Raw genomic sequence first — 55,090 nt, 5'->3', positions numbered from 1 at the left:
GGCAGGGAAATGGCCGGGCCAACGTTGTAGTTGAGCTTCTTGCCGGTCAGAAAACCCAGCGCGCTACCACCGGTGGCCATAAAGCCGATGCTGCCCACCAGGTCTACGTTGGGGTAGAAACCGGCGTGCGCCACATCGATGCCGCGGGCCTGGGCTGCCACTTCCCAGCGGCTGGCAACCACATCAGGACGCTGTCCCAGCAGTTCAGCAGGAAGGCTCGACGGCAGTTTCAGTGCAGTGGCCAGGGCGAGGGTTGGTCGCTTGAGGCGTGCACCCTCCCCTGGGCCCTTACCGGCCAGCGCCGACAACTGGTTGCGGGTCAAGGCGATTTCTTCTTCCTGGGCGTCAATCTGGCGATGAATCTCGGGCAGCGGCGCCTGCGCCTGGCTGACTTCAAAATGGGTGCCGATACCGCCGTCCAGACGCTTTTGTGCCAGATCGAGAATCTGTTCTTGCTGGTGCAGAGTCGATTCGACGATATCGAGTTGGGCGTAGTGCAGCGACAGCTGGATATAGGCACGAATCACGTTGTTCTGCAGTTCGAGCTGGGCCTGACGACCTTCGGCCACACTCATGTGCGCCATGTCCACGGCCTGCTCTGTGGCATTGCTTTCGCGGCCCCACAAGTCCAGGGCAAAGCTGAAGCCCAGCGCGGCGTTGTTGTCCCAGGTTGTGGAGTTGTCCAATGCACCCGGGCCATAGAATTGGTCCGAGGGCCAGTTGTGCCGTTTGAGCGTCGAATCTGCGTTGATTTGCAGCGACTCGGCCGACTCGGCAACCCCGGCCATGGCCCGGGCCTGACGCACACGGGCTGCAGCCATTGCCATCGTTGGGCTACCCTGTACGGCAAGGCTGATCCACTCATCCAGTTGCGGGTCGCCATAAGCGTGCCACCATTGGGCTTTGGGCCAGTTCGCGTCTTTCGCGGCGCTTTGAATCGCCTCGTCGGTGGCCAGCGTATTGGCGGGAAGCATGCTGCCCTTGGGCGCGATGCCACCAAAACCAATGCAGCCGTTTAATGCTAACGATAAAGCCAGAACACTGAGGGCTTTAAGCTCTCTGCTGATGCGACGCTGCACTGCTGCAAATTCCTGAAAAGGAGGGAGGATGAGGCTTGAGATAGAGAAGTCTATGACTTGGCAGGCACAACGATAAGCGGGCATAAATGTGAATCTTTATTACCGTTCTTGGGATAATCCGTTGGTCGAATGAAAAGCGGCCTGTAAAGCCTGAAACTTCATGTCACAATTTGTTGCTGTGTAATTGGTTGCTGTCCCCTATATCGCCCCTTGAGAGCACTTCATGGACACTTTGCAAAACATGCGCGCCTTCAGTTGTGTGGCCGAAGCCGGAAGTTTCACGGCCGCTGCCGCCATGCTGGACACCACCACTGCCAACGTCTCGCGCGCGGTCTCCAACCTTGAGGCCCACCTGCAAACACGCCTGCTTAACCGCACCACCCGCCGCATCGCCCTGACCGAAGCCGGCAAACGCTATTTACTGCGCTGCGAGCAAATCCTGGCCTACGTTGAAGAAGCCGAAGCCGAGGCCAGCGACGCCCACTCGCGCCCAGCCGGGCAATTGAAAGTGCACACCATGACCGGCATCGGCCAGCACTTCGTGATCGACGCCATTGCCCGCTACCGCAAGACCCACCCCGACGTGACCTTCGACCTGACCCTGGCCAACCGCGTGCCGGACCTGCTCAACGAAGGCTACGACGTGTCCATCGTGCTGGCCAGCGAGCTGCCGGACTCGGGTTTTGTGTCCCAGCGCCTGGGCATTACCTACAGCATCGTCTGTGCATCGCCCGGCTATGTGAAAGCCAATGGCACGGCAACCAAGCCCAGCGACCTGCTCAACCATTCCTGCCTGCGCCTGGTCAGCCCGGTGATTGCATTGGACAAATGGGTGTTTGAAGGCCCGGAAGGCCAGGAAATGGTGCTGATCAACTCTTCGCCGTTTCTGGTCAACTCGGCCGACGCGATGAAAACCGCGATCACCAGCGGCATGGGTGTCGGCGTGCTGCCGGTGTACGCCGCCATCGAAGGCCTGCGCAACGGCACGCTGGTGCGCATGCTGCCCAAGTACCGCTCCCAGGAACTGAACCTGTACGCCATCTACCCGTCGCGCCAGTACCTGGATGCCAAGATCAAGACCTGGGTCGAATACTTGAAAAGCTCGCTGCCGGAAATTCTGGCGGCGCATCAGACTGAACTGGCCACCTATAGCTGATTGCGATTTTGTGGGAGCGGGCTTGCTCGCGATTGCTACAACGCGGTGTATCTGCCACACCCCGACGATCCAATCGCGAGCAAGCCCGCTCCCACAGGTCAAGGATTGGCAGCGGGCGGGCGAGAATGTTAGCGTGCTTACATTCCCGACAGCCGATGAGTCTTGTTCAGATGAGCCTTTCCAGCACCAAGAAAACCGTACTTGCCTTCAGCCGCGTCACCCCCGCGATGATCGAGCGCCTGCAACAGGATTTCAACGTCATCGCGCCCAACCCCAAGCTGGGCGATATCAACGCCCAATTCGAAGAGGCACTGCCCCACGCCCACGGTCTGATCGGCGTCGGCCGCAAACTGGGGCGCAAGCAGCTGGAACATGCCCGGCAGCTGGAGGTCGTCTCCAGCGTCTCGGTGGGTTACGACAACTACGATGTCGACTACTTCAACGAACGCGGCATCATGCTCACCAATACCCCGGACGTGCTGACCGAAAGCACCGCCGACCTGGGTTTTACCCTGATCATGAGCAGCGCCCGTCGGGTCGCCGAGCTGGACGCCTGGACCAAGGCCGGCCAATGGCAAGCCAGCGTGCCACCCGCCCTGTTCGGCAGCGATGTCTACGGCAAGACCCTGGGTATCGTCGGCATGGGTAATATCGGCGCAGCCGTTGCCCGTCGTGGCCGGCTGGGTTTCAACATGCCAATCCTGTACAGCGGCAACAGCCGCAAGACCGCACTTGAGCAAGAGCTGGGCGCGCAATTTCGCAGCCTCGACCAGTTGCTGGCCGAAGCGGACTTCGTCTGCCTGGTGGTGCCATTGAGCGAGAAAACCCGACATCTGATCAGCCAGCGCGAACTCAAGCTGATGAAGCCGAGCGCTATTCTGGTGAATATCTCCCGTGGCCCGGTGGTCGACGAACCGGCACTGATCGAAGCCCTGCAAAACGGCACCATTCGCGGCGCTGGCCTGGATGTTTACGAGAAAGAACCGCTGAGCGAATCACCTTTGTTCGCGTTGAAAAACGCCGTGACCCTGCCCCATATCGGCTCGGCCACCCACGAAACCCGTGAGGCGATGGCCAACCGCGCCCTGGCCAACCTGCGCAGCGCCCTGCTGGGCGAACGCCCGCAAGACCTGGTCAACCCGCAGGTGTTCAAGGGCTGAGGCAAGGTCTGTTGTGAGAGCGAGCTTGCTCGCGATTGGATCGCCGAGGTGTCACTGATACACCGCGTCGCTGCCATCGCGAGCAAGCCCGCTCCCACAGGAGGTTACAGACTCACGCCAGCTTGGCGTTCAATGCCACCGGCTTGGGTTTGCGAAACACCAGCACGTTACCCAGCATCACCAGCACCAACCCGGCCAACGCCGGGGGGGTCCACTGGTAGCCTTCGGCAAAGGCCGACACATTCAGCGCCACCAGCGGGAACAACACCGTGCAATATGCCGCGCGCTCCGGCCCCATGCGCCCGACCAGGGTCAGGTACGCGGTAAAGCCGATCACCGAGCCCGGTATCACCAGGTACAACAGCGAACCGATATAGCGCGTGTTCCATTCCATTTCGAACGGGATACCCCTTAGCGCGCAGTACACCGCCAGCATGCTGGCACCATACAGCATGCCCCAGGCATTGGTGGTCAGCGGCTTGAGCCCGGCTTTCTGTTGCAGGCTGGACAGCATGTTGCCCGCCGAAAAACACAGGGTGCCGATCAACGCCAGCCCCAGTCCGAGGGCAATATGCGGTGTGGCGGCATGCCCGCTCAATTCCGGCCAGAACAACAGGCCCAGCCCGAGCATGCCCAGGGCACCGCCGGCGATCACGTTGCGGGCGATTTTCTGCTTGAAGAAAATCCGCGCATTCAGCGCATTCCACAATGTGGCGGTAGAAAACACCACCGCGATCAGGCCTGTGGTCACCCACTGGCTGGCGGTCAAGAAACACATGAAGTTGACACAGAACAGGCACAACCCCTGGGCCAGGCAAATCAGATGCCCGCGCCTGTTCATCACCTGCAACTTGCGGCTGAGCAACAGCACGGCAAACAGCACCAACGCCGCCAGACCAAAGCGGTAAACGATGGACACCGGTATCGCCACCACCCCCAATTGCAATTTCAGGGCGATCCAGGTGGTGCCCCAGATCAAGACAGTCATTACATATAAAAACAGGTTCATGGCGCACTCCAGACAATGGCCTTCAGTCTGGGCCCGCTGCCTGGGCCGCACTTGCAGATTCTTGCGCTTTTGTGGGGTCGGGGCTGGCAGCCGCAGTGCGACGGAGTAGGATGCGAGCATGCCCGCATTCGATACCCTGCAAGTCTTCCAGTCCATGAACAGCTCGCCCAATGCCCGTCTGGTGCACAGTGCCGAGCTGGGTGAAGGCTTGGCCGCTGCTGTGTGGACCAACCACCACGATGCCCGTGAGTATGAAGCACCGACGCACCACACCTTGTCGTGCTATATCTCCGGCGGCACCGGTACTTTCAGACGCGAACAACCCGGCGCCAAGGGCTCACCGGGCAAGCTCTGCGTGCTGCCCGCCGATCATCAATCGGCGTGGGTGATCAATGGCGAAATACGCCTGGCCCATGTGTATGTCAGCCAGGAGCAATTAGCCCTGGGCTGCATCGCCCTGCTCGACCGCGAACCCCGGGAGATGCAATTGCGGGAACTGACCTTTCAGGATGACGAACAGCAAACCCGCCGCTTTCATCAACTGATCCAGACCAACTGGGACGAGCCCGCCGAACGCCTGCTCACCAGCAGCCTGGCCAGCGCCCTGCTCGACCATGCCGTACTGACCCAGGTGGGGCTGCGTGACGGGCTGCAACTCAAGGGCGGGCTGGCGGCCTATCAGCGCCGCCAACTGGTGGAATACATCGAGCACCGGCTGGCCGAACCGCTGAACATCGGCCAGTTGGCAGCGCAGTGCGCGCTATCGCCTTACCACTTTGCCCGCATGTTCCGCGAAAGCTTTGGCGTACCGCCCCATCAATACCTGCTGGCCCGCCGCCTGGCCCGCGCCCGCGACCTGCTGCGCAACAGCACACTGGCGTTGGGCCATGTTGCACTGGCCTGTGGCTTCGCCAGCGCCAGCCACTTCGCCAACCGCTTCAAGCAAAGCCTGGGCGGCACGCCGGGGGAGTTTCGGGCGGTGTTCAGGTAACCCTGGCGGCCTTAGAACTCCAGAGTGCTGGAAAATGTGAGTTGCCGCGCATCGCCGATGGAGACAAAGGTGCGGCTGGCCGCCGAGGTGTAGTAAGTGCGGTCGAAAAGGTTTTTGACGTTGAACTGGAATTTGACCTTTTGCCCCTCAACCTTGGTGTCGTAGGTAGCAAAGGCATCGGCCACGGTGTAACCCGGCAGATCGAAGTCGTTCAGGGCATCCCCCGCCCGTTCGCCCACATAGCGCGCGCCTGCGCCAACGCGTAGCTTGTCACCGCCCACGATGCTGCCAAAGTCATAGACCGCCGACAGCGAACCGCTGTTCTTGGCCACGTTCTGCAGACGCATGCCCTGGTAGGTGGTGTCTTTGGTCACCTCGGCATCGGTATAGGCATAGCTGCCGATCAGGCTCCACTGGTCCGTCAACTGGCCGCTGACGTCCAGTTCCAGGCCCCGGGAACGAACTTCACCCGCGGCCGAATAGGCGGTGACATCGTCCACCGTGGAGGACACCAGCACATTGCGCTTTTTGATGTCGTACAAGGCCAGGGTGCCAGTGATACGGCCCGGGATATCCAGCTTGGCCCCCAGTTCCCAGGATTTTGACTGCTCCGGGGCGATGGAGGAGTCCAGTACTACGCCGCCCGTCAGCGGAGCGATCGAGGAGTTGGGCTTGAACGATTCGGTGTAGCTGCCATAGAACGACAGCTCATCGGTGTAGCGGTATACCAGCCCGGCCCGCGGGATCCATTTCACCCCGTTGGTATCGGTGCTGGCCTTGAACGGAATGCTTTTGCCCGCCAGTTGGTCGTACTTCTGAAAGCGTGCGCCCGCCACCAGAATCCATTGGTCGGTGAGGTGGATCGAGTCCTGGGCAAACAACGAGTCGCTGCGCAGCAAGTCGGTCTGGTTGCTGTCACTGGCGCTCACGGTGGTACCGGCGACTTCATTGCCGTACACCGGGTTTTCGTAATTGAACGTGGACTGGCTGTCCTGGCGGATCAGCTCGGCGCGATAGATTTTGCGGTATTCGTCGTCCACGCCAAACACCAGGTCATGCTGCATGCCAGCGGCCTGAACCTTGCCCTGCAAGCTGAAGGTGCTGAAACGGTCGGTGGTGATGGCACCTTTGGTGCCGTCCATTTTGCGCGTCAGGGTGCCGTCGGAGTTGACCTTGGTAACCCGAACCTGGCTGGCGTCGTAGGTTTCGCGGTTCCAGCTGTAGCCGAAATGGGCTTTCCAGTCGTCGTTGAGGTCGTGATCGACTTCAAGGCGGTACAGGTCCGAGCGCCCTTCCATATTGTTGAACGGCTCGTCCAGGCGGCGCGTGGCCGGAATGTCCAGCGGATGGTTGGTCGCCGGATTGATGGCCGTCCCACGGTCGAAGGGGGTCAGGAACTCGCGGTGTTCGTACGCCAGCAGTACTTGGGTGTTGTCGCCGTACCAGGCCAGCGACGGCGCGATCAGGGTTTCGCGATGCACCCCAAAATTGCGCCAGTAATCTTCATCTTCATGGTCGATGATCATCCGGTAGGCCAGCCCCGAATCACCCAGCGGGCCGGTGCTGTCGAGGCTGCCACCGCCGCCGTTTTTACCCGAGCCATAGGTTGACCCACGCACCGTCACCGCGTTGTACTGCTCCAGCTGCGGCTTTTTGCTGACCACGTTGACGACACCACCCGGATCTTGAATCCCGTAGAGCAACGAGGCCGGCCCCTTGAGCACTTCGACCCGTTCGGTGGCAGCGTTCATCGCCCGGCCCTGCACCAGCGGCATACCGTCGCGCATGATCGAACCGTCACGGTTGTCACCAAAGCCGCGCTTCATCACCGAGTCCTGGGTACTGCCCAGCGTGTTGCCCTGGGTGATGCCGCTGACATTGTTCAGGGCATCATCCAGATTGCGCGGCGCCTGGTCGCGAATCACCTGGGCGGCAACCACATTGATGGTTTGCGGCACTTCCATGGATGAGCCCGTGCCGCGCATCACCGAAGTGGTGGCTGGTGGCTGGTAGCTGGTGTCGGTTGTGGCCAGCGAGGTAATGCTGGTGGCCCCCAGGTTCAGGGCGCCTGCGGTGGGCTGGGGTTCCAGGGCAAAAGTGTTGGCGTCGGTACGCCGCCCATTGAAGCCAGACTGCGCGAGCAACTGCTGCAAAGCCTGCCCGGCGCTCATGCGCCCCTTGATCGCCGGCGCTTGCAGGCCAAAGGGGGCTTCATCGGTGTAGACCACGCTCAGGCCAGTCAGCCGGGAAAAGTCGTTGAGCGCCTGGGGCAGAGGTTTCGCCGGCTGGTTGAAATCGAACAAGGCTTCGGCCTGCTGTTGCGGCGCCTCGGCAGCCATGGCCGCATAAAGCGGGTTTAGCGCCAACCCGGCCATCACGAATGCAGAAGCTCCCAACCACTGTTTCACCGAACTTGCCCTGGACTTCATGCTCATGACCTGTGTGTTGACCTGATACGGAATACGAATTTTTCGCATTTTCAAGCACTACACGGATGGCGCCGGGGTTTACCTCACCACGCAATGAAAAAAAATCCGCGATGACGCCACAGACCGCCTGTGGGAAAACGGTGGGAGCAAACCCGCTCCCACAGGGATATGTGGAGGGCGCGTCAACGCAACACAATCAGTCCTAACACACTGTGCTGCTCAAATCCGAGCACGCCCTGCAACGAATTGAGTACGGCTTGCGGGTCCTGGCTGGGGAAACTGCCGCTGATTTTCCTGGCACCCAACTGGCTGTTGAGCAACACAATCTGCCCCGGGTAATAACGCCTGAGATCGGCCACGACATCAGCCAGCGGGGTTTTGTAATAGCTCAACCAGCCCGAGCGCCAGCCCAGGCGGCTCTGGCTGTCAACGTGATGCACTGCATCGGTAACCCCAGCGTCGTAGGCAATTTGCTGATCGGCAGTAAGAATCTGCTGAGCCGAATCCTTGCCAGCCTTGACCCCTACCCGCCCGGACAACACCGTGACTTGCGCCCCGCCCGGTTGCAGGCGCACCTCAAATTCGGTGCCCAGGACCCGCGCTTCACCGCCGTCGGCATCTACCACAAAGGGCGCGCCGGTATGGGTGACGTGAAAGAAGGCCACGCCACGGCGCAATTGCACATGGCGTTCACCACCACTGAAGTTCACCGCAATGGCGCTGTCGGCATCCAGCGTGACCTGCGTTTGATCGGCCAGCACCACAGTGCGCACTTGCCCAGGCGCGCTCACATAGTCCGCGCCCAGATCGTCCACCCAGCGCGCCGGTTGCCAACCGGCAAATACACCGACCATCAGCAGCAGGCATGCAGCAATGGCCAACCCACCGGCCCAATGCCGCAGGCGACCGCGCCGGGATGTATCCATAGCCGACAGGTATCGCTGAAGGGCCAGCGACTCTTCGTCAGCCAGGGTACTGGCCGCCACTTCACTCAGCTCCCACACCACCTGCGCCTGGGCATAGGCCTCGGCATGGGCAGGGTCAGCCTGCAGCCAGCGACTGAAGGTGGCCTGATCGCCACTGTCGGGCCGGTCGTGCAGCACACTGAGCCAGTCCAACGCGGCACGCTCTTGCTCGGCTGTCACGGCAACTCTCGAATGGCGGTTCACAATGCTGTCCCTGATGGCGGCTCACGCAGACTGGCCTTGCAGGCCTCCAGGGCACGCATCATGTGTTTTTCGACAGCACTTTGCGACACGCCCATGACCTTGGCGATCTCGGCATAGGTGCGACCGTGAATACGGTTGAGCAAAAAGATATGCCGCGTGCGCTCGGGCAGGCTGCGCAATGCCGCCTCGACCTGGCGCAAGTCATTTCCGGCTTCCAGAGCGGCCTGGGGCTCGCAGCTTCTGGCGTCCGGTTCAGGCTGCCAGTGATGGCTGACCCGCTCGCGCGTACCTTCGCTGCGCAAATGGTCGATGGCGATATTGCCCGCACAGCGCAGCAGATAGGTGCTCAGCTCTTCAACCTGCACCAACGGCCGCCGCCAAAACCGCAAAAACAAATCCTGCACCAGATCAGCGGCCGTAGCCCGGCAGCCCACGCGGCGGCTCACCAGCGCTTCCATCTGCGGACGTTGGCTAAGAAACACCTGCAGGAAATGCGCTCGTCCCTGGCGCGGTTCGCTGGTAGGGCCATCCTTGAATTCGGGTGGGGTCATGGAGATCGATGCGCAGGCAAAAGGAAAGCGATACTAATGATAAATATTCTCATATGCAAAAGCAGATGACGGGCTGCGCGACCGCCCTTGATAAGTGGTGATTGCTCAATGCATAAAGCCACCCCTACAATGCGAACAATTCTTGTTCTCTAAAGCGTTATTCAGCGCAGCCGGAGTGGTCGTTGTCGCAGTCAAACACCGTCGAGGTTCTGTATCAGGACCACCACAGCTGGCTCACGGGATGGTTACGGCGCAAGCTCGGCTGCCCGCAGAATGCCGCCGACCTGGCCCAGGACACTTTCATGCGGCTGCTGACCGCCCGCGAAACCCCGGCCCCTGGCGAACCCCGGGCGTTTTTGACCGTGGTCGCCAAGCGCGTGCTGTTCAATCACTATCGCCGCCAGGATCTGGAGCGCGCCTACCTGCAGGCCCTGGCTGACCTGCCCGAACAGGTTGCCCCCAGTGAAGAAGAACGCGCAATCATTCTGCAAACCCTGATGGAGCTCGATCAATTGCTCGACGGCCTGCCTTCCCCGGTCAAACGCGCCTTTTTACTGGCTCAGGTCGATGGCCTGGGCTACGCCGAAATTGGCGCTCAACTGGGTATCTCGATTGCCACGGTCAAACGTCATTTGAGCAAGGCAGCCCTGCGTTGCTACTTCGCCCTGTGAACGGTGCCTTCAATGCACCGCCCGACATCGGCACGGCGGTGGCCGAGCAAGCAGTCAGCTGGCTGGTCGAAATGCAGGGCGGTGCGCTCAGTCCCAGGCGCCAGCAGGCCTGGGAGCAATGGTTACACGCCCATCCTGAACACCAGCGGGCGTGGGAGCATATCCAGCGCATCAACCAGCGCTTGCGCGGTTTGTCGTCGCCACTGGCCCATGCGGCCCTGAACGCGCCCAAAAGCAGCAGTCGCCGTCAGGCATTGAAGCTGTTGCTGCTTTTAGGCGCAGGCTCGGCATTGACCTGGGGCCTGCGCGAGCAGTTGCCCGTCACCCCGTTGCTGGCAGACTTCAGCACACCGGTGGGCCAGCGGCGCAACCTGCAGTTGCATGATGGCAGCCAGCTCCAGCTCAACACCGCCAGCGCGGTGGATGTGAAATTCGATGCCCAGCAACGAGTCATCCGCCTGCTCGAAGGCGAAATGCTGCTGACTGCCGCCCGGGATTCTCGCCCACTGCTGGTGCGTACCGCCCAAGGCACCGTGCAACCCCAGGCGGCGCGCCTGAATGTGCGCCAATTTGGCGACCGCACTGAAATCGCCGTGTTCGAGGGCCGGGTTGCGTTGATGCCAACGGCGCATACGGGTAGTGCATTGTGGGTTGAGCCGCACCAGCAACTGAGCTTCACCCGCCTGGCCTGGAACACCCCGCGCCCTCTGGATGCGGGGAGCGGTGCGTGGACCGACGGCATGCTGGTTGCTGCGCATATGCGCCTGGCGGATTTTCTCGTCGAACTGGGCCGCTATCGCCGGGGCCAGCTCAACTGCGACCCAAAAGTCGCCGACCTGCTGATCTCCGGCACCTACCCGGTGGACGACAGCGAACGCGTGCTGGACCTGCTTGCCGTCAGCTTGCCAGTGCGAATCAAGCGCTTTACCCGCTATTGGGTAACGGTTGAAGCGCGGGTGTAACGGCTCTGTGCAAACGGACGTGTTGTAGCAGCGAGCTTGTTGTGGGAGCGGGCTTGCTCGCGATGGCAACAACGCGGTCTGCCAGTCACACCACGGCGATCCAATCGCGAGCAAGCCCGCTCCCACAAAGGGTGTGCATTTTATTTTCAAAAAATGTGAGCCGATTTCGGATCTGGCGTGACAGAGAAGGTAAGCCACTTAGATTCTCATCCCCACAGGATCCCTCATGCCCGCTCAGCCCTTCCGTCTTACGTCCCTGGCCCGCTTGCTATTAGGTGCCAGTTTGAGTTTCAGCGTCCTGCCGATGGCGCTTGCCGACACCAAGGCTTACCACATCGCACCTTCAACGCTGGAAAACGCTCTCAACCAATTCGGACGCGAAGCCGGGGTGCTGATTTCGTTCAGCTCCGCCGCCGCCAGCGGTATTCAGAGCAAGGGCCTGGAAGGCACCTACGATCCAGAACAAGGCTTGCAAGCCCTGCTCGAAGGTACCGGCCTGCAAGCCCGCGCTGAAGGCCTGGGGGCATTCAGCCTGCAACCTGCAACCACCTCGACAGCTCCGGTAAGCATTGAGCTGGGCGCTTCCAGCGTGGTGGGTGACTGGCTCGGCGACGCGGCGCAAACCGATGTGTTCGAACACCCCGGCGCCCGCGACGTGATCCGTCGCGAAGAGTTTGAACGCCAGGGCGCTACCAGCGCCCGCGAAGTGCTCAATCGCATCCCCGGCGTCAACGCCCCGGAAAACAACGGTACCGGCAGCCACGACATGGCGCTCAACTTTGGTATCCGTGGGTTAAACCCACGCCTGGCAACCCGCTCCACCGTGTTGATGGACGGCATTCCCGTGCCCTTCGCCCCCTACGGTCAGCCGCAGCTGTCGTTTGCCCCCATCAGCATGGGCAATATGGATGCGGTAGACGTAGTGCGTGGCGGCGGTGCCGTGCGGTATGGGCCGCAGAACGTCGGCGGTATCGTCAACTTCGTGACCCGCGCCATTCCCGACGAACCGACTGTAAAAGTTGGCCTGCAAACCGAAACCAGCCCATCGTCCACCCAGGATGGCTTCAAGAAAACCGCCAACCTGCTGGCCGGCGGCACCGCCGACAACGGCCTCGGCGGCGCCCTGCTGTATTCCGGCGTGCGCGGCGGCGACTGGCGCCAGCATAGCGACACACGCATCGACGACCTGATCCTCAAGGGCAACTATCAGATCGACGAAGCCAACAGCCTGCACGCCATGGCCCAGTACTACGATGGCGAGGCCGATATGCCCGGCGGCCTGAGCACCGCGGCCTACAAGGCTGACCCGTATCAGTCGACCCGCCCGAACGACAAGTTCTGGGGCCGTCGCACCCTGGTCAACTTTGGCTATCGCTACCAGGAAGATCGCCGTGAATTCACCGTCAACAGCTTCTTCACCAAGACCCTGCGCAGCGGCTATCTGGACCAGGGCAGCTTCCTCTCGCTGTCACCGCGGGAATATTGGGTGCGCGGGATCGAAACCCGTATAGCCCAGGGCTTTGATCTGGGCAACAGCAGCCACGAAGTGGGCGCAGGTTATCGTTATATCAACGAAGCCGGCCATGAGTTGCGCTACCGCACGCCGATTGCCGCCAATGAACTGCCCACCACCAACAGCCGCAATGACCGCGACACCCGTGGTGCCACCGAAGCCCATGCATTCTTTATCGACGACAAGATCGACATCGGCAAATGGACCTTCACTCCGGGCATTCGCTACGAAATGATTGAACAACAGCAAACCAACTTGCTGACCAACGTCAAATACAAGGGCGACTACAACACTCCGCTTCCCGCCCTGAACGTGATGTACCACGTGACCGACAGCTGGAATCTGTATGCCAATACCGAAGGCTCCTTCGGCAGCGTGCAGTACAGCCAGATGCCGAACCGGGTCACCGGCGGCGAAGTAAAACCGGAAAAAGCGCGCACCTGGGAAATTGGCACTCGCTACGACAATGGCAACCTGCGCGCGGAGATCGGCGCATTTCTGATCAACTTCAACAACCAGTACGACAGCAACCAAACCACCGACACGGTGATCGCCCGGGGCAAGACCCGTCATCAGGGCATCGAGGCCAGCGTCAACTACGCGCTGGATGGCCTGAGCCCGGTACTGGCGGGGTTCGACGTATACGCCACCTATGCCTATGTTGACGCGACCATCCGCGAAGATGGGCCGAACAAAGGCAATCGTGTGCCGTTCTCCTCGAAAAACAAAGGCAGCATCGGCGTCGGCTATACCGAGGGGCCGTGGAAAGCCAACCTGGACAGCACCTTCCAAAGCAACCAGTTCGCCGACAACGCCAATACCCGCGCCGAAAGCGCTGACGGCAGCACCGGTTTGATCCCAGGCTATATGGTCTTCAACAGCCGTGTGGGCTATGACTTTGGCCACCAGCTGTCCGACCTTAACGTGGCTGTGGGGGTCAAAAACATCCTCAACCACGAGTATTACACCCGCTCGTTTGACGACAACAACAAGGGCAAATACGTGGGCGAGCCACGCACGCTCTATGTACAAACCTCTGTCGCATTTTGATTTAAATTGGCTAAAGCCCGCACACGCGGGCTTTTCCTACAGGCAAAGACTGACACCGGTCACGACTTGAAAGACTTCCTGAAAATAGTGCTTGAAATATTTGCTCATCGGCCCAAACACTGTAACTGAGCGATGACGATGAACCTTTGTACACCCAAGGCCGTCAGACCTCACACGAGCACGCTTATATAAGGGAAGAACTATGCTTACTCACGTCTTTTCCGATAAACACATCGACAGTGACAAACGCACCCAAGACTGGGTCACCGCTACTGTTGAAGTCACGCTCGAACGCCATTTGGAAGATCTGACCCGGGTCGAGGTCCATCTCAGTGATGAAAATGGCGGCAAGTCCGGTCCCAAGGACAAACGCTGCAAAATGGAGGCTCGACCTAAAGGACACCAGCCAATTCTCGTATCCCACGACGCTGATTCACTGACCCAGGCTGTGGAGGGTGCTGCTCAAAAACTGGAGCACGCTCTGGAGCACCTGTTCGGCAAGCTGCGTGGCAAACGTACAGTGACCCTCGCCCCGGAAGGGTTTGAGGCAAAAGAGCCAAAGCAGACCGCTGATGACTTGCTTGAAGAAGAGTTCCTGGAGAAAGAAAAGGAACTCGACAAGATCAGCTGATTGAACGTCAGTGAGGCACAAAAAAGGGCGGGCTTACCTTGGTAAGCCCGCCCTTTTTCATATGTAAAATCGACTTACAATTCCCCCTTCTCCACTTCCGGATGCTCGCCGGAACCGGCACCGGTCTTGCGATGAGGGTTCTCGATCTTCACCGACGGGAACTGCGAAGACGCATAGCGCACCACCAGAATGGCGAAGGCCAGCAACAGGATCGCCCCGGTCAGGTACACCACTCCCATGTCTGGCGGGTTGTGATGGGACACATTGGAAATCAGCAAGCGGGTCAGCGCCGTGATCGCCACATAAATCAGGAAGCGCACGGGCATGTGGTTGGTCTTGAAATAAATCCCGACCATTGCCCCCAGCTCGAGGTAGATAAACAGCAGCAGGATGTCATCAATCGTGATGTTGCCCTTCTCCACCATTCCCAGGAATTCCATCACCGCCGCCCAGGCAGTGACCGCGCCAATGGCAAACAATGCCAGGTAATGGAAGGTTTCGACGAACAGGTTGCCCATCGACTCGGCCAGTTCATGAACCTGGCGACGTAGCTTCTCAGCTTTGTTAACTCTCACGATGCAGCTCCTTGAATCGACTCGAACGGATCATCCGCGATGCACATGACGCTTTTAACATGCAGAAAAAAGGCCATGTGGCAGCCTGATGCTGCTCACTTAAGATGATGGCGGGCGGCAATTAGACACGTCGGGCGCCCGCTGCGCCTATCAATTACAGCTAGAGTGAAAAAGCCGCTATTCAAATCCCGATGATTGGCTTATCCTTTTAGCTGTATATAAATACAGTAATCGCTAGATAATTTACGTGAAGGCATATGAGGTGGTAAATGGCCGTCGAAGTGGTATACCGCAGCAGCCGAGATCTGGAGCGTTTGTTCATGGATAAAGCCGAAGCTGACCGTCATGACAAAATGCTGGAACTGGCAGAGTTGCTGGCCGAAGTGTTGCAAAAAGCTGTGCCGTCCCTGAACGAGCAGCAAGTCGAAGAAGCCGGTATCTACATGGCGAAAAATCGCGATGTGTTTGCCAAGGCATTCAAGAGCCAGCCGGACGCCCTGTCCGAGTTGCTGGTCGACAGCGAGTAATCGCCCCCGGTTCTCGCTTGACTCTCCCCTACGGGGCAGCCTCTACCCTCAAAGGCCCCCTTTGAGGTTGGCGTCATGATGAGCAAGCGAGTACTGGTGATTCTCGGTCACCCCGGCACGAACAGTTTCTGTAGCGCACTGGCAGACAGCTACATAGCTGCCGCCAAGGATGCCAGCCATGAAGTACGCATCATGCGCCTGGGCGCCCTGCGCTTCGACCCGGTGCTGCGCGAAGGCTATCAGGAGGTCCAGGCACTGGAGCCTGACCTGCTCCACGCCCAGGCCAACATCCTCTGGGCCGAACACCTGGTGCTGGTCTACCCGATCTGGTGGGGCGGAATCCCCGCATTGCTCAAAGGCTTTTTCGATCGCATCCTGCTGCCCGGTTTTGCCTTTCAATACCGCAAGGGCAAGGCTTTCCCCGACAAGCTACTGAAAGGCCGCAGCGCGCACCTGCTGGTGACGATGGACACCCCGCCGTGGTACTACAGATGGGTGTACCGCATGCCGGGGTTGCATCAGATACGCAAAACCACACTGGCGTTCTGTGGCATAAAACCCACCGCCACCCTGACGTTTGGCCCCATCCTGAACGCCACGCCTCATCAAAGAGACGCCTGGCTTCTAGAGGCACGCAAGCTCGCCACTCGATAATTCGGCGGGCGGCGATTAAAAGGACTTTTCATGTACATCGGCAAAGCCGCCCAATTGTCGGGCACCACCGTCAAAAGCATTCGCCACTACGAAGAAATCGGCCTGTTACCTGCACCGCAACGCCGTGGCGCTTATCGCATCTACAGCGAGCAAAGCGTTGAACTGCTGACATTTATCAAATGCGCGCAACAGCTGGGCTTCAAGCTCAAGGAAATGCAGGCCATCCTTGATCAACACCGCGGCCAGACGCTGCCATGGGAGGTCGTGAGCAACGCCATCGCCCGCAAAAAACACGCCGTAATGAATCAGATCGAAGCGTTGCAACAGGTGCATGCGGGGTTGGAAGAGTTTGAAACACGCTTTGCCATGGAAGGCCCGGAACTGGACCTGGCCTGTGTTCAGTCCTTGGGGTACAACAATTGATGAGCCAGCTCGTCCGAAACCCGTGCCGGTGAACGCTTTTCGGCCTGGGCGTGAGCATAGATGCCGGTCAGGCGCTGACTGATCTGCAGCAACTGCTGGTTGATGGCCTCGGGGGCGGCACCTTCATGGGTCAGGGCCATATAGATCAGCCCGCCGGAATTGATGACGTAATCCGGGGCATACAAAATCCCCCGCCGCTCGAGCTGATCGGCCACTTGTAGATTGGTCAGCTGGTTATTGGCACACCCGGCCACAGCCGAGCAGCGCAGTTGCGCGACGCTGTGCCAGTTCAATACGCCGCCCAGACCACACGGCGCAAGGATATCGCAGGGTGTGCTGAGCAAGGCTTCGCAGGCAATCGGGTGCGCCCCCAGTTGTTCCATGGCCAGGCGCACTTTGCCGGGGTCGGTATCGCAGACCAGCAATTCGGCGCCCGCAGCATGCAGCTGTTCGGCCAGCGCGTAACCCACTTTGCCCAGGCCCTGCACCGCCACCCGCAAACCTTCGAGGTTGTCGCTACCCAATCGCGACGATGCGGTGCTGCGAATGCCGGCAAAAACCCCCATGGCCGTATGCGGCGAAGGATCCCCCGCAGCAGTGGTGCTGGTGACATGCCGGGTGTGCTGGGCAATGCAGTCCATATCGGCAGTGGAGGTGCCGCTGTCAATTGCCGTGATATAGCGCCCGTCCAGTTGGTCCACACAGCGACCAAAAGCCTCAAACAGCGCCGCGCGACTATCAACGTGGGCCGCACGCACCACCACCGCCTGCCCCCCTCCAACAGCCAGCCCTGCCAGCGCGGCTTTGTAGCTCATGTCTTGGGCCAGGCGGATGGCATCACCGACTGCACTTTCGTCATTGGGGTAAGCAAGATAACGACAGCCCCCCAGCGCCGGCCCCAGGCGAGTGTTGTGGATGGCTATCACGGCTTTAAGGCCTGTAACGGGGTCTACACTAAGGTGCAGCGACTCGAGCTGAGCGCTTTGCATAAGAGCAAACATCATCAGGCCCTCGAACGATTATGGGTAAACGCCAGTATAGGTGGCGCCAGAAAATTCGTTGAAGAGCTCAGGAATAAGCCTGCGCGGTTTTCAGGGTTTCGGACATATCCCGGCGGGATAGGTTTCTGTGGGAGCGGGCTTGCTCGCGATGCAGGCAATGCGGTTATTACGCAAGACCGCGTTGATTCGATCGCGAGCAAGCCCGCTCCCACACACAGAGTGAAGTCAGGCAGGCGTGTCAGGCTGATTGGCCGGATGCGCCAGGATAAAGGCCGGGTGTTGCTCAGCCAGCGCTGCCACTCGGGCAATGCGCGGGTACGCCGCCATTGGCACGCCAAAACGCTGCGCCGCGTACAGCTGAGGGATCAAATACACATCCGCCAACCCGGGCTGCGCGCCAAAGCAGTAACCTTCGTCACCGATCAACTGCTCGATGGCTGCCAGCCCTTGGCCGATCCAGTGACCGATCCACTCCACCACCTGCTCCTCATCCTGCCCCAACTGGCGCAGGCGATTGAGCACGCTGACGTTGTGCAACGGGTGGATATCACAAGCAACCAGAGCCGCTACCCCCCGTTCATGAGCGCGGGTGGCGAGGTCAGCGGACAGCAACGCCACCTGGGGATAGCGCTCTTCAAGGTACTCGATGATTGCTGGCGACTGGGTCAAGACGCAGCCTTCATCGGTACGCAAGGCCGGCACGCGGCCCTGCGGGTTGATGGCCAGATACGCCGGCTGACGGTGTTCACCGCCAGCCGGTACGAGCAGATTGACCGGCACCGCCTGATAATCCAGCCCTTTCAGGGCCAGCGCGATACGCACCCGGTAAGACGAGGTTGAGCGGTAATAGGTGAAGAGTTCCATGACCCGCTCCTTTTAGCGCGCGGCAACAACCTTGCCCCGGCACTCGCCAAAACCGATGGAAGCATGGCCTTCACGGGCGCAGCGGGCACGCAGGATGATTTCGTCACCATCCTCCAGAAATTTACGCACTTCGCCTGAAGCCAGTTCTATCGGGTGTTTACCGCCCTCGGTGATTTCCAGCAGGCTGCCCAGTTGCGAACGGGCCGGGCCCGACAAGGTGCCCGAACCGAACAGGTCACCGGACTGCAACTGGCAGCCGTTGACGCTGTGGTGAGCCACCAGTTGGGCCGCGGTCCAGTACATGTTCAGGCTGTTGCTCAAGCCCAGACGATGGGCTGGCAGGTTCTGCTCACGCATCGCCTCGGTCAGCAGCAGCACTTCAAGTTCGATATCCAGCGCGCCATTGGCCTGATCCCTGGTATCGAGCAGGTAAGCCAGTGGCTGTGGATCACCCTCAGGACGGGCCGGTTGCGCGCGACGGAATGGTTCCAGCGCCTCGGCACTCACCACCCACGGCGAGATACTGGTGATAAAGCTTTTGGACAGAAACGGGCCCAGCGGCTGGTATTCCCAGGCCTGGATGTCCCGTGCCGACCAGTCATTGAGCAGGCAGAAGCCGGCAATGTGCTCTGCAGCTTCGCTGACCGGGATGGCATCGCCCATGTCATTGCCTTTGCCAACCCAGATGCCCAGTTCCAGTTCGTAGTCCAGGCGGGCGCACGGGCCAAAGGTTGGCTCGGTCTGCCCGGCAGGCAAGGTCTGGCCTTTAGGGCGCCGAACTTCGGCACCGGACGGGCGAATGGTCGAGGCGCGCCCGTGATAGCCAATCGGCACATACTTGTAGTTGGGCAGCAGCGGGTTGTCCGGGCGGAACAGCTTGCCGACGTTTTTGGCGTGCTCAATGCCCACATAAAAGTCGGTGTAGTCGCCGATTTTGGCCGGCAGGTGCATCTGGCAATCAGCTGCCAGTGGCAGCAGGCGGGAACCCTGGGCTTCGATTTTGCCGCGCAGGGAACTGCCCTCCCCCAGCAGTTCCTGCAAACGCTCGCGCAGGGCAACCCGGGCGCCCCGATCCAGGGCAAAGTAGCTATTCAACGCCCCGCCCAACGAAGCCTCTACGGCTATCTTGGCCTGACCTTCAAACAGCCCCGCTGCCAGCCCGGCTTCCAGGTCGAAAATGGCATCGCCAATAGCCACCCCGCTACGTGGCGCCGAGCCATCAATGCTGAAAATGCCCATGGGCAGGTTTTGCAGGGGGAAGTCGCTGTGGCCGTTGGCGGAGGCGATCCAGCTGCGGGTCAAAGTGGACTGGGTCATGGGTTATCTCCGGTTCGGGGTGAAGGTCACGGGCAGCGTGGCCCAGCAAGCGTCGTAGTTCGATTGCAGCTGCGGGCACTCCAGGGCGAACCGGCTGGGGCGCAACACCTGGCTGGTTTCGAACATAAAGGCCATGGTGTTTTCGATCTTGCTGGGTTGCAGCTCGGCCGCAATGGCTTTGGTACAGGTTTCGCCGTCCGGCCCGTGGGCGCTCATGCAGCTGTGCAGCGATGCACCGCCGGGCAGGAAGCCTTCGGCCTTGGCATCGTAACTGCCCTGGATCAGGCCCATGAATTCGTTCATCAGGTTGCGGTGGAACCAGGGTGGCCGGAAAGTGTTTTCAGCCACCATCCAGCGCGGCGGGAAAATCACGAAATCGAGGTTGGCCAGTCCCGGTACGCTGGTAGGCGAAGTCAAAACAGTAAAAATCGATGGATCGGGATGATCGAAGCTGACAGTGCCGATGGTGTTGAAGCGGCGCAGATCGTATTTGTACGGCACGTTGTTGCCATGCCAGGCCACTACGTTGAGCGGCGAATGATCCAGCTCGCAGCCCCACAACTCACCAAGAAATTTTTGCACCAGTTGCGTAGGGAGCGCACCGTCTTCGTAGTGGGCGAGCGGAGTCAGAAAGTCGCGAGGGTTGGCCAGGCCATTACTGCCAATCGGCCCCAGATCAGGCAGGCGCAGCGGTGCACCATGGTTCTCGGCAACATAGCCGCGGGCCTGCGGGTCAAGCAACTCGACACGAAACTTGAGACCGCGAGGGATGACCGCGATCTCCAGAGGCTGCAGATCCAGACGCCCCAGTTCGGTACAAATGCGCAAACGCCCCGACTCTGGAACCAGCAACATTTCGCCGTCGGCATTGAAAAACACCCGCTGCATCGAAGTATTGGCGCAGTAATGGTAAATGCTGATGCCCGAGGGTTTATCCGACCCGCCATTGGCCACCATGCCCACCAGACCGTCGATAAAATCCGTAGCCTCGGCAGGAATCGGCAGCGGGTTCCAGCGCAAGCGATTCGGCGTCACCGTGCCCAACGGGCCACCAGCCAGTTGCCGCTCCAGTTTGACGAACGCCGGATGGTTGGCTGACGGCTGGATGCGGTACATCCACGTACGCCGCGCCTCGCTGCGCACCATGGTGAACGCAGTTCCGGAAAACAATTCGGCGTACAGACCGTAGGGGGCTTTTTGCGGGGAGTTCTGACCCACCGGCAGGGCGCCGGGCAATGCTTCGCTGCTGAATTCGTTGCCAAACCCGGACAGATAGCCAAGACCTGACAAAGGCGAATCGACGTTCATGGAGCCTCCAGCATGGAGAAGGCAGATGACTGCGCCCTGCGCTGAAGGCATTTGCGCGTCGCTGCGTTATTTTTATCGTAATTCAATTACGCATAACGTAATTTGATTGGTAACAAGCGTCAAGCTATAAAGACGCCCATTCGTCCCGAGATATAAACACTTCCATGGAAAAGCCCCGCAGCAGCAACGACAGCACCGGCAAACAAAAAGTGCGTTCGGCCGAGGTCGGCACTGACATCCTCAAGGCGCTGGCCGAGCTCTCACCCTCCACGTCGCTGTCGCGCCTGGCCGAACACGTGCAAATGCCCGCGAGCAAGGTGCATCGCTATTTACAGGCACTGATTGCCAGCGGGTTTGCCGAGCAAAATGTCGCCACCAATCATTACGGTTTGGGGCGCGAGGCGTTGCGTGTGGGACTGGCTGCGCTCAACAGCATGGATGTGCTCAAGGTCGCCAGCCTGCCCCTGGCCGAACTGCGCGACGACTTGAACGAAACCTGCTTTTTGGCGGTGTGGGGTAACCAGGGCGCGACCGTGGTGCATATCGAGCCGGCGGTGCGGGCGGTCACGGTGGTGACCCAGCTGGGCTCGGTATTGCCATTGCTGAGCTCATCCACGGGGCTGGTGTTCAACGCTTTTTTACCGGATCGCGAAACCGCCGACTTGCGCGAACTGGAGTTCAAGACCGATCAGGTGCATCCGCTGCAAACACCTGCAGCCTACGTCGCACTTGGCAGTCAAATCCGCCAGCGCGGCCTGCACTTCGTCCATGGCTTGCTGATGCCTGGCGTCGATGCCTTGTCGGCCCCGGTGTTCAATGCGACCGGTCAGGTGGCGGCCGTACTGACAGTGGTTGGTCCCACCTCCCTGTTCCACGCCGATGAAAACGGGCCCGCAGCCAAACGCTTGTTGGCCGCGAGCCAGGCCATCAGTTGGCGGATGGGTTATCAGCCAGCCTGACAGCTCATTGTTTTAGACCATCCACTCGTATTTGGCCTCATCGAGCAGGTCTTTCATCATCTGCTCGATGTCGGCCATGGACGGTTGATCCACTCGCAGGCTGTCATCGAATGTCCAGGACCGGGAAAACACCCCCGACTCCCAGTCATCATGGGCCTGCACAGCACCCCACTCCAGCGTATCCACACCCAGGCCAAGCAGGCTCTGACTGTACGTCAGGGTCTGGTCAACGATGTTGTTCACCGTATTGAGATAGATGCTTCTGCAATCCAGGCCCTGGGGCTGGAGTCGCTCGTCAAGAAACGAGCGCACGCGCTCGATCACTTCTGCGCTGGGTTTGAGGCTGAAGCTGTTGATCGGCGATGCGGGTTTTTCATTACGGGTCATGGTGAACCTCCTGTCAGTGCTCCAGGCCCATCCGGCGTCGTGCACGGTTCAAGTCGACCTGGAGAGTCCGTGTGAAGGCTCATTCAACACCGTGACGACAGCAGGTGTGCGGCACATAGTTACCGCACAAGGACTGTTGCCGTAGCTGTAATACAGATTGTCCCAAACCGGGCTTACTCCGCTGCGGGCCAGCCCTTAAGCTTGCCGGACTTCGCAACACGGACACGCATCGAGTCGCATCGACTCTGCTCTCCCCGATTTACCCTGACGTTGATTTGTAGCTCCTTGATGAACGTCTTCCTTGGCCGCTGTTTTACAGCGGCCTTTTTTATGCTGCCCAAAAAATTCTGTGGGAGCGGGCTTGCTCGCGATGGCATCGACACGGTTTTTCAGTCAGACCGAGTTGAGTCAATCGCGAGCAAGCCCGTTCCCACGGGGTATGTGGCGGGTTTAAGAACTAGAACACCATCGCCAGCAACGGCGCGGCAAACAGGTTAAGGATGCCCGTCAGCACCATCACCAGCCCTGCTACCGAGCCTTCCTCACTGCCCACTTCGCGGGCACGGCTGACCCCTGCGCCATGAGCGCCGATACCAAACAGGGCGCCCCGGGCCAGACTGCTGCGCAGCGGCAGCCACTTGAGCAAAATACCGCCCAGCAACGCGCCAAACACACCGGTGAACATTACAAACACCGCCGTGAGCTCAGGTACGCCACCCAGATCCTGTGCCAGCGGCATGGCAAACGGTGTGGTGATGGAGCGCGGCACCAGCGACATGGTCAATGAGGTGTCCAGCGCCAGCGCCCGGGCCAGCCAGAATGAACTGCCAATGGATGCCGCGCTGCCCGCCAGCATCCCCAGCAGCAACGCCACCCAGTGACGGGCCAGCAAATTGCGTTGCTGCCAGATCGGTACGGCAAAGGCCACCGTTACCGGCCCCAGAACCAGCATCAGCCAATGGGTATTGCTTGAGTATTCAGCATAGGCAGTGTGCAACGGCACGGCCACGGCTAGCAGCAAGGCCGGGACCAGGATCAGCGGAGACAACAGGTATCGCCCGGTACGCCGGTACAGCCAGCGGCTGAAGGCGTAGGTCAACAGCGTGAACAGCAGCCAGAACATGGGCATCAGTTCAAACTTCATGACGCATCCTCCAGCGGCACACCGCTTCCACCGTAAACGCCGTCACCACCATCACCAGCAAGGTACTCACGCCAATGACCAACAGGATGCGCCAACCTTCATCACGCACGATTACACCGTAATCAAGCAGGCTCATGAGTGCAGGGATGAAAAACAACAGCATTTCGGCCATCAACACACCGGCCCCCAATTGCAGGGTCGCCGGTCTGACCCAGCCCAGGGCAAACGCCAGCAACAGCAGCGCCATGCCCACCACCCCGCCCGGGATCGGCAAGTGCCCCCAGGTTGCCAGCTGGCAGCCCAGAAAATACAGCGCCAACAAAACGGCCAGTTCACTGACCAACCGACCCAGGCGTTTTACATCGAAGCGTTTCATGTTGTTTCCATTTCAGACAGGTTTCCAGTTTAAAGAGCCTGCTAACATCCCGGAAACGAATTGTCAGACTTGTAGCCATTCCAAAATGGAATCATGCCAATGGAATTCAAACACCTGCGCACCTTTGTCGAAGTCGCCCGCCAGGGCGGTTTTACACCCGCCTCCCACAGCTTGCATATCAGCCAGTCAGCGGTGAGCAAACAAGTGGCGCAGCTCGAGCACAGCCTCGGTACACCGCTGTTCGACCGCCTGGGTTCTCAGGTGCGGCTGACGGCAGCGGGCAATGTGGTGTTGCAGCGAGCCGAAGGCATGCTGCGCTTGCATCGGGAGTTGTTGAGCGAGCTGGACGACTTGAGCCAGATGACCCGGGGGGAACTGCGGGTGGGCCTGCCGCTGCTGGGCAGCAACACCCTGTTTGCCGGGCTGTTTGCCGAATACCGTCGACGCTACCCGAATATCCGGGTGCAGTTGCTCGAAGAAGGCAGCTTGAATATCGAACAGGCCGTTTTGAGCGGCGAACTGGAGCTGGGCGGCAGCCTGACCCCGAATAATCCCGCCTTTGCTTATCAGCCGTTTTGTGACGAGCCGCTGGATGTTCTGCTCCCGGCCGATCATCCGCTGGCCGAGGGGCCTGGCGTAAGACTTGAGCAATTGGCTGATACGCCCTTTTTGCTCTACCAGCGCAGCTTTGTGCTCAACGACCGGGTGCTCAAAGCCTGCCAGCAGTCAGGCTTTACCCCCAACGAAGGCGGGCGCAGTGGCCAGGCGGATTTTCTGGTGGCATTGGTGGCTGCAGGCCAGGGCGTAGTGTTGCTGCCCAGTGTGGTCGCCCGCGGGCTGGTGCGCCCCGGGGTGGTGCGGCTCAAACTGCTCGCACCGGATGACTTGCGCTGGGATATCGCGTTTATCTGGCGTGATGGCGCGTATCTGTCACGGGCAGCCCAGGCCTGGCTTGAGCTGCTGCGTGAACGCCCGGTTACGGCTTCAGTGTTTTGATCAGTTCTGCAATCCACGGCTCGGAGTCTTCCTCCGGAGTCACCGTGACGCTGGAGTCCAAACGCAGCATCGGCAGCACTTCACGCACGCCAAGCTCGGCAAACAGTTCGCGCATTTGCTCACCACCGCCACAAAACGTGTCACCGTAACTTTCATCACCCAGGGCAATCACTGCCCCAGGCAGCCCGCGCCAGGCGCCTGGCAACTGGTCACGGATGGCGCTGTACAGCGGCACGAGATTGTCCGGCAGCTCGCCCATGCCCGTGGTCGAGGTCACCGCCAGCAGCGCTTCGGGAGCAAACGCCTGGAGATCGGCCAAAGTGGCGCGGGTATTGAGCAAAACCTCAAAACCGGCATCGGTCAGCAGTTGTTTCGCATTGCGGGCGACTTCTTCAGCGGTGCCGTACACCGAGCCGGAAAGGATGGCGACTTTCATCAATCTGATCCTGTAGCTGACTAAAAGCCTGGGATATTAACAGGTCTGGCAGCGATGCCTTACCATGCGCCCATCTGTATGCCTCTCTGGAGAACCACTCAATGATCAACGCCCGTTTATTACAACGCATGGTGGACGCGTCCCAGGACGGCATTGTCGTTGCCGAACAAGAAGGTGAAGACAACATCCTGATTTATGCAAACAACGCCTTTGAAACCCTCACCGGCTACAGCCGCGACGACATCCTCTATCAGGACTGCCGCTTCTTGCAGGCCGGCGACCGTGACCAGCAGGGCCTGCAATTGATCCGCGAGGCGATTGCCAGCGGTCAGCCCACCCGCCAGATCCTGCGCAACTATCGCAAGGACGGCACGCACTTCTGGAATGAACTGTCGATCACGCCGGTGTTTAACGAAAACGACAAGCTGACATACTTTATTGGCGTGCAAAAAGACGTCACCTTGCAGGTAAAGGCCCAGCAGCGGGTCGCCCAGCTCGAAGCCCGACTGGCCTCGGTTCAGGCTGAACTGCAGGCGCTCAAGGCGACGAGCGGATTAAACAAAACGTAGAAATTACGGTCTGATAGTCGCTGTGACGATTTTTCAGACACCTTTTCGAGCTTTATCCATGTCGCACGATGCCCTTTTGACTCAGGACGAACTGGATTTCATCCAAACGATGCACCAAAACCCGCTGTTGAATAAACGGGATGCGTCGTCGAGCCTGATGGTCAACGGGATGTCGCAAATCCGCGATTTGCTGACACGCCTTGCCGCCCATGAACAGATCACCATCCAGGCACAAATTGCCAATCAGCAAATGAGTTTTCCGCTGCGCCTGGTTGAAGACGAATTCCATGCCCAGCATCTGCAACTCGGCGCCCCGAGCATCTTCGAAGACGGGCCAAAGGCGCGCCCCTGGCGCCTGTCACTGGCCGAGCCGGTGCCGCTGGAAAATATCCGCGGCAAGGCAGGTCATCTGTGGGTAACCGAACTGTCGTTCAAAGGCGTGCTGATTGAAATGCGTCACGACAGCCAGCCGCCACGCCAGTTTGCACAGTGGTTCAGCCCCGATGGATATGAGCGGATCAACCTGCGCGGCACCCTGGAGCGCAAAACGGAAACGGGCCTTTATGCCTACCGCCTAAGCCAGAGCGACAAGGGCGAAACCGAGCATCTGCGCCAGTACATCCTGCAACAACACCGCCTGGCGCACCCGGGCCTGCACGTCTGATCAACCGCCCGGCGTTGCCTTGAGTTCAGCATCCAGACGTTGATTGATCAGGCGTGACACACTCCCCAGGCAAGCGATGGATGAGTTCGCCAAGGCCTCCTGAACCACATCCGAGGCCTCACCTGCCAACGACACCGAGCAATTCAGGGTCTGTGCCAGGCGTGTCAGCCTGCGCTGGTGGGCCGTGTTCAATGCATGGTTGGCAAACAGCACAACGGCCCGGGGCTCCAGCTTCTGGCAAACCAGTGACAACTCTTCCAATGGCTGACCTATGGCCACAACCCTGACCACGCGGTCATTACGGGTCAGCAGCAAGCCCGCCACCAGCAACTCCAGCTCGCGGCACAACTCAGGCATCGCCACCACCAGCACGCACGGGCGGGCAACAGCGGCCTGCAATTGAAGGCGATGCTGTACCCGACCGCGCAAGAAGCCGTCCAGCAGCAGCCATTCACTGGTACGGCCAAAAGTATCCCGGGTCCCAAGCAGTTGCTGCCACAGCGGCAGGAAAATCCCCTGAAACACAACGTCAATCGGGTAGCTGGAGAAAATCTGCCCGTAAAGACGCTCCAATTCGGGTTCGTTAAAGTCCGTGAGGGCGCTGCCAATACGGGTTTGCCAGTCGCGGTACTCACTGCTGGCGGGTGCCGGGACATCGACGGAACTGTTGCTTGCTAGCAATTGCGCGACTTTGCTGACAGAAACCCCACGCTCAAGCCAGCCCATGACCTGACGAATCGTTCCAATATCGCTCACGGAATACAGACGATGCCCACTTTCGGTGCGTTTTGGTTCGATCAACCCATAGCGACGCTCCCAGGCACGCAGGGTTACCGGGTTGATTCCCGTCAGCCTGGCCACTTCCCGGATCGGATACAGACCCTGGCAATCATCAGCCTGGGCAATGGGCTCGAGTTCAGTAATCACAGGCATCGGCAGGGCAACAATCAGAAAGGGTGACTGGATTCTACCCGTCAATCCAGACCCTGTGGGAGCGGGCTTGCTCGCGGTGCAGGCCACGCGGTCTGTCAGGTGAGCCGCGGTGATGCCCGCTCACACAAACGGCGCTGTGTGTATTCAGGAACAATCCTTGCTTGTTTTTACGGACATGGCCCACCACCCCGGCGCCGTGTTTTGTGATTGCCCTACCCGGGCAGCATCAGCCTCATGGAGATACACAATGTCTACCTCCCCTGTCACATTGATGGTTGCGCGCCGTGTCGCCAAAGGCCGCTACCAGGAACTGATCGCCTGGCTGCACGAAGGCGAACAGCTGGCCACGGACTTTGCCGGCTACCTGGGCTCGGGCGTTCTGGCGCCGCCACCGGGCGACGACGAATTTCAAATCATCTTCCGCTTTGCCGACGAATCCACCTTGCATGCCTGGGAGCACTCCGTCTCGCGCAAGGCCTGGTTGCTGCGTGGCAGCGACCTGTTCGCCAACCCTTCCGAGCACCGGGTCAGCGGCATCGACGGCTGGTTCGGCAATACCGGGCAAAGACCGCCCCGCTGGAAGCAGGCAGTCGCCATCTGGCTGGCGTTCTTCCCGGTCTCACTCCTGTTCAACTTTGTATGCGCCCCCTTGCTCGGCGAGTTAGCCCTGTTGCCACGGGTACTGGTCAGTACCCTGGCCCTGACGCCGCTGATGGTTTACCTGTTTATTCCACTCTCTACCCACTTGCTGGCAGGTTGGCTGCACAGCACCCCAGGCAAACCCCTGCGCAGCGCTATCGCGACACCGCGCCACTAATCTCGGGCTTGGCCGTCAGGTCGCGGACACTGGTATAGTTTTGCCAATGCGCCGCGACTGTTTCCGGCTTTTGTGCACCGAGTACGTCATGCCCACTTCTACCGCACCGATTCTGATCACTGGCGCAGGCCAGCGCGTTGGCCTGCATTGTGCGCAGCAGCTGCTGGCCGACGGCTATCCGGTGATTTTCACCTATCGCAGTGAAAAACCCGGCGTGCAAATTCTCCGCGACCTGGGTGCCATTGCGCTGTTTGCCGACTTTTCGACCGAAGCCGGCATTCTCGATTTTATCGAACGGCTGAAAATACACACCGACAGCTTGCGGGCGATTGTCCACAACGCCTCGGCCTGGCTGGAAGAAACCCCACAGACAGAAACCAGCGCCTTTTTGCACATGTTCAGCGTGCATATGCTCGCGCCATATCTGATCAACCTGCATTGCAGCGAGCTGCTCAAACGCTCGAACCCTGCAGATATTGTGCATATCAGCGATGATGTAACACGCAAGGGCAGCAGCAAGCATATGGCCTATTGCGCAACCAAAGCCGGGCTCGACAGCCTGACCCTGTCATTCGCGGCTAAACTGGCGCCACAGATCAAAGTCAACGGTATCGCCCCGGCCTTGCTGATGTTCAACCCCGACGACGATGCGGCGTACCGCACCAAAGCGCTGGCCAAATCCGTGCTGGGCATCGAGCCCGGCGCCGAGGTGATTTACCGCAGCCTGCGCTATCTGCTGGACAACCCGTATGTGACCGGCACCACCCTGACCGTCAACGGCGGCCGGCATTTAAAATAATGCCGCCCCGCGAGGAAGTACTTAGATGAGCGCATCACTGCCTGAGCATTACCGCGAGATTCTTATTGGTTTAGGCGAAGACCCTGAGCGCGAAGGCCTGCTCGACACCCCCAAACGCGCCGCCAAAGCCATGCAATACCTGTGTCATGGCTACGAGCAGAGCGTGGAGAAAATCGTCAACGGCGCCCTCTTCGCCTCTGACAGTGACGAAATGGTGATCGTGGCCAATATCGAGCTGTACTCATTGTGCGAGCATCACCTGCTGCCCTTTATCGGCAAGGCCCATGTGGCCTATATACCGACGGGCAAGGTACTGGGGCTGTCGAAAATCGCCCGCATTGTCGACATGTTTGCCCGGCGCCTGCAGATCCAGGAAAACCTCACCCGGGAAATCGCGGACGCCATCGAAAGCGTCACCCAGGCTGCCGGTGTGGCCGTGGTGATCGAAGCCCAGCATATGTGCATGATGATGCGCGGCGTAGAAAAACAGAATTCGACCATGAACACCTCGGTCATGCTCGGCGCCTTCCGCGAACCGAGCACCCGCATGGAGTTCTTGCAACTGATTGGACGGAGCAAGTCGTAATGCCACAACTTCAGCCAGGAATGGCCCGTATTCGCGTCAAGGACTTGTGCCTGCGTACCTATATCGGCATCAATGAGGAAGAAATCCTCAACAAGCAGGATGTGTTGATCAACCTCACCATCCTCTACGCGGCGCAGGAGGCGGTGCGCGATAACGATATCGACCACGCGCTCAATTACCGCACCATCACCAAGGCCGTGATCCAGCATGTCGAAGAGAACCGCTTCGCCCTGCTTGAGCGCCTGACCCAGGAGTTGCTGGATCTGGTGATGGCCAACGACGCGGTACTGTATGCCGAAGTCGAAGTCGACAAACCGCACGCGCTGCGCTTTGCCGAATCGGTGTCGATTACACTGGCGGCGAGCCGTCAGACTGCAACCTCATAACCCCGGTGAACCCCATGACACCTCAAGAACAGCTTGAACTGGAGGCAGCCGCCTTTCGCCGCCTTGTCGCGCACCTGGACAGCCGCAAGGACGTGCAAAACATAGACCTGATGAACCTCTCGGGTTTTTGCCGCAATTGCCTGTCCAAGTGGTACAAGGCCGCAGCAGACGAGCGCCAGATCGCCATCAGCCTCGATGATGCACGCCAAGTGGTCTACGGCATGCCGTATGCCGAGTGGAAAGCCCAGTACCAGAAAGAAGCCAGCGCCGAACAGACGGCGGCGTTCACCCAAGGAAAAAAGCATGACTGATTTGAACACCCTGCGCGCCAGCCTCAACAGCGGCGAGCACGTTTTTGCCGATACCCTGGCGTTTATTGGCGCGCACTACGATTACCAGCCTCAGAGCTTCATCAACGGCGGTGTGGAAAACGCTGCAGGGCAAAATGAAGGTTCGTGCAAGACCCTGGGCCTGGCCCTGCTGGAAGGTTTGAGCGACCAGGAAACCCTGCTGGCTTTCGGCGAACACTACCGCTCGGTACTGGCCACTCCTGAAGGCACAGACCACAGCAACATTCGCGCACTGATTGCCCACGGCCTGGCCGGGGTCAAGTTCGAAGCCCAGCCGCTTACGCGCAAGGTGTAATACTGCAACTCATCGTGGGAGCGGGCTTGCTCGCGATGCAGGCGCCGATTTTTTTCAGTTACACCGCTGCGATCCCATCGCGAGCAAGCCCGCTCCCACAGGGCAGACACAAAAAAACCGGCCAAGGCCGGTTTTTTGTTGAGGCAGGCTATCAGAACTGGGCGTTCTGCAGGCCGTCCAGGTAGCGCTCGGTGTCCAGCGCTGCCATGCAACCGGCGCCAGCCGAGGTAATGGCCTGACGATAAACGTGGTCCGCCACGTCGCCCGCAGCAAACACGCCTTCAACGCTGGTCGCAGTAGCGTTGCCTTCACGGCCGCCCTGCACAACCATGTAGCCGTCTTTAAGCTCAAGCTGGCCTTCGAACAACGAAGTGTTCGGTGTGTGGCCGATGGCGATAAATACGCCATCGACTTTCAGCTCGTCAAAGCTGCCGTCGTTGTTCTTCAGGCGCGCACCGGTCACACCCATGTTGTCGCCCAGCACTTCGTCCAGGGTCGCATTCAGCTTGAGTTCGATCTTGCCTTCAGCAACACGGGCGTGCAGCTTGTCGATCAGGATCTTCTCGGCGCGGAAGGTTTCGCGACGGTGAACCAGGGTTACTTTGCTGGCGATATTGGCCAGGTACAGGGCCTCTTCAACCGCGGTGTTACCACCACCCACTACGGCAACAGGTTTGTTGCGGTAGAAGAAACCGTCACAGGTCGCACAGGCAGAAACGCCTTTGCCCATGAATGCTTCTTCCGACGGCAAGCCCAGATAACGGGCGCTGGCGCCGGTAGCGATGATCAGTGCGTCGCAGGTGAATGTACCGCTGTCACCCTTGAGGGTGAACGGACGATTTTTCAGGTCCACTTCATTGATGTGGTCGAAAATGATTTCCGTCTCGAAACGCTCCGCATGCTCACGCATGCGTTCCATCAAGGCCGGGCCGGTCAGGCCGTGAACATCACCGGGCCAGTTGTCGACTTCGGTGGTGGTGGTCAGTTGACCGCCAGCCTGCATGCCCGTGATCAGCAGTGGTTTGAGGTTGGCGCGGGCCGCATAGACAGCGGCGCTGTAACCGGCAGGGCCGGAACCCAGAATAATCACACGCGAATGACGTACTTCAGACATGACTCACTCCTATGACCGCCCGCATTGAAACCGGGTCGGAACGCCGCTTTACCGGCTGGAATAAAAAGAAACCGTAAACCTGCCCAGGCTATGCCTGCAACGCGCAGATCCTGAAAAATATGGGTGAAGCATATAGAGGCCGCAGAGAGTAAGGAAATACGCATTAACAATCCAGCTCATAGCAGGTCTCTATGTAGTCGAAGTCGATTTTAGACGGCTTTGTTACAGTTATTGTCGATACTGCGACAAGGCTTTCGTCCTGCGGACAAAGCCGCTAAGGTCGCCCGGTTTTCCACTGTTCGGAGCACGCTATGCCCGCCCCTGTTCTCTCTGGCCCGCAGTACCTGCGTGAGGGCCTTAAGTTGATCCTCAGCCCTGGCTTGCGCCTGTTCGTGCTGCTGCCGTTACTGATCAATCTGGTGCTGTTCGTCGGATTGATTTATTTCGCCGGGCATCAGTTCAGCCTCTGGGTCGATACCTTGATGCCGACCCTGCCCAACTGGCTCGGTTTCCTCAACTACGTGTTGTGGCCACTGTTCGTGGTGCTGGTGGCGTTGATGGTGTTTTTCACCTTCACCATGCTGGCCAACATCATCGCCGCGCCATTTAACGGTTTTCTCTCGGAGAAGGTCGAAGCCGTGGTGCGCGGGGTCGATAATTCGCCACCTTTCAGCTGGGGCGAACTGGCCGCCATGGTGCCGCGCACCCTGGCCCGTGAAATGCGCAAGCTGGGCTACTTTCTGCCGCGGGCCATTGCCCTGCTGATCCTCTCGTTTATTCCGGTGCTCAACCTGATCGCGGCACCGCTGTGGCTGCTGTTCGGGATCTGGATGATGGCCATCCAGTACATCGACTACCCGGCCGACAACCACAAGCTGGGCTGGAACGAGATGCTCGCCTGGCTGCGCGAAAAACGCTGGCAGAGCATGAGTTTTGGCGGCATCGTCTATCTGGTGCTGCTGATCCCGGTGGTCAATATCCTGATGATGCCCGCAGCCGTTGCCGGTGCAACCCTGTTCTGGGTGCGCGAGCGTGGCGATGAAGCGCTGGCAGCCGCCAACCGCAGCCGCTGACTTCATCATTCCATCATCACCGTGACACATTGACGTCATGACCCCAACGCACACTGGGGTCATGACCACAGCCCTTCATATCGCACTTGTTACCGAAACCTTCGCCCCTGAAATCAATGGCGTGGCCAATACCCTTGGCCACCTGTGCGATGGCTTGCGCGCCCGCAACCACCGCGTGCAACTGATACGCCCACGCCAGAGCGCCGATGGCAATCAGCGCAGCAGCGACGACCTGATGCTCTGCCGCGGTTGGCCGCTGCCCGGTTATCCCGGCCTGCAATGGGGCCTGACCTCCACCCATCGCCTGACCAGGCGCTGGTGCCAGCACCCCCCTGACGTGGTTTATATCGCCACAGAGGGGCCCCTTGGGCTGTGCGCACTCAGGGTTGCCCGACGCCTCGGCATTACCGCGGTCACCGGCTTTCATACCAATTTTCAGCAGTACTTGCGCCAGCATGGCCTGACCCTGTTTACCCGGGCGCTGACTCACTACCTGCGCGGGTTTCACAACCGCTCGGCAATGACCCTGGTGCCCAGTGCCAGCCAACGCGTAGAACTTGAGCGCAGGCATTTTGAACGCCTGGAGCTGCTGCCCCGTGGCGTCGATAGCCAGCTGTTCAGCCCGGCAAAACGTCAGAATGCCTTGCGCCAGAGTTGGGGGCTCAGAGAAAACGATATTGCCCTGTTGTATGTAGGACGCTTGGCACCGGAAAAAAATCTGGACGCACTCAAGCGCTGTTTCGATGAACTACAAGCCCGTTATCCCGCACGCCGCTTCAAATTGATCGTGGTGGGCAACGGCTCAAAACGTGCCTCACTGGAAGCCTCGTTGCCTGAGGCCATTTTTTGCGGGCAGCAGTCTGGCGAAGCGCTAGCGTGCCATTACGCATCCGGTGACGTGTTTTTGTTTCCCAGCCTGAGCGAAACCTTCGGCAACGTGGTGCTCGAAGCCCAGGCTTCAGGCCTGGGAGTGGTGGCCTATGACGAGGCTGCTGCCGGCTTGCATATTCGTCATGGCTACAACGGCGTACTGGCCATGCCGGGGGATGAATACGCCTGGATCGAAGCCGCCTGCTGGCTGCTTGATGACCCGGAAACCTTGCGCACCCTGCGCCTCAATGCCCGCTGCCATGCCAGTCGGCAAAGCTGGACGGGGATTGTCGAGCAGTTCGAAAACCAGTTGCAGCAGGCTCGCCAGGGCCGCGAATACGCAGCCCCGGTGCCGGTTCCGATGACCGTAAAAAAGCCTTAGGCCAGGGACTTCTCAATGGCCTGAATGACCGTGGCATCGTCTGGGGCGGTACGCGGTGAGAAACGCGCCAATACCCGGCCATCCTTGCCAACCAGAAACTTCTCGAAGTTCCAGGTAATTTCCCCTTCAAATTCGGCGCCCTCGCCTGCCAGCAACCGATAAAGCTGATGGCGGTCAGGCCCGTTGACCTCAAGCTTGCTGCTCAGAGGGAAAGTGACGCCGTAGTTGAGGCTGCAAAACGCCTGGATATCCTGCTCGCTCCCCGGTTCCTGCCCGGCGAACTGATTGCATGGCACGCCTAGAACGCTGAAGCCCTTGCCCTTGAATTGCTGGTAGAGGTTTTCCAGGGCTGCGTACTGAGGGGTCAAACCGCACTTGGAGGCGACATTCACTACCAGCACCACTTTGCCTTTAAAAGTCTCCAGCGGCAGCGGCTTGCCATCCAGCGCGTCCAGGGTAAGTTCGTGAAATGCACTCATGACGGACTCCAAAAATTCCCGTTTCCACATTCAAACAATCGTTCAGCCTGCCGATTGCCCTCATAATCCAGGATGCAAAAAGGCGCCCGTAGGCGCCTTTCCTGGCTAGCTCTCATGTGAGCGTAGCAGCACTTGTCAGTGCTGATGACCGCCTTCACCGTGTACGTGGCCGTGAGCGATTTCCTCTTCGCTCGCGTCACGGATGGCCACAACCTTGACCTTGAAGTTCAGACGCTGACCAGCCAGTGGGTGGTTACCGTCTACAGTCACGTCGTCGCCGTCCAGGTCACGGATGGTCACGATCTGCATTTGGCCGTCCGGCGCCGAAGCGTGGAACTGCATGCCAACTTCCAGTTGGTCAACGCCTTCGAACATGCTGCTGCTCAAGGTGCTGACCAGTTCGGCGGAGTACTCGCCGTACGCGTCTTCCGGCTCAACGGTAACGTCCAGCTCGTCACCGACGGCCTTGCCAACCAGAGCCTTTTCCAGACCCGGGATGATGTTGCCAGCGCCTTGCAGGTAAACCAGCGGCGCGCCGCCGGCGGAGCTGTCGATGACCTCACCAGCGTCGTTGGTCAGGGTATAGTCGATGGAGACAGCCTTGTTAGCGGCGATCGTCATGGGGCGAGACCTTTTGCAAAAAATAATGAGTTCGCAAGTTTAACCAAGCAATCGCCCGAAAGCGAACACAACCAAGACCAACGGATAATTTTGAAAACTTCAACGATCATTGGCTGGCGTCAGGATGAGGAGCAGCACTGGGTTGCCGTGCTCTCCTGTGGCCACACACAGCACCAGCGCCATCAACCGCCCTGGCAATCCCGGCCGTGGGTGCTTGATCCCGAGCAACGCCAGGCCAAAATAGGCCAGCCCTTTGCCTGTGGCTGGTGTGCTCAAGAGGCGGATAGCGCTAATCTTGGCAATTGATTCAGGCACAAGCCCCGTTTAAAGGGTGTTGCCCTTGCACTGCCACGTCAGGAAGCTCGCATGCAAACTTTCTTTATCGCGCCCACCGATTTTGGTGTGGGTCTGACATCCATTAGCCTGGGCCTGGTTCGCACTCTTGAGCGCGCCGGGCTTAAAGTCGGGTTTTTCAAGCCCATTGCCCAGCCGCACCCGGGGGATTTGGGGCCGGAGCGCTCCACTGAACTGGTGGCCCGCACCCACGGCCTCAAGCCGCCTACCCCGCTGGGCCTGGCCCATGTCGAGCGCATGCTGGGTGACGGCCAGCTCGATGAGTTGCTCGAAGAAATCATCAACCTCTATCAACAAGCGGCCATCGGCAAGGACGTGCTGATTGTCGAAGGCATGGTGCCCACCCGCACGGCCAGCTACGCGGCACGGGTCAACCTGCACCTGGCCAAGAGCCTGGATGCTGAAGTGATCCTGGTCTCGGCCCCGGAAAACGAAGTGCTGACCGAGCTGTCGGGTCGGGTGGAGTTGCAGGCCCAGCTGTTTGGCGGGCCAAAAGACCCGAAAGTGCTGGGCGTGATCCTCAACAAGGTGCGCACCGACGAAAGCATGGACGCTTTTGCGGCACGCCTCAAAGAGCATTCGCCGCTGCTGCGCAGTGGTGATTTCAAGTTACTGGGCTGCATTCCCTTTCAGCCCGAGCTGAATGCTCCACGCACCCGCGATGTGGCCGAATTGCTGGGAGCCCAGGTGCTCAATGCCGGGGACTATGAAACCCGTCGCATGTCGAAAATCATCCTCTGCGCACGCACGGTGCTCAACACCCTGCAACTGCTCAAACCGGGCGTGCTGGTGGTTACCCCGGGAGATCGCGACGACATTATCCTGGCCGTGAGCCTCGCCGCCATGAACGGCGTCCCGCTGGCCGGCCTGCTGCTGACCAGCGACACCCAGCCCGACCCACGCCTGATGGAACTCTGCCGCGGCGCCCTGCAGGCCGGGTTGCCGGTGCTGTCGGTGAGTACCGGCTCGTACGACACCGCCAACCGTCTCAACGGCCTGAACAAGGAAATTCCCATCGATGACCGCGAGCGCGCGGAAATCATCACTGATTTCGTCGCCAGCCACCTCGATGCCCACTGGCTGCACCAGCGCTGCGGTACACCCCGCGAAATGCGCCTCACCCCTGCCGTTTTTCGCTATCAGTTGATCCAGCGCGCCCAGCAGGCCAACAAGCGCATTGTCCTGCCCGAAGGCAGCGAACCCCTGACCGTACAGGCTGCGGCCATTTGCCAGGCACGCGGTATCGCCCGTTGTGTATTGCTGGCCAAGCCCGAAGAAGTCCAGGCAGTGGCCAAGGCCCACGGTTTTGAACTGCCCGAAGGACTGGAGATTCTTGACCCGGACCTGATCCGCGGCCGGTACGTCGAACCGATGGTGGCCCTGCGCAAAACCAAAAGCCTCAACGCGCCGATGGCCGAGCAACAACTGGAAGACCCGGTGGTGATTGGTACCATGATGCTGGCGCTGGATGAGGTCGACGGCCTGGTTTCAGGGGTGATCCATTCCACCGCCAACACCATCCGCCCTGCCCTGCAGCTGATCAAAACCGCGCCGGGCTGTACGCTGGTGTCATCCGTGTTCTTTATGCTGTTCCCCGAGCAGGTGCTGGTGTATGGCGACTGCGTCATGAACCCGCACCCGAGCGCCACTGAACTGGCTGAGATCGCCCTGCAAAGTGCCGACTCTGCCGCTGCCTTCGGCATCACGCCACGGGTAGCCATGATCAGCTATTCCAGCGGCGAATCGGCCAGTGGTGAAGAAGTCGAAAAAGTCCGCGAAGCCACCCTTCTGGCGCACGAAGCGCAACATGCGCTGCTGATCGACGGCCCGTTGCAATACGACGCAGCAGCCAACGAAGTGGTGGCCAGGCAACTGGCGCCCAACAGCCAGGTGGCGGGCCGGGCCACGGTATTTGTGTTCCCCGACCTCAATACCGGCAACACCACGCACAAAGCCGTACAGCGCAGCGCTGACTGCGTCAGCCTGGGGCCTATGCTGCAGGGCCTGCGCAAACCGGTAAACGATCTGCCTCGCGGCGCACAAGTGGACGATATCGTCTACACCATCGCCCTTACGGCGATTCAAGCCGCCAACCGACCTATGGATGTGTAAATGCTGGACTTTCTGCCTGCGCCGATACGCGGCGTCATCGCTTCACTGCTGCTGGCGATCAACACCATCCTGTGTTGCACGCCGTTGTTTATCGTCGCGATTTTCAAGCTGTGCCTGCCGTTCCCGGCGGCGCAACGGCTGACCGACGAATTGATGCGCCGAATCCACGAAGCCTGGGTCGGCAACAACAACCGCTGGATGGACCTGATACGCAAGACCCGCTGGCATATCAAGGGCCTTGAAGGGCTGGACTATGAGCACTCGTATCTGGTGACCAGCAACCACCAGAGCTGGGTTGACATCATGGTGCTTCAATATGTGCTTAACAAACGCATCCGTCCGCTGAAGTTCTTCCTTAAACAGGAACTGATCTGGGTTCCGGTGATTGGCCTGGCGTGGTGGGCACTGGGCTTTCCGTTTATGAAACGCTATTCGAAGGCGTACCTGGCCAGGCACCCGGAAAAGAAAGGCGCTGACCTGGTAACTACGCGCAAGACCTGCGCCAAATTCAAGAACCAGTCGGTGGGCATCTTCAACTTCGTCGAAGGCACGCGCTTCACCGAAGCCAAGCATGCGCAACAGAACTCGCCGTTTCGCTACCTGCTCAAGCCCAAGGCCGGCGGTATCGCCTTCGTCCTGGACGCGATGGGCGAACAGCTGAAATCAATCGTCAACGTGACCATCCACTACCCGGGCGGGCGTCCGGGGTACTGGGACTTGTTGTGCGGCAATGTGAAGGACGTAGTCGTGGTGTTTGAAGAGCTGCAAATACCCGATGAATTCCTGGGCAAGAACTACGACCAGGACCCGGAGTACCGCCTGGCGTTCCAGGGCTGGATCAACCAGCTCTGGGAAGAGAAGGACCGCTTGCTGGAGCAGTTGCATCGGGACTATCCGGCACAGTGAAGAAGATCAAAAGCCCCTCACCCTAACCCTCTCCCAAAGGGAGAGGGGACTAAAGGCAAAAGCAGACCTGTACAACACCAAAAATCAGCTCCCTCTCCCTCGGGAGAGGGCTGGGGGAAAATACAGCGCCCAACAAAAAGCCCGCCACCGATCACTCGGTGGCGGGCTTTTTAGTGCGGCTTAAATTGCGCCGCGTTGACGCAACAGGTCCAGCACCTGCTTGACGCTTTCTTCCAGTGACAGCGTTTGCGTGTCGACCACCAGGTCGGCATTCAACGGCACGTCATACGGGAAGGACTCACCCGGAATATTGTCGCCACCCGCCGCATACAAACCTTGCGGGTCTCGCTCGGCGCATACGGCCGGGGATGCCTGCACATACACGGTAAGCAGACGGTCGCTGCCGATCAGCGCCTTCGCCTGTTCACGGCCTTCGGCATCCGGTGCCACGAACGCGGCCAATGTCAGCAAGCCCGCTTCGTTAAACTGACGCGCCACGTGAGCGGCACGACGCCAGTTTTCCGTACGACCGGCACGATCCTGTGGCAGCCCCTTGTTCAGGTCATGGCGCAGGTTCTGACCATCGAGTACAAACACCGCACGGCCCATGTCGAACAGCTTGCGCTCAACAGCATAGGCCAGAGTGCTCTTGCCGGCGCCGGACAGGCCGCTGAACAGCACTGTGGCGGGTTGCTGGCCAAAGCGCTGGGCACGCTCTTCAACCGCCACATGCGCCAATTTACCATGATGGGTCGCGCTGCCATGACTCAACGGCTGTGCAACGATCATCCCGGCACCGACAGTGCCATTGGTCAAACGGTCGATGATGATAAACGAACCGGTGGTGCGGTTGCTGGCGTAGCCGTCCAGGGCGATCGGTGCGTCGAGGCTGATCTTGACCTTGCCGATCTCGTTCAGTTGCAAGGCGCTGGCCGGGCCCTCTTCCAGGGTGTTCACATCGACCTTGTTGATGATGCTGGCAATCGAACCCGGTACATAGCTGGTGGCGCGCTTGATGTCGTACTTCTTGCCCGGCAGCATCGGCTCTTCAGCCATCCACACCAGCATGGCTTCGAAGTTGTCAGTCACCAGCGGCACATTGTCGGCATGCACCAACAGGTCGCCACGGGAGATGTCGATCTCGTCTTCCATGGTCAGCGTAACTGCCTGGCCCGGGCCTGCGTGTTCCAGCTCACCTTCAAAGGTGACGATGGATTTGACCCGGCTGCTCTTGCCCGAGGGCAATACGACGATTTCATCGCCCTTGTGCACGATGCCGCTGGCCAGGGTACCGGCAAAACCACGGAAGTTCAGGTTCGGACGGTTCACGTACTGCACCGGGAAGCGCAGGTCGGTGAGGTTGCGGTCGGCCGCCACTTCCACGGTTTCGAGGATTTCCATCAGCGACTGGCCGGTGTACCACGGCGAGCGCTCGGACTTGTTCACCACGTTGTCGCCTTTAAGGGCGGACATCGGCACAAAGTGCAGGCTGGTAGGCTTCATCTTCAAGCCTTCGGCGAACTTCAGGTAGTCGGCCTTGATCGACTCGAACACACCCTCGTCGAAACCCTTGAGGTCCATCTTGTTGATGGCCACGACGATATGCTTGATGCCCAGCAACGAGGCAATAAAGCTGTGGCGACGGGTCTGGGTCTGCACGCCGTAACGGGCATCCACCAGAATGATCGCCAGGTCACAGGTCGATGCACCGGTGGCCATGTTGCGGGTGTACTGCTCATGGCCAGGGGTGTCGGCAATGATGAATTTGCGCTTGGCGGTGGAGAAATAACGATAAGCCACGTCGATGGTAATACCCTGCTCGCGCTCAGCTTGCAGGCCGTCTACCAGCAGCGCCAGGTCGATATCGTCGCCCGTGGTACCGCTTTTTTTCGAGTCGCGGGTAATGGCTTCCAGATGGTCTTCGTAGATCATCTTGGAGTCGTGCAGCAAGCGCCCGATCAGGGTGCTCTTGCCGTCGTCGACGTTGCCACAGGTCAGGAAACGCAGCATTTCTTTGCGTTCGTGCTGGCCCAGGTAGGCGAGGATGTCCTCGCTGATCAAATCAGATACGTGCGACATGACAACCCCTTAGAAATAACCTTGACGTTTTTTATCTTCCATCGAGCCTGCGCCATCGTGGTCGATGACTCGGCCCTGGCGCTCGGAAGTTCGCGTCAGGAGCATTTCCTGGATGATGTCGGTCAGGGTTTCAGCCTCGGACTCCACCGCGCCGGTCAGCGGGTAGCAGCCAAGCGTCCGGAAACGGACCTTTTTCTTGACGATACGCGCCTTGTCTTCATCAGACAGGTGCTCAAGGATGCGCTCGTCGTCGATCATGATCAGCGTGCCGTTCTTCTCGATCACTTCGCGTTCTGCGGCGAAGTACAGCGGCACAATCGGGATGCCTTCGAGGTAGATGTACTGCCAGATATCCAGCTCGGTCCAGTTCGACAACGGGAACACGCGAATCGATTCGCCTTTGTTGACGTTGCCGTTGTAGACGTTCCACAACTCGGGCCGCTGATTTTTCGGGTCCCAGCGGTGCTTGCTGTCACGGAAGGAATACACGCGCTCTTTGGCACGGGATTTTTCTTCATCGCGACGCGCACCACCAAAGGCGGCATCAAAACCGTATTTGTCCAGAGCCTGCTTCAGGCCCTCGGTCTTCATGATATCGGTATGCTTGGCGCTGCCGTGGGTGAAAGGGTTAATCCCTTGTGCCACGCCGTCCGGGTTGACGTGAGTGATCAGGTCCAGGCCCAGCTCGGCGACCATCTTGTCGCGAAAGCTGTACATCTCCTGGAATTTCCACTGGGTATCGACATGCATCACCGGAAACGGCAGCTTGCCAGGGAAAAACGCCTTGCGAGCAAGGTGCAGCATCACGGCGGAATCTTTACCGATCGAGTACAGCATCACCGGGTTATCGAACTCGGCGGCCACCTCGCGGATGATGTGGATGCTTTCCGCCTCCAGCTGTTTCAGGTGCGTCAGTTTGTCGACCATGGCTACTCACGAAAGCTATCTTATGAACGGCCTGCGGGCCGTGTTCGAGGGGCGAATGCTAGCACAGCACCCTCTTCTATAGATGGCGCCAACTAGATCGAAACGGTCTAAGAATAGACCTCGGAGTTTGGGCGATTACTCCATGTGGGAGCGGGCTTGCTCGCGATGCAGGCAATGCGGTTATACAGCAAGAACGCGTTGATTCGATCGCGAGCAAGCCCGCTCCCACAGGGTTCAACTCCAATGCTCAGATCGGATTCGGGCAATCGATAAACAGGTGTTCCAGGGCGAAGCGCCGCGCCAGGTAATCCCCCAGGGCTTGCACGCCATAACGTTCGGTGGCGTGATGGCCTGCGGCAATAAAGCTGATGTCGTTTTCCCTGGCACTATGGAAAGTCTGCTCTGACGCTTCGCCACTCAGGTACAGATCAACCCCCGCCTGTACCGCCTGATCGATAAAGCCCTGCCCGCCACCGGTACACCAGCCCACGCGACGGATCATTTCGCTGCCTTCAATCAGCAACGGCTCACGGCCCAGCGCTTCTTGCACGCGGCGGGCAAAATCGCGGGCCGTTACAGGCTCGGCCAAGGAACCCACCAGCCCCACCACTTTCGAATTGCCCGGTTCCAGCGGACCTTCGACGGTGATATCCAGCTGCCGGGCCAATTGCACGTTGTTGCCCACTTCAGGATGCAGATCCAGCGGCAAGTGGTAGGCCAGCAGGCTGATATCGTGCTTGAGCAGGGTTTTCAGGCGGCGCTGCTTCATACCGGTAACGCACGGGTCTTCGCCTTTCCAGAAGTAGCCGTGATGCACCAGCACCAGATCAGCCTGGGCCTCGACTGCGGCATCCAGCAATGCCTGGCTGGCGGTCACGCCACTGACTATACGCATCACCTGCGGGCGGCCTTCGACTTGCAAGCCATTGGGGCAGTAATCGCCGATGGCGGCACAGTTGAGGTAACGATTTGCCTCTTCTACCAGCGTGCTCAGGGAGACAGCCATAAAAGACTCCTAAATATAGCGTTCGGAGCCGGGCGGCCCTCGTATAATGGCGTCATTATGGGCCGTCAGAATGGCTCTGCAACCTTCAGGACTGAGTTCAATGTTTAAGGCTTTGCGTTTCTTTGGCTGGCCGTTGCTGGCTGGCGTGCTTATCGCTTTGCTGATTATTCAGCGTTACCCGCAATGGGTTGGGCTGCCGAGCCTGGACGTTAATCTGCAACAAGCCCCGCAAACCAGTTACATGCAGCAGGGTCCCGTGACCTACGCCGATGCAGTGGTGCGCGCCGCGCCTGCCGTGGCCAACTTGTACACCACCAAGGTGGTGAACAAAAATGCCCGCCCATTGTTTGAAGACCCGCAGTTCCGTCACTTTTTCGGCAACAACGAACCCAAGCAGCGACGCATGGAGTCCAGCCTCGGTTCGGCAGTGCTGATGAGCCCCGAGGGCTATTTACTGACCAATAACCATGTAGTCGCAGGTGCCGACCAGATTGTGGTGGCACTCAAGGACGGCCGCGAAACACATGCACGGGTTATTGGTAGCGACCCGGAAACGGACCTGGCAGTACTGAAGATCGACCTGAAAAACCTGCCTGCAATTACCATCGGCCGCTCGGACACCCTGCGCATCGGTGATATCGCCCTGGCGATCGGCAACCCGTTTGGCGTTGGCCAGACCACCACCATGGGCATTATCAGTGCCACCGGGCGCAACCAGTTGGGCCTGAACAACTACGAAGACTTTATCCAGACGGATGCCGCGATCAACCCGGGTAACTCGGGCGGCGCGCTGGTGGATGCCAACGGTAACCTGACCGGCATCAACACCGCGATTTTCTCCAAGTCCGGCGGCTCACAGGGCATCGGTTTTGCGATCCCGATCAATCTGGCCATGGAAGTCATGAAGTCGATCATCGAGCACGGCCAGGTGATTCGCGGCTGGCTGGGCATTGAAGTGCAGCCGTTGACCCAGGAGCTGGCCGAGTCGTTTGGCCTCAGTGGTCGTCCGGGAATTGTTGTGGCGGGGATTTTCCGTGATGGCCCGGCGCAAAAAGCCGGTTTGCAACTGGGAGACGTGATTCTGAGCATTGATGGCGAACCCGCCAGCGATGGCCGTCGTTCGATGAATCAGGTGGCGCGGATCAAACCTTCGGACAAAATCACCATACAGGTCATGCGCAACGGCAAAGAGCTCAAGCTCACCGCCGCAGTGGGCCTGCGACCGCCGCAAGAGCAGCCGCCGCAGAACGACTGAAAACCCTCACCCCAGCCCTCTCCCTCCGGGAGAGGGCAGCGGTTACAAGTCTGACAACCCTTCAATCAACGCCGCATTCTGCTCCGGCGTGCCGATGCTGATGCGCAGGAACTGGGCAATGCGCAGTTGCTTGAAGTGACGCACGATCACCCCCTGATCACGCAACTTGGCCGCCAACGCCGCCGCATCGTGTTCCGGGTGACGGGCGAAGATAAAGTTCGCGGCCGATGGCAGCACTTCAAAGCCCAGCGCCTGCAACTGCGCGACCACTTGCTCGCGACTGTCGATCACCCACTGGCAGGTCTGTTGGAAATACTCGCGGTCGGCAAACGCTGCCGCTGCGCCAACAATGGCGATACGATCAAGCGGATAGGAGTTGAAGCTGTTCTTGATTCGCTCCAGCGCTTCGATCAGATCCGGATGGCCCACCGCCAGGCCGACACGCAAACCGGCCAGGGAGCGCGACTTGGACAGGGTCTGGGTGACGAGCAGGTTCGGATAACGGTCCACCAGGCTGATGGCCGTTTCGCCGCCAAAGTCGATATACGCTTCATCCACCACGACCACCGAATCAGGGTTGGCCTTGAGGATCTGTTCGATGGCCTCCAGCGCCAGCAGGCAACCGGTCGGTGCATTGGGGTTGGGGAAGATGATCCCGCCATTGGCCCGGGTGTAGTCCGCAGGCTGGATCTGGAACTGCTCATCCAGTGCTATGGCGTCAAACTCGATGCCATACAGCCCGCAGTAAACTGGATAAAAACTGTAACTTATATCCGGAAACAGCAGCGGTTTGTCGTGCTGGAACAGGCCATTGAAAACATGGGCCAGCACTTCGTCCGAGCCGTTGCCCAAAAACACCTGATTGGTCTGCACACCGTAATACTCGGCCACCGCCTGCTTAAGCAGATCGCTGTTCGGGTCGGGGTATAAACGCAGGTTGTCATTGATTTCGGCCTGCATCGCTGCCAGCGCTTTAGGCGAAGGCCCATAGGGGTTTTCGTTGGTGTTGAGCTTGACCAGTTTGGTCAGCTTCGGTTGCTCACCCGGCACATAAGGCACCAGGGCTTTAACGAATGGGCTCCAGAACTTGCTCATACTTGTTACCCCTGTTTGTCGGCGAGGATGCGGTATTCGGCACTGCGGGCGTGACCGGTCAGCGATTCGCCGCGAGCGAGAATCGAAGCGGTTTTGCCCAGGTCGGAAGCACCCTGCTCGGAGCAGAAGATAATCGAGGAGCGCTTCTGGAAATCATAAACGCCAAGCGGTGACGAAAAACGCGCCGTACCGGAAGTCGGCAGTACGTGATTAGGCCCTGCGCAGTAGTCGCCCAGCGCCTCTGAGGTGTGACGACCCATAAAGATCGCACCGGCGTGGCGGATCTGCGGCAACCAGGCTTGCGGGTCTGCCACCGATAGCTCCAGGTGTTCCGGAGCAATGCGGTTGGCCACGTCGATAGCCTGCTGCATGTCGTTCACCAGAATCAGCGCACCACGACCATTGATCGAGGTTTCGATGATTTCGGCCCGCTCCATGGTCGGCAGCAGTTTGGCGATGCTGGCCGCCACCTTGTCGAGGAACTCGGCATCGGGGCTAACCAGAATCGCTTGCGCGTCTTCATCGTGCTCGGCCTGGGAGAACAAATCCATGGCAATCCAGTCCGGGTCGGTCTGGCCGTCGCACACGACGAGGATCTCCGAAGGGCCGGCAATCATGTCGATGCCTACCTGGCCAAATACATGACGCTTGGCGGTCGCGACGTAGATATTGCCCGGGCCTACCACCTTGTCGACTTTGGGTACGCTTTCGGTGCCATAAGCCAATGCCGCAACCGCTTGTGCGCCACCAATGGTGAACACCCGGTCAACGCCCGCAATGCAGGCGGCAGCCAGCACCAGTTCATTGATTTCGCCACGCGGGGTCGGCACGACCATCACCACTTCGGTCACGCCGGCAACCTTGGCCGGAATCGCGTTCATCAGCACCGACGAAGGGTACGACGCTTTGCCACCCGGTACGTACAGACCGGCACGATCCAGCGGCGTGACTTTCTGGCCCAGCACCGTGCCATCGGCTTCGGTGTAGCTCCAGGAGTCCTGTTTCTGTTTCTCGTGGTAGCTGCGCACGCGCTGTGCGGCCGTTTCCAGTGCTTCACGTTGTGGCGCAGTGATGCGGGTCAGGGCCAGTTCCAGGCGCTCGCGCGGCAGGATCAGGTCAGCCATCGAGGCCACTTCAAGCCCGTCAAAGCGCTGGGTGAACTCAACCAGGGCAGCGTCGCCCCGCTCACGCACAGCCTTGATGATGTCGAGCACACGCTGGTTGACCGAGTCGTCAGACACACTTTCCCAGCTCAGCAGATGATCCAGATGCTGCGCGAAGTCCGGGTCAGCAGCGTTGAGTCGGCGAATTGCAGTGGGAGCGGTCATAGCGAGGGCCTCGGTAATGGGCGAATGCTTGGAATAAGGGTTTTGCGCAGCTCAGGCACCACAAGACTACCAAGCCATCCGCGTGGGTACCTGAGATTTCTGGCTATTACGCGGATAGATGGGCGCGACCTGAAGCCGCGCAGGTGAGTCAGCCGCGGTGTCGAGATTCCACTGCTTTGCGCAGGGTATCGATCAGGGCTTGAATACGGGCGTGCTGCATTTTCATCGAAGCCTTGTTAACCACCAGGCGGGAGCTGATGGCGGCAATGAATTCCTGGGGTTCCAGGCCATTGGCACGCAAGGTGTTGCCGGTATCGACCACGTCAATGATCTTGTCGGCCAGACCAATCAGGGGGGCCAGCTCCATCGAGCCATACAGCTTGATGATGTCGACCTGACGGCCCTGTTCGGCGTAGTAACGCTTGGCGACGTTGACGAACTTGGTCGCAACGCGCAGGCGGCCCTTGGGTTCAGCGACACCAATGGCACCGGCGGTCATCAGCTTGCACTGGGCAATCTGCAGGTCCAGCGGCTCGTACAGGCCCTGGCCACCGTACTCCATCAGCACGTCTTTACCGGCCACACCGAGGTCGGCGGCACCATGCTCAACGTAAGTCGGCACGTCGGTGGCACGGACGATCAGCAGGCGGACGTCAGGCTGTGAGGTCGGGATGATCAGCTTGCGGCTTTTGTCCGGATTCTCGGTCGGCACAATGCCTGCTTCGGCCAGAAGCGGCAGGGTGTCGTCAAGGATACGGCCCTTGGACAGTGCAATGGTCAACATGGGAAACGTAAGTCCTTATCAGGGTACTTTTGCCCGTGCGCAATCGGCGCCGGACAAGCATCGAGCCTGATATCAGGCTCGACTTGAACGATTCGAGGCCAGGTAAGGTAACGCTTGCAGGCCGTTACGTCACCTGGCAGCTGGACACTATCCCTGTGCCCATGATGCCAAACAGCAAAAACTAGCCCGGAACGCGGCGGATTTTGGCGCCCAGCATTTGCAGTTTTTCTTCGATGCACTCGTAACCACGGTCTATGTGGTAGATGCGATCGATCAGGGTATCGCCTTCCGCCACCAGCGCCGAAATCACCAGGCTGGCAGAAGCACGCAGGTCGGTGGCCATTACTGGCGCGCCCTTGAGGGTTTCAGTGCCGGTCACGATGGCAGTGTTGCCTTCAACCTGGATCTTGGCGCCCATGCGGTGCAGTTCATACACGTGCATGAAGCGGTTTTCGAAGATCGTCTCGATCACTGCACCCGTGCCTTCGGCAATGGCGTTGAGCGAGATGAACTGCGCCTGCATGTCGGTCGGAAACGCCGGGTACGGAGCAGTACGCACGTTCACCGCTTTAGGGCGTTTGCCGTGCATGTTCAGCTCGATCCAGTCTTCACCGGTGGTGACCTCGGCGCCTGCTTCCTTGAGCTTCTCAAGGACGGCTTCAAGGATGGTCGGATCAGTGTCCTTGACCTTCACGCGGCCACCGGTGACGGCAGCGGCTACCAGGTAAGTACCGGTTTCAATACGGTCCGGCATGACGCGGTAAGTCGCCGAATGCAGCTCTTTGACGCCATCAATGGTGATGGTGTCAGTACCAGCACCGCTTACCTTGGCGCCCATGGCGTTCAGGAAGTTGGCCAGGTCGACGACTTCAGGCTCGCGTGCAGAGTTCTGCAATACGCTGCGGCCGTTGGCCAGTGCTGCGGCCATCATGATGTTCTCGGTACCGGTCACGCTGACGGTATCAAAGAAGAAGCTGGCACCGCGCAAGCCGCCTTCAGGCGCCTTGGCCTTGATGTAGCCACCTTCAACGTCGATCACTGCGCCCATGGCTTCAAGGCCGCGGATGTGCAGGTCAACCGGACGCGAGCCAATGGCGCAGCCGCCCGGCAAGGCAACTTCAGCGTAACCGAAACGTGCAACCATCGGCCCCAGTACCAGGATCGATGCGCGCATGGTTTTCACCAGCTCATACGGCGCGACCAGGGTTTTGATGGTGTTCGGGTTGATTTCGACACTGAGCTTTTCATCGATCACCGGCTCAATGCCCATGCGACCGAACAGCTCGATCATGGTGGTGATGTCATGCAAATGCGGCAGGTTGGCTACAGTGACCGGGCCATTGCACAGCAGGGTCGCTGCCAGGATCGGCAGGGCAGAGTTCTTCGCCCCGGAAATGCGGATCTCGCCATCAAGGCGGGCACCGCCGGTAATAATCAATTTATCCATAACAATCTCGACGCCAATGGGCTCAGGGGGCTCAGGTGCGCTCGGCCCAGGCCGCGCTGCTGAAGAATTTCATAGTGACCGCATGGATGCTGCCATCAGCGATCCACGGGTTCAAATGGGCATAGATGCTTTGTTGACGTTTGACCGGGCTCAGGGCCACCAGTTCGTCACTGATCACGTTCAACTGAAAGTTGCAGCCTTCGCCCTCAACTTCTACCTGGGTTCCTGGCAGCTTTCCTTCAAGAAAGCTCTTCACTTCTACGGCCTGCATGCTCAACCTCAATCGGCGCCTAACGCGCACGGGTCGGCCATCATACAAAAAAGCCCCGCGCCTGCGAACCCCGCATAACAGGACTCTGACAGGGGGGCTTATTTATATGTGGCGATTAATGATGTGCCAGCAGCTCGGTCACACCCGAAACCTGGGCGATTTCGCGCATGTCTTCGGGCATGGCACGAATGCTCAATGGCTTGTTCAGGGCCTGGGCATCACGGATATAACACAGCAGCAGCGACAAACCGACGCTGCTCGATTTGGTAACGCCCGAGCAGTCAACCACCAGCTCTTTGGCCAGGGCTTTTTTGATCAGGGCCTGACCTTCTGTGCGCAAACGGGGGCCAGTCTGATAATCGAGCACGCCACTAAGGCGAAGCTCGCTCTCGCCGGCCAGGGTTATGGCCGCTTCACTCATTGCCCGGCTGCCTTGGGCGATGCCGCATCAGTGGTCTGCTTGGCCTTGGCCACTTCACCCGCCCAGTTGTCGATGGTTTTATCCAGGTTGTTGCCGTTGCGCTGCATGGCATCGGCGAACTGATCGCGGAACAGCTTGCCGATATTGATGCCATTGATGATCACGTTACGCACTTTCCACTCGCCGTTGACCTTGTTAAGGGTATAGGACAATGGATAAATGGCGCCGTTGTCACCCTTGACGGTCATGTCGACACTGGTGCGATCGCCGCTTTCGTCCTTGGCCGGGCCAACGGTGATGCCCTGATTCTTGAACTCAAGCAAGGCATTGCCGTAGAACTGCATCAGGCTGCGCTTGAAGTTCTCTTGAAAGCGCTGCATCTGGGCAGGCGTTGCATTGCGCGAGTACTTGACCGTCATGATGCTTTTGGAGATGCCATCAACATCTACTGCAGGGCCGACGATTTCGTTCAGGGCATCATAGAACTTGCTTGGGCTTTGTTTGTATTGCTCCTTGTTGGCAGCCAGGTCGGCCAGCAACCTTGTCGTGGTATCTGAAACGATGTCATGGGCCGACTGCCCCGGCGCGGCGTTCGCCACCAGAGGAAGGGCTGCGGCCAGTATTACCAGCAGGCCACGGCGCAAGAGAGAAATCATCTGGAAGCTCCTTATTTGGCGTCTTTGCTAACGGTATTGAGCAGGAATTTACCGATCAGGTCTTCAAGAACCAGCGACGACTGCGTGTCGTGAATGGTGCCGCCGTCCTTGAGGGTCGCGTCTTCGCCACCCACGCTGATGCCGATGTATTTCTCGCCCAGCAGGCCTGCTGTGAGGATAGACGCTGTCGAATCCACAGGCAGGTTATCCACCGCTTTTTCGAGCTGCAATGTGACGCGGGCCATGTAGTTGTCACGGTCCAGGTCGATTGCTGTCACCTTGCCGATGGTCACGCCAGCCATGGTGACTTTGGCGCGCACGGTCAGCCCGGCAATATTGTCGAAATTGGCATAGAGCTTGTAGGTGTCAGTGCTCGCCGTCGGGGACAGCCCGCTGACCCGCAAGGCAAGCAACAGCAAAGCCAGGATGCCAGCCAGCAGGAACAGGCCGACACCGATTTCCATGGTGCGGTTTTGCATCAGAAATCTCCAAACATCAAGGCGGTCAATATAAAGTCCAGCCCGAGGACTGCCAGTGAGGCATACACCACGGTCTTGGTAGTGGCACGGCTGATCCCCTCTGAGGTGGGCTCACAGTCATAACCTTGAAACACGGCAATCCAGGTCACCACAAAGGCAAACACGATGCTTTTGATGATCCCGTTAATTACGTCACCACTGAAGGTTACGCTGTTTTGCATGTTGGCCCAGTAGGAGCCGTCGTAGACACCGAGCCAGTCCACGGCAACCCACGAACCACCCCAGATCCCGACCACGCTGAAAATCATCGCCAGCACAGGCAGGGAGATAAACCCGGCCCACAACCGCGGCGCAATGATGTACTTGAGCGGATCAACACCGATCATTTCCAGGCTGGACAGCTGCTCGGTCGATTTCATGTTGCCGATTTCAGCCGTCAGCGCCGACCCTGCGCGCCCGGCGAACAGCAAGGCGGTAACCACGGGACCCAGTTCGCGCAACAGGGTCAGGGCCACCATCTGCCCCACTGCCTGCTCCGAACCATAGCTGGACAGGATACTGAAGCCTTGCAGTGCCAGTACCATGCCGATAAATATGCCGGACACCACGATAATGACCAGCGACATGACGCCAACCGAATGCAGCTGCCTGACCAGCAAACCAAACCCGCCCCCGATACCGCCACGCCCCAGCAGTGCATGAAACAGGAACACTGCCGAACGCCCCAGTACCGCAACGGTGTCGATCCCGGCCCGGCCGAACAGACCGATACGGCTCATTAATGACATCTTGCGCATCAGCGCTTCCCCAGTAGATCGGTTCGGTAGTCCGACGCCGGAAAGTGGAACGGAACCGGGCCATCCGGGTCGCCGGTCATGAACTGGCGAATGCGCGGGTTATCGGCGTTCATCAATTCTTCGGGCGTGCCCTGCCCCAGCACCTGGCCATCGCCGACTACATATAGATAGTCGGCAATGCTCGCAGTTTCAGCCAGATCGTGAGAAACCACGATACTGGTAATGCCCAGCGCATCATTGAGCAAACGAATCAGGCGTACCAGCACGCCCATTGCAATGGGATCCTGCCCCACGAAGGGTTCGTCATACATCAGGATCTGCGGATCCAGGGCAATCGCCCGCGCCAGCGCCACCCGGCGTTTCATGCCGCCGGACAACTCGTCGGGCATCAGGTCGATAGCTCCGCGCAAGCCCACCGCCTGCAATTTAAGCAGCACGATGTCACGGATCATTTCTTCCGGCAGCTCGGTATGCACCCGCAACGGGAAAGCAACGTTCTCGAACACGTCCAGATCGGTAAACAGCGCACCGCTCTGAAACAACACGCCCATATGCTTGCGGGCATCAAACAAATCACTGCGCGACAGGGCCGGCAGGTTTTGATTGTTGACCCACACTTCGCCGCTGTTGGGACGCAGTTGCATGCCCATCAGGCGCAACAGTGTGGTCTTGCCGCAGCCAGACGGCCCCATGATCCCCGTGACCTTGCCACGCGGGATGCGAATATCGACATTATTGAAGATGCTGCGCGTACCGCGCTTGAAGGACACTCCCTTCAGCTCGACCGCGTAGGCGTTATCGGCGCTCATCTAAACTCCTTGCGATGCAGCCTCTGCCTCTCACCCGGACACCAAACTTCTTGTGAAGAAGCACGCGTTCCCTGGCGGGCCGAACTGGCGGCGAACTATACCACTGCTCATAGTGACAGCCCAAGACCGAAGGAGTGCCGGTTAAGCCTCAGTACAGTGAAATAAAGATGTTTTTTCTGCAAACACACACGCACTTTGTAAGCACATGCAATAAAGCACAGCGATCAAGCGTGAGGGAACGCCACATAACCGCTATAATCGTTGCCTTTTCTCAGGCTACCCGACTTCAACCATGAGCCAATCCAGCGACCTGATCCAATCTGCCCAACGCACCATCCGCCTCGAACTGGAAGCCGTAGAGGGCTTGCTGACACATATCGACGCAGATTTCGTACGCGCTTGCGAGATGATTTTGGCCAGTAAAGGCCGGGTGGTCGTGGTCGGCATGGGCAAGTCAGGACACATCGGCAATAAAATTGCCGCAACCCTGGCCAGCACCGGCACCACGGCTTTTTTTGTCCACCCGGCAGAAGCCAGCCACGGCGACATGGGCATGATTACCCGCGATGACATTATCCTCGCACTGTCCAACTCCGGCTCGACCGCCGAAATCGTCACCCTGCTGCCACTGATCAAGCGCCTGGGCATCAAGCTGATCAGCATGACCGGCAACCCCGAATCGCCGCTGGCCAAGGCCGCCGATGTCAGCCTGGATGCCCGCGTGGCCCAGGAAGCCTGCCCGTTGAATCTGGCACCGACCTCGTCCACCACGGCAACCTTGGTGCTGGGCGATGCACTGGCTATTGCCCTGCTTGAAGCTCGCGGTTTTACTGCAGAAGATTTCGCCTTTTCCCACCCCGGCGGAGCACTGGGCCGACGCCTATTGCTGAAAGTGGAAAACGTCATGCACTCTGGCGATGAACTGCCGCAAGTCGTGCGCGGTACATTGCTCAAGGAGGCGTTGATGGAAATGACCCACAAGGGCCTGGGCATGACCGTCGTCATAGAAGAGGACGGTCGACTGGCCGGAATCTTTACTGACGGCGACTTGCGCCGCACCCTGGACCGCGAAATCGACATCCGCAACGCCACCATCGACGCGGTCATGACCCCGCACGGCAAGACCGCCCGCGCCGACATGCTGGCAGCCGAAGCCCTTAAAATCATGGAAGACCACAAAATCAGCGCGCTGGTGGTGGTCGACAAGCAAGATCGTCCGGTTGGCGCCTTGAACATGCACGATCTGCTACGCGCAGGAGTAATGTAATGACCCAGGAACTTCTCAAGCGCGGCAAGGGCATCAAGCTGGCCATTTTTGACGTTGACGGCGTATTGACCGACGGCCGCCTGTATTTCCTCGAAGATGGCAGCGAATTCAAGACCTTCAATACCCTCGACGGCCAGGGCATCAAGATGCTTATGGCCGCCGGTGTGCAAACGGCAATTATCAGCGGCCGCAAAACCCCGGTGGTCGAGCGTCGCGCGCAAAACCTGGGCATTCCGTACCTGTACCAGGGCCGCGAAGACAAATTGGTCGTACTGGACGAGCTTCTTGGCCAACTCAACCTAAGCTATGAACAGGTTGCCTACCTGGGAGATGACTTGCCCGACCTGCCGGTTATCCGCCGGGTAGGTCTGGGCATGGCCGTGGCCAACGCTGCGGACTTTGTCCGCGAGCACGCCCACGGGGTAACCCGGGCGCGGGGTGGCGAAGGTGCCGCCCGTGAATTCTGCGAGCTGATTCTGCGTGCCCAGGGCAGCCTGGACGCAGCCCACGCCGCCTACCTATAGAGCTTTCTATGCTGAGCAAAAAGATTCGCCAAATAGTGCTGTTTACAGTGATTGCCTCGCTGTTTGCAGCTGCTGGCTACTGGAATATCAGGCCGGAACGTTTTCTCAATGCCCCTACCCTGGCGGTGGATGAAAACGCTATCGACTACTACGCCACCAATGCACACAGCCGTCAGTTTTTACCTGACGGCAAGCTGCAGTACGACATGACGTCCGAGAAGCTTGAACATTTGAAGGCTTCCGAGGTCACTCAGATGACCCAACCGAAAATGCAGCTCTACCGCGGCACGGCCTACCCGTGGAACGTGCAGAGCGAGCGCGGTGAAGTCAACCCGGATGGCACCGAGGTCGAGCTTATCGATTCGGTGCGCATCGCGCGCACTGACGAAAAAAACCGCACCACCATTATTACCAGTACCCGTATGACTGTATTCCCCCAGAAGGAATATGCGCAGACCGAGCGAGACGTTAGAATCGACGGCGCTGGCGGCGTAACCACTGGCAAGGGCATGAAAGCATATTTGAAAGACGGCAGGATGGACCTGCTGTCCAACGTAAGAGGACAGTATGAGTCTCGTTAAAACCCTCCCTTTATTGCTCAGCCTGAGCGCAGCACTGGGAAGCGTGAGCGCCTGGGCTCTGCCGAACGACACCGAACAACCTATTCGCATCCAGGCCAACGAGGCACAACTGGATGACAAGCAAGGTATTGCCACCTACAAGGGCGATGTCATCATCACCCAGGGCTCGATGAAAATCACCGGCAACACCGTCACCATCACCCGTAATGCTGCGGGCGAAATCGACGTGGTGACATCCGTCGGCAACCTGGCCTACTTCGAGCAACTGCAAAAAGCCACTGACCCCAAACCGGTACAGGCTTATGCCGTCACCATTCAATACCATGCACCACAAAACCGCATCGTACTGATTGACAAGGCCAAAGTGATCAACGACGGCAATACCACCGAGGGCGAGAAAATCGTCTACGACACGGTAAAACAAATTGCCAGTGCCGGTCGCGCCAATGGCGCCAATGTCACCGCACCTCGCCCGCGCATCGACATGGTGATCCAGCCCAAGAAGAAAACCGACCAGCAGAAGGCCCAGTAATGGCAACTCTGAAAGCCCAGCATCTGGCCAAAAGCTACAAGAGCCGTCAGGTAGTACGTGATGTCAGCCTGTCGATCGACAGCGGGCAAATCGTGGGCCTGCTCGGCCCCAACGGCGCGGGCAAAACCACCTGTTTCTACATGATTGTCGGCCTGGTGCACGCCGATCAGGGTCGCGTACTGAT

Annotated in this window: 61 protein-coding genes and 1 pseudogene (2 of these 62 only partly in view); 31 read left to right on the top strand and 31 right to left on the bottom strand. The window is 59.2% G+C overall.

All coding sequences use genetic code 11. From position 1 onward, the window contains the following. Positions 1-1,079: the 5' portion of an efflux transporter outer membrane subunit gene (locus GHN92_RS00860; protein WP_095018218.1), read on the bottom strand. Its footprint begins 433 nt before the window's first position; the window shows 1,079 of its 1,512 coding nt (coding positions 1-1,079); the start codon lies at positions 1,077-1,079; the stop codon falls past the left edge of the window. A 223-nt stretch (positions 1,080-1,302) separates the two neighbouring features. Between GHN92_RS00860 and GHN92_RS00855 the strand changes: the two genes are divergently transcribed. Together GHN92_RS00855 and GHN92_RS00850 are read left to right on the top strand one after the other, a co-directional pair. Then, on the top strand, positions 1,303-2,235 hold the full coding sequence (locus tag GHN92_RS00855; RefSeq protein WP_095001197.1) for a LysR family transcriptional regulator: 933 nt from the start codon (positions 1,303-1,305) through the stop codon (positions 2,233-2,235). A gap of 170 nt (positions 2,236-2,405) precedes the next feature. Continuing rightward, the gene (locus GHN92_RS00850; protein ID WP_095001196.1) at positions 2,406-3,395 is read left to right on the top strand and encodes a D-glycerate dehydrogenase; all 990 of its coding nucleotides are present in this window, start codon (positions 2,406-2,408) and stop codon (positions 3,393-3,395) included. A gap of 112 nt (positions 3,396-3,507) precedes the next feature. Here the strand turns inward: GHN92_RS00850 and GHN92_RS00845 are convergent, their stop codons facing one another. After that, entirely contained in the window at positions 3,508-4,404 is an 897-nt protein-coding gene (locus GHN92_RS00845) for a DMT family transporter (protein WP_095018257.1), read from the bottom strand. A gap of 118 nt (positions 4,405-4,522) precedes the next feature. Between GHN92_RS00845 and GHN92_RS00840 the strand changes: the two genes are divergently transcribed. Continuing rightward, a complete protein-coding gene (locus GHN92_RS00840; protein ID WP_130871995.1) occupies positions 4,523-5,395 on the top strand; it encodes a helix-turn-helix domain-containing protein in 873 nt (290 codons plus the stop codon). Between the two features lie 11 nt (positions 5,396-5,406). On the opposite strand, the gene GHN92_RS00835 is transcribed toward GHN92_RS00840, so the two are convergent. From GHN92_RS00835 to GHN92_RS00825, 3 genes are all read right to left on the bottom strand, one after another. After that, a complete protein-coding gene (locus GHN92_RS00835) occupies positions 5,407-7,824 on the bottom strand; it encodes a TonB-dependent receptor (RefSeq protein WP_133144338.1) in 2,418 nt (805 codons plus the stop codon). 182 nt (positions 7,825-8,006) lie between these two features. After that, entirely contained in the window at positions 8,007-8,993 is a 987-nt protein-coding gene (locus tag GHN92_RS00830; protein WP_371926136.1) for a FecR domain-containing protein, read from the bottom strand. Next, positions 8,990-9,544 (bottom strand): RNA polymerase sigma factor, encoded by a 555-nt coding sequence (locus GHN92_RS00825; RefSeq protein ID WP_133144304.1) that lies wholly within the window; start codon positions 9,542-9,544, stop codon positions 8,990-8,992. The genes GHN92_RS00830 and GHN92_RS00825 overlap by 4 nt, the downstream gene beginning before the upstream one ends. A gap of 182 nt (positions 9,545-9,726) precedes the next feature. On the opposite strand from GHN92_RS00825, the gene GHN92_RS00820 reads away from it, so the two are divergent. From GHN92_RS00820 to GHN92_RS00805, 4 genes are all read left to right on the top strand, one after another. Beyond that, entirely contained in the window at positions 9,727-10,215 is a 489-nt protein-coding gene (locus tag GHN92_RS00820; RefSeq protein ID WP_095023060.1) for a sigma-70 family RNA polymerase sigma factor, read from the top strand. Then, positions 10,212-11,177 (top strand): FecR domain-containing protein, encoded by a 966-nt coding sequence (locus GHN92_RS00815; RefSeq protein WP_133144339.1) that lies wholly within the window; start codon positions 10,212-10,214, stop codon positions 11,175-11,177. The genes GHN92_RS00820 and GHN92_RS00815 overlap by 4 nt, the downstream gene beginning before the upstream one ends. Before the next feature lie 226 nt (positions 11,178-11,403). Next, positions 11,404-13,740: a TonB-dependent Fe(3+) dicitrate receptor FecA gene (gene fecA / locus GHN92_RS00810; protein WP_133144305.1), complete on the top strand. Its 2,337-nt coding sequence runs from the start codon at positions 11,404-11,406 to the stop codon at positions 13,738-13,740. A 202-nt stretch (positions 13,741-13,942) separates the two neighbouring features. Next, positions 13,943-14,371, top strand: coding sequence for an HPF/RaiA family ribosome-associated protein (locus GHN92_RS00805; RefSeq protein ID WP_095001183.1), 429 nt, complete (start codon positions 13,943-13,945; stop codon positions 14,369-14,371). Positions 14,372-14,445: 74 nt separating this feature from the next. Here GHN92_RS00805 and GHN92_RS00800 read toward each other — a convergent pair whose 3' ends face one another. After that, the gene (locus GHN92_RS00800; protein ID WP_016781843.1) at positions 14,446-14,946 is read right to left on the bottom strand and encodes a phosphate-starvation-inducible protein PsiE; all 501 of its coding nucleotides are present in this window, start codon (positions 14,944-14,946) and stop codon (positions 14,446-14,448) included. A gap of 269 nt (positions 14,947-15,215) precedes the next feature. On the opposite strand from GHN92_RS00800, the gene GHN92_RS00795 reads away from it, so the two are divergent. From GHN92_RS00795 to GHN92_RS00785, 3 genes are all read left to right on the top strand, one after another. After that, on the top strand, positions 15,216-15,473 hold the full coding sequence (locus tag GHN92_RS00795; protein ID WP_016781842.1) for a YebG family protein: 258 nt from the start codon (positions 15,216-15,218) through the stop codon (positions 15,471-15,473). Positions 15,474-15,551: 78 nt separating this feature from the next. Continuing rightward, on the top strand, positions 15,552-16,127 hold the full coding sequence (locus GHN92_RS00790) for an NAD(P)H-dependent oxidoreductase (RefSeq protein ID WP_095001390.1): 576 nt from the start codon (positions 15,552-15,554) through the stop codon (positions 16,125-16,127). Between the two features lie 30 nt (positions 16,128-16,157). Next, the gene (locus GHN92_RS00785) at positions 16,158-16,550 is read left to right on the top strand and encodes a MerR family transcriptional regulator (RefSeq protein ID WP_095018224.1); all 393 of its coding nucleotides are present in this window, start codon (positions 16,158-16,160) and stop codon (positions 16,548-16,550) included. On the opposite strand, the gene GHN92_RS00780 is transcribed toward GHN92_RS00785, so the two are convergent. The 4 genes from GHN92_RS00780 to hmgA all read right to left on the bottom strand — a co-directional run bounded on the left by GHN92_RS00780 (position 16,526) and on the right by hmgA (position 21,040). Continuing rightward, complete coding sequence (locus tag GHN92_RS00780) at positions 16,526-17,551, bottom strand: Glu/Leu/Phe/Val dehydrogenase dimerization domain-containing protein (protein ID WP_095018259.1); 1,026 nt, start codon at positions 17,549-17,551, stop codon at positions 16,526-16,528. The two genes, GHN92_RS00785 and GHN92_RS00780, sit on opposite strands and share 25 nt — an antisense overlap. A 225-nt stretch (positions 17,552-17,776) precedes the next feature. Further along, positions 17,777-18,415, bottom strand: coding sequence for a maleylacetoacetate isomerase (maiA, locus tag GHN92_RS00775; RefSeq protein WP_095001181.1), 639 nt, complete (start codon positions 18,413-18,415; stop codon positions 17,777-17,779). Positions 18,416-18,427: 12 nt separating this feature from the next. After that, positions 18,428-19,732, bottom strand: a complete 1,305-nt coding sequence (fahA, locus tag GHN92_RS00770) for a fumarylacetoacetase (protein ID WP_130871992.1) — start codon at positions 19,730-19,732, stop codon at positions 18,428-18,430. A 3-nt stretch (positions 19,733-19,735) separates the two neighbouring features. Next, positions 19,736-21,040, bottom strand: a complete 1,305-nt coding sequence (hmgA, locus tag GHN92_RS00765; RefSeq protein ID WP_133144308.1) for a homogentisate 1,2-dioxygenase — start codon at positions 21,038-21,040, stop codon at positions 19,736-19,738. Positions 21,041-21,204: 164 nt separating this feature from the next. Between hmgA and GHN92_RS00760 the strand changes: the two genes are divergently transcribed. Further along, entirely contained in the window at positions 21,205-21,999 is a 795-nt protein-coding gene (locus GHN92_RS00760; protein ID WP_133144309.1) for an IclR family transcriptional regulator, read from the top strand. A gap of 12 nt (positions 22,000-22,011) precedes the next feature. Here the strand turns inward: GHN92_RS00760 and GHN92_RS00755 are convergent, their stop codons facing one another. From GHN92_RS00755 to GHN92_RS00745, 3 genes are all read right to left on the bottom strand, one after another. Beyond that, a complete protein-coding gene (locus GHN92_RS00755) occupies positions 22,012-22,386 on the bottom strand; it encodes a hypothetical protein (protein WP_095001177.1) in 375 nt (124 codons plus the stop codon). Between the two features lie 457 nt (positions 22,387-22,843). Beyond that, a complete protein-coding gene (locus GHN92_RS00750) occupies positions 22,844-23,530 on the bottom strand; it encodes an LrgB family protein (protein ID WP_095023067.1) in 687 nt (228 codons plus the stop codon). Continuing rightward, entirely contained in the window at positions 23,520-23,906 is a 387-nt protein-coding gene (locus GHN92_RS00745) for a CidA/LrgA family protein (RefSeq protein WP_095001174.1), read from the bottom strand. The genes GHN92_RS00750 and GHN92_RS00745 overlap by 11 nt, the downstream gene beginning before the upstream one ends. A gap of 99 nt (positions 23,907-24,005) precedes the next feature. Here GHN92_RS00745 and GHN92_RS00740 point away from each other — a divergent pair, with 99 nt between their 5' ends. Further along, the gene (locus GHN92_RS00740) at positions 24,006-24,902 is read left to right on the top strand and encodes a LysR family transcriptional regulator (protein ID WP_095001173.1); all 897 of its coding nucleotides are present in this window, start codon (positions 24,006-24,008) and stop codon (positions 24,900-24,902) included. On the opposite strand, the gene GHN92_RS00735 is transcribed toward GHN92_RS00740, so the two are convergent. Then, complete coding sequence (locus GHN92_RS00735; protein WP_095001172.1) at positions 24,883-25,338, bottom strand: flavodoxin; 456 nt, start codon at positions 25,336-25,338, stop codon at positions 24,883-24,885. The two genes, GHN92_RS00740 and GHN92_RS00735, sit on opposite strands and share 20 nt — an antisense overlap. Before the next feature lie 101 nt (positions 25,339-25,439). Here GHN92_RS00735 and GHN92_RS00730 point away from each other — a divergent pair, with 101 nt between their 5' ends. Beyond that, a complete protein-coding gene (locus tag GHN92_RS00730; RefSeq protein ID WP_095001171.1) occupies positions 25,440-25,907 on the top strand; it encodes a PAS domain-containing protein in 468 nt (155 codons plus the stop codon). Between the two features lie 58 nt (positions 25,908-25,965). After that, on the top strand, positions 25,966-26,571 hold the full coding sequence (locus tag GHN92_RS00725) for a hypothetical protein (protein ID WP_153379145.1): 606 nt from the start codon (positions 25,966-25,968) through the stop codon (positions 26,569-26,571). On the opposite strand, the gene GHN92_RS00720 is transcribed toward GHN92_RS00725, so the two are convergent. Then, entirely contained in the window at positions 26,572-27,504 is a 933-nt protein-coding gene (locus tag GHN92_RS00720) for a MerR family transcriptional regulator (RefSeq protein WP_095020531.1), read from the bottom strand. 247 nt (positions 27,505-27,751) lie between these two features. On the opposite strand from GHN92_RS00720, the gene GHN92_RS00715 reads away from it, so the two are divergent. The 6 genes from GHN92_RS00715 (at position 27,752) to GHN92_RS00690 (ending at position 30,737) form a co-directional block, all read left to right on the top strand. Beyond that, the gene (locus GHN92_RS00715) at positions 27,752-28,321 is read left to right on the top strand and encodes an antibiotic biosynthesis monooxygenase (RefSeq protein WP_095001168.1); all 570 of its coding nucleotides are present in this window, start codon (positions 27,752-27,754) and stop codon (positions 28,319-28,321) included. Between the two features lie 88 nt (positions 28,322-28,409). After that, positions 28,410-29,120, top strand: a complete 711-nt coding sequence (gene folM / locus GHN92_RS00710; protein WP_095038771.1) for a dihydromonapterin reductase — start codon at positions 28,410-28,412, stop codon at positions 29,118-29,120. A 25-nt stretch (positions 29,121-29,145) separates the two neighbouring features. Next, positions 29,146-29,706, top strand: coding sequence for a GTP cyclohydrolase I FolE (folE, locus tag GHN92_RS00705; protein WP_095001166.1), 561 nt, complete (start codon positions 29,146-29,148; stop codon positions 29,704-29,706). Then, on the top strand, positions 29,706-30,092 hold the full coding sequence (folX, locus tag GHN92_RS00700; RefSeq protein ID WP_095001165.1) for a dihydroneopterin triphosphate 2'-epimerase: 387 nt from the start codon (positions 29,706-29,708) through the stop codon (positions 30,090-30,092). Before folE ends, folX begins: the two co-directional genes overlap by 1 nt. A gap of 14 nt (positions 30,093-30,106) precedes the next feature. Next, entirely contained in the window at positions 30,107-30,403 is a 297-nt protein-coding gene (locus tag GHN92_RS00695; protein WP_095023069.1) for a DUF1244 domain-containing protein, read from the top strand. Continuing rightward, on the top strand, positions 30,396-30,737 hold the full coding sequence (locus GHN92_RS00690) for a HopJ type III effector protein (protein ID WP_095023070.1): 342 nt from the start codon (positions 30,396-30,398) through the stop codon (positions 30,735-30,737). The genes GHN92_RS00695 and GHN92_RS00690 overlap by 8 nt, the downstream gene beginning before the upstream one ends. A gap of 151 nt (positions 30,738-30,888) precedes the next feature. Here GHN92_RS00690 and trxB read toward each other — a convergent pair whose 3' ends face one another. Further along, positions 30,889-31,851, bottom strand: coding sequence for a thioredoxin-disulfide reductase (trxB, locus tag GHN92_RS00685; protein ID WP_016781820.1), 963 nt, complete (start codon positions 31,849-31,851; stop codon positions 30,889-30,891). Positions 31,852-32,162: 311 nt separating this feature from the next. Here trxB and cysZ point away from each other — a divergent pair, with 311 nt between their 5' ends. Together cysZ and GHN92_RS00675 are read left to right on the top strand one after the other, a co-directional pair. After that, positions 32,163-32,924, top strand: coding sequence for a sulfate transporter CysZ (gene cysZ, locus GHN92_RS00680; RefSeq protein WP_095001162.1), 762 nt, complete (start codon positions 32,163-32,165; stop codon positions 32,922-32,924). Between the two features lie 61 nt (positions 32,925-32,985). Then, on the top strand, positions 32,986-34,176 hold the full coding sequence (locus GHN92_RS00675; protein ID WP_232527634.1) for a glycosyltransferase family 1 protein: 1,191 nt from the start codon (positions 32,986-32,988) through the stop codon (positions 34,174-34,176). Here the strand turns inward: GHN92_RS00675 and GHN92_RS00670 are convergent. Together GHN92_RS00670 and GHN92_RS00665 are read right to left on the bottom strand one after the other, a co-directional pair. Next, on the bottom strand, positions 34,173-34,655 hold the full coding sequence (locus GHN92_RS00670) for a glutathione peroxidase (protein WP_095001160.1): 483 nt from the start codon (positions 34,653-34,655) through the stop codon (positions 34,173-34,175). The two genes, GHN92_RS00675 and GHN92_RS00670, sit on opposite strands and share 4 nt — an antisense overlap. Positions 34,656-34,790: 135 nt before the next feature. Further along, the gene (locus GHN92_RS00665; RefSeq protein WP_095001159.1) at positions 34,791-35,276 is read right to left on the bottom strand and encodes a peptidylprolyl isomerase; all 486 of its coding nucleotides are present in this window, start codon (positions 35,274-35,276) and stop codon (positions 34,791-34,793) included. Here GHN92_RS00665 and GHN92_RS00660 point away from each other — a divergent pair. From GHN92_RS00660 to GHN92_RS00650, 3 genes and pseudogenes are all read left to right on the top strand, one after another. Continuing rightward, a pseudogene (locus GHN92_RS00660) lies at positions 35,245-35,582 on the top strand (DUF3565 domain-containing protein). The gene GHN92_RS00665 and the pseudogene GHN92_RS00660 sit on opposite strands and share 32 nt — an antisense overlap. A gap of 60 nt (positions 35,583-35,642) precedes the next feature. Further along, entirely contained in the window at positions 35,643-37,742 is a 2,100-nt protein-coding gene (pta, locus tag GHN92_RS00655; protein WP_133144311.1) for a phosphate acetyltransferase, read from the top strand. Beyond that, entirely contained in the window at positions 37,743-38,648 is a 906-nt protein-coding gene (locus tag GHN92_RS00650) for an acyltransferase (protein WP_133144312.1), read from the top strand. 180 nt (positions 38,649-38,828) lie between these two features. Here GHN92_RS00650 and cysN read toward each other — a convergent pair whose 3' ends face one another. The 3 genes from cysN to GHN92_RS00635 all read right to left on the bottom strand — a co-directional run bounded on the left by cysN (position 38,829) and on the right by GHN92_RS00635 (position 42,660). Then, positions 38,829-40,727: a sulfate adenylyltransferase subunit CysN gene (cysN, locus tag GHN92_RS00645; RefSeq protein ID WP_095024926.1), complete on the bottom strand. Its 1,899-nt coding sequence runs from the start codon at positions 40,725-40,727 to the stop codon at positions 38,829-38,831. A gap of 9 nt (positions 40,728-40,736) precedes the next feature. Next, positions 40,737-41,654 carry a sulfate adenylyltransferase subunit CysD gene (gene cysD / locus GHN92_RS00640; RefSeq protein WP_095001155.1) on the bottom strand — a complete coding sequence of 306 codons (918 nt, stop codon included), beginning with the start codon at positions 41,652-41,654 and terminating at the stop codon, positions 40,737-40,739. Positions 41,655-41,901: 247 nt separating this feature from the next. Beyond that, entirely contained in the window at positions 41,902-42,660 is a 759-nt protein-coding gene (locus tag GHN92_RS00635; protein WP_095001154.1) for a Nif3-like dinuclear metal center hexameric protein, read from the bottom strand. Positions 42,661-42,760: 100 nt separating this feature from the next. Here GHN92_RS00635 and algW point away from each other — a divergent pair, with 100 nt between their 5' ends. Continuing rightward, complete coding sequence (gene algW / locus GHN92_RS00630; RefSeq protein WP_095001153.1) at positions 42,761-43,915, top strand: Do family serine endopeptidase AlgW; 1,155 nt, start codon at positions 42,761-42,763, stop codon at positions 43,913-43,915. Positions 43,916-43,957: 42 nt separating this feature from the next. Here the strand turns inward: algW and hisC are convergent, their stop codons facing one another. From hisC to GHN92_RS00580, 10 genes are all read right to left on the bottom strand, one after another. Further along, positions 43,958-45,010, bottom strand: a complete 1,053-nt coding sequence (gene hisC, locus GHN92_RS00625; RefSeq protein WP_095001152.1) for a histidinol-phosphate transaminase — start codon at positions 45,008-45,010, stop codon at positions 43,958-43,960. 5 nt (positions 45,011-45,015) lie between these two features. Continuing rightward, the gene (gene hisD / locus GHN92_RS00620) at positions 45,016-46,338 is read right to left on the bottom strand and encodes a histidinol dehydrogenase (protein WP_095001151.1); all 1,323 of its coding nucleotides are present in this window, start codon (positions 46,336-46,338) and stop codon (positions 45,016-45,018) included. 148 nt (positions 46,339-46,486) lie between these two features. Further along, entirely contained in the window at positions 46,487-47,122 is a 636-nt protein-coding gene (gene hisG / locus GHN92_RS00615) for an ATP phosphoribosyltransferase (protein ID WP_016781809.1), read from the bottom strand. 181 nt (positions 47,123-47,303) lie between these two features. Beyond that, positions 47,304-48,569: a UDP-N-acetylglucosamine 1-carboxyvinyltransferase gene (gene murA, locus GHN92_RS00610; protein ID WP_095001150.1), complete on the bottom strand. Its 1,266-nt coding sequence runs from the start codon at positions 48,567-48,569 to the stop codon at positions 47,304-47,306. Between the two features lie 31 nt (positions 48,570-48,600). Further along, on the bottom strand, positions 48,601-48,840 hold the full coding sequence (locus GHN92_RS00605) for a BolA family protein (RefSeq protein ID WP_003439919.1): 240 nt from the start codon (positions 48,838-48,840) through the stop codon (positions 48,601-48,603). 115 nt (positions 48,841-48,955) lie between these two features. Then, a complete protein-coding gene (locus tag GHN92_RS00600; protein WP_095001149.1) occupies positions 48,956-49,261 on the bottom strand; it encodes a lipid asymmetry maintenance protein MlaB in 306 nt (101 codons plus the stop codon). Then, entirely contained in the window at positions 49,258-49,917 is a 660-nt protein-coding gene (locus GHN92_RS00595) for a phospholipid-binding protein MlaC (RefSeq protein WP_095001148.1), read from the bottom strand. Before GHN92_RS00595 ends, GHN92_RS00600 begins: the two co-directional genes overlap by 4 nt. An 11-nt stretch (positions 49,918-49,928) precedes the next feature. After that, positions 49,929-50,396: an outer membrane lipid asymmetry maintenance protein MlaD gene (mlaD, locus tag GHN92_RS00590; RefSeq protein WP_095018238.1), complete on the bottom strand. Its 468-nt coding sequence runs from the start codon at positions 50,394-50,396 to the stop codon at positions 49,929-49,931. Further along, positions 50,396-51,193 carry a lipid asymmetry maintenance ABC transporter permease subunit MlaE gene (gene mlaE, locus GHN92_RS00585; RefSeq protein WP_095001146.1) on the bottom strand — a complete coding sequence of 266 codons (798 nt, stop codon included), beginning with the start codon at positions 51,191-51,193 and terminating at the stop codon, positions 50,396-50,398. The genes mlaD and mlaE overlap by 1 nt, the downstream gene beginning before the upstream one ends. Continuing rightward, positions 51,193-52,002, bottom strand: a complete 810-nt coding sequence (locus GHN92_RS00580; protein ID WP_095001145.1) for an ATP-binding cassette domain-containing protein — start codon at positions 52,000-52,002, stop codon at positions 51,193-51,195. The genes mlaE and GHN92_RS00580 overlap by 1 nt, the downstream gene beginning before the upstream one ends. Before the next feature lie 292 nt (positions 52,003-52,294). Here GHN92_RS00580 and GHN92_RS00575 point away from each other — a divergent pair, with 292 nt between their 5' ends. The 5 genes in view from GHN92_RS00575 to lptB are tightly spaced (at most 8 nt apart) and all read left to right on the top strand, a layout consistent with a single transcriptional unit that may run on beyond the window. Beyond that, positions 52,295-53,269, top strand: coding sequence for a KpsF/GutQ family sugar-phosphate isomerase (locus GHN92_RS00575; RefSeq protein ID WP_095001144.1), 975 nt, complete (start codon positions 52,295-52,297; stop codon positions 53,267-53,269). Next, a complete protein-coding gene (locus GHN92_RS00570) occupies positions 53,269-53,793 on the top strand; it encodes an HAD family hydrolase (RefSeq protein WP_095001143.1) in 525 nt (174 codons plus the stop codon). The genes GHN92_RS00575 and GHN92_RS00570 overlap by 1 nt, the downstream gene beginning before the upstream one ends. Before the next feature lie 8 nt (positions 53,794-53,801). Next, complete coding sequence (gene lptC, locus GHN92_RS00565; RefSeq protein WP_095001142.1) at positions 53,802-54,374, top strand: LPS export ABC transporter periplasmic protein LptC; 573 nt, start codon at positions 53,802-53,804, stop codon at positions 54,372-54,374. After that, the gene (lptA, locus tag GHN92_RS00560; RefSeq protein WP_095001141.1) at positions 54,361-54,906 is read left to right on the top strand and encodes a lipopolysaccharide transport periplasmic protein LptA; all 546 of its coding nucleotides are present in this window, start codon (positions 54,361-54,363) and stop codon (positions 54,904-54,906) included. The genes lptC and lptA overlap by 14 nt, the downstream gene beginning before the upstream one ends. Beyond that, positions 54,906-55,090, top strand: partial view of an LPS export ABC transporter ATP-binding protein gene (gene lptB / locus GHN92_RS00555; protein WP_095001140.1) — the 5' portion only. The gene runs 541 nt beyond the window's last position; 185 of the gene's 726 nt are visible here — the first part of the coding sequence; its start codon is at positions 54,906-54,908; the stop codon falls past the right edge of the window. The genes lptA and lptB overlap by 1 nt, the downstream gene beginning before the upstream one ends.

The organism is Pseudomonas sp. FSL R10-2964, from assembly GCF_009600035.1.
In the GTDB taxonomy this organism is placed as follows: Bacteria; Pseudomonadota; Gammaproteobacteria; order Pseudomonadales; family Pseudomonadaceae; genus Aquipseudomonas; species Aquipseudomonas bubulae.
The sequence above is the reverse complement of the archived record's forward strand: the minus strand, read 5'-3'. Positions and strand labels throughout refer to the sequence as shown.

Bases quoted from the DNA above. Each gene is read 5' to 3' on its own strand.
- GHN92_RS00855 (WP_095001197.1), top strand. From the start codon at position 1,303: ATGGACACTTTGCAAAACATGCGCGCCTTCAGTTGTGTGGCCGAAGCC.
- GHN92_RS00850 (WP_095001196.1), top strand. From the start codon at position 2,406: ATGAGCCTTTCCAGCACCAAGAAAACCGTACTTGCCTTCAGCCGCGTC.
- GHN92_RS00845 (WP_095018257.1), bottom strand. From the start codon at position 4,404: ATGAACCTGTTTTTATATGTAATGACTGTCTTGATCTGGGGCACCACC.
- GHN92_RS00840 (WP_130871995.1), top strand. From the start codon at position 4,523: ATGCCCGCATTCGATACCCTGCAAGTCTTCCAGTCCATGAACAGCTCG.
- GHN92_RS00835 (WP_133144338.1), bottom strand. From the start codon at position 7,824: ATGAAGTCCAGGGCAAGTTCGGTGAAACAGTGGTTGGGAGCTTCTGCA.
- GHN92_RS00825 (WP_133144304.1), bottom strand. From the start codon at position 9,544: ATGACCCCACCCGAATTCAAGGATGGCCCTACCAGCGAACCGCGCCAG.
- fecA (WP_133144305.1), top strand. From the start codon at position 11,404: ATGCCCGCTCAGCCCTTCCGTCTTACGTCCCTGGCCCGCTTGCTATTA.
- GHN92_RS00805 (WP_095001183.1), top strand. From the start codon at position 13,943: ATGCTTACTCACGTCTTTTCCGATAAACACATCGACAGTGACAAACGC.
- GHN92_RS00795 (WP_016781842.1), top strand. From the start codon at position 15,216: ATGGCCGTCGAAGTGGTATACCGCAGCAGCCGAGATCTGGAGCGTTTG.
- GHN92_RS00790 (WP_095001390.1), top strand. From the start codon at position 15,552: ATGAGCAAGCGAGTACTGGTGATTCTCGGTCACCCCGGCACGAACAGT.
- GHN92_RS00785 (WP_095018224.1), top strand. From the start codon at position 16,158: ATGTACATCGGCAAAGCCGCCCAATTGTCGGGCACCACCGTCAAAAGC.
- GHN92_RS00780 (WP_095018259.1), bottom strand. From the start codon at position 17,551: ATGTTTGCTCTTATGCAAAGCGCTCAGCTCGAGTCGCTGCACCTTAGT.
- maiA (WP_095001181.1), bottom strand. From the start codon at position 18,415: ATGGAACTCTTCACCTATTACCGCTCAACCTCGTCTTACCGGGTGCGT.
- fahA (WP_130871992.1), bottom strand. From the start codon at position 19,732: ATGACCCAGTCCACTTTGACCCGCAGCTGGATCGCCTCCGCCAACGGC.
- hmgA (WP_133144308.1), bottom strand. From the start codon at position 21,040: ATGAACGTCGATTCGCCTTTGTCAGGTCTTGGCTATCTGTCCGGGTTT.
- GHN92_RS00760 (WP_133144309.1), top strand. From the start codon at position 21,205: ATGGAAAAGCCCCGCAGCAGCAACGACAGCACCGGCAAACAAAAAGTG.
- GHN92_RS00755 (WP_095001177.1), bottom strand. From the start codon at position 22,386: ATGACCCGTAATGAAAAACCCGCATCGCCGATCAACAGCTTCAGCCTC.
- GHN92_RS00750 (WP_095023067.1), bottom strand. From the start codon at position 23,530: ATGAAGTTTGAACTGATGCCCATGTTCTGGCTGCTGTTCACGCTGTTG.
- GHN92_RS00745 (WP_095001174.1), bottom strand. From the start codon at position 23,906: ATGAAACGCTTCGATGTAAAACGCCTGGGTCGGTTGGTCAGTGAACTG.
- GHN92_RS00740 (WP_095001173.1), top strand. From the start codon at position 24,006: ATGGAATTCAAACACCTGCGCACCTTTGTCGAAGTCGCCCGCCAGGGC.
- GHN92_RS00735 (WP_095001172.1), bottom strand. From the start codon at position 25,338: ATGAAAGTCGCCATCCTTTCCGGCTCGGTGTACGGCACCGCTGAAGAA.
- GHN92_RS00730 (WP_095001171.1), top strand. From the start codon at position 25,440: ATGATCAACGCCCGTTTATTACAACGCATGGTGGACGCGTCCCAGGAC.
- GHN92_RS00725 (WP_153379145.1), top strand. From the start codon at position 25,966: ATGTCGCACGATGCCCTTTTGACTCAGGACGAACTGGATTTCATCCAA.
- GHN92_RS00720 (WP_095020531.1), bottom strand. From the start codon at position 27,504: ATGCCTGTGATTACTGAACTCGAGCCCATTGCCCAGGCTGATGATTGC.
- GHN92_RS00715 (WP_095001168.1), top strand. From the start codon at position 27,752: ATGTCTACCTCCCCTGTCACATTGATGGTTGCGCGCCGTGTCGCCAAA.
- folM (WP_095038771.1), top strand. From the start codon at position 28,410: ATGCCCACTTCTACCGCACCGATTCTGATCACTGGCGCAGGCCAGCGC.
- folE (WP_095001166.1), top strand. From the start codon at position 29,146: ATGAGCGCATCACTGCCTGAGCATTACCGCGAGATTCTTATTGGTTTA.
- folX (WP_095001165.1), top strand. From the start codon at position 29,706: ATGCCACAACTTCAGCCAGGAATGGCCCGTATTCGCGTCAAGGACTTG.
- GHN92_RS00695 (WP_095023069.1), top strand. From the start codon at position 30,107: ATGACACCTCAAGAACAGCTTGAACTGGAGGCAGCCGCCTTTCGCCGC.
- GHN92_RS00690 (WP_095023070.1), top strand. From the start codon at position 30,396: ATGACTGATTTGAACACCCTGCGCGCCAGCCTCAACAGCGGCGAGCAC.
- trxB (WP_016781820.1), bottom strand. From the start codon at position 31,851: ATGTCTGAAGTACGTCATTCGCGTGTGATTATTCTGGGTTCCGGCCCT.
- cysZ (WP_095001162.1), top strand. From the start codon at position 32,163: ATGCCCGCCCCTGTTCTCTCTGGCCCGCAGTACCTGCGTGAGGGCCTT.
- GHN92_RS00675 (WP_232527634.1), top strand. From the start codon at position 32,986: ATGACCACAGCCCTTCATATCGCACTTGTTACCGAAACCTTCGCCCCT.
- GHN92_RS00670 (WP_095001160.1), bottom strand. From the start codon at position 34,655: ATGAGTGCATTTCACGAACTTACCCTGGACGCGCTGGATGGCAAGCCG.
- GHN92_RS00665 (WP_095001159.1), bottom strand. From the start codon at position 35,276: ATGACGATCGCCGCTAACAAGGCTGTCTCCATCGACTATACCCTGACC.
- pta (WP_133144311.1), top strand. From the start codon at position 35,643: ATGCAAACTTTCTTTATCGCGCCCACCGATTTTGGTGTGGGTCTGACA.
- GHN92_RS00650 (WP_133144312.1), top strand. From the start codon at position 37,743: ATGCTGGACTTTCTGCCTGCGCCGATACGCGGCGTCATCGCTTCACTG.
- cysN (WP_095024926.1), bottom strand. From the start codon at position 40,727: ATGTCGCACGTATCTGATTTGATCAGCGAGGACATCCTCGCCTACCTG.
- cysD (WP_095001155.1), bottom strand. From the start codon at position 41,654: ATGGTCGACAAACTGACGCACCTGAAACAGCTGGAGGCGGAAAGCATC.
- GHN92_RS00635 (WP_095001154.1), bottom strand. From the start codon at position 42,660: ATGGCTGTCTCCCTGAGCACGCTGGTAGAAGAGGCAAATCGTTACCTC.
- algW (WP_095001153.1), top strand. From the start codon at position 42,761: ATGTTTAAGGCTTTGCGTTTCTTTGGCTGGCCGTTGCTGGCTGGCGTG.
- hisC (WP_095001152.1), bottom strand. From the start codon at position 45,010: ATGAGCAAGTTCTGGAGCCCATTCGTTAAAGCCCTGGTGCCTTATGTG.
- hisD (WP_095001151.1), bottom strand. From the start codon at position 46,338: ATGACCGCTCCCACTGCAATTCGCCGACTCAACGCTGCTGACCCGGAC.
- hisG (WP_016781809.1), bottom strand. From the start codon at position 47,122: ATGTTGACCATTGCACTGTCCAAGGGCCGTATCCTTGACGACACCCTG.
- murA (WP_095001150.1), bottom strand. From the start codon at position 48,569: ATGGATAAATTGATTATTACCGGCGGTGCCCGCCTTGATGGCGAGATC.
- GHN92_RS00605 (WP_003439919.1), bottom strand. From the start codon at position 48,840: ATGCAGGCCGTAGAAGTGAAGAGCTTTCTTGAAGGAAAGCTGCCAGGA.
- GHN92_RS00600 (WP_095001149.1), bottom strand. From the start codon at position 49,261: ATGAGTGAAGCGGCCATAACCCTGGCCGGCGAGAGCGAGCTTCGCCTT.
- GHN92_RS00595 (WP_095001148.1), bottom strand. From the start codon at position 49,917: ATGATTTCTCTCTTGCGCCGTGGCCTGCTGGTAATACTGGCCGCAGCC.
- mlaD (WP_095018238.1), bottom strand. From the start codon at position 50,396: ATGCAAAACCGCACCATGGAAATCGGTGTCGGCCTGTTCCTGCTGGCT.
- mlaE (WP_095001146.1), bottom strand. From the start codon at position 51,193: ATGCGCAAGATGTCATTAATGAGCCGTATCGGTCTGTTCGGCCGGGCC.
- GHN92_RS00580 (WP_095001145.1), bottom strand. From the start codon at position 52,002: ATGAGCGCCGATAACGCCTACGCGGTCGAGCTGAAGGGAGTGTCCTTC.
- GHN92_RS00575 (WP_095001144.1), top strand. From the start codon at position 52,295: ATGAGCCAATCCAGCGACCTGATCCAATCTGCCCAACGCACCATCCGC.
- GHN92_RS00570 (WP_095001143.1), top strand. From the start codon at position 53,269: ATGACCCAGGAACTTCTCAAGCGCGGCAAGGGCATCAAGCTGGCCATT.
- lptC (WP_095001142.1), top strand. From the start codon at position 53,802: ATGCTGAGCAAAAAGATTCGCCAAATAGTGCTGTTTACAGTGATTGCC.
- lptA (WP_095001141.1), top strand. From the start codon at position 54,361: ATGAGTCTCGTTAAAACCCTCCCTTTATTGCTCAGCCTGAGCGCAGCA.